The organism is Sulfuricella denitrificans skB26 (assembly GCF_000297055.2).
Classification (GTDB): Bacteria; Pseudomonadota; Gammaproteobacteria; order Burkholderiales; family Sulfuricellaceae; genus Sulfuricella; species Sulfuricella denitrificans.
This window is the reverse complement of sequence record NC_022357.1, coordinates 1032263-1089933: the sequence shown is the minus strand read 5'-3', so window position 1 is coordinate 1089933 and position 57671 is coordinate 1032263. Positions and strand designations below refer to the sequence as shown.

Here is a 57671-nt window from a genome sequence, read left to right as displayed (position 1 = left end):
GATGGACCGGGAACTTCGCCACGTGCAACTGGTAGCGCAAGGAACGGGCGTGGTGATCCACGGTCTCCGCCTCGACCAGCCGCTGGAGCCACACCTCCGGCGCTTCGGGTTTCCTGGAGCGCTCCACCCCCATCTCCGTCAGTTCCGCCGCCATGCCGTAGAGATGCAGCGCCTTGAGGCGCTGGGTCAGTTCAGCCAGCATGGCACACCTCCGCGCAGGCTGTCGTAACGAGTGCAATCGGCTACGGGTTCGATAGCCAGCATTAGCGCGGTGGAAACGGTGATCGGTTCGGGTTTGGCGGGAGATAGTAATCGGTGCATGTGGTTGAGAATGACAGGAGTGGTCACGATGCCTTCCTCCAGCGCCAGTTCGCATGCCACGGTCACCATATCGGCGCCGTACTGGCGCATCGCCAGCAACACTTCCACGAAAGCCCGGTCGCCCTGGGGCGATTTGAGTAGCTTATCCTTCACGGCGCCAATGGCGGCTGGCAAGGCCCAATCCTGGAACGGCGCCCCATTGCGTAATGCGCCGGGTTTCTTCTCCAGCACAGACAGGTAGTGCCAAGGGTCAAGAATCAGCCGTTCTCGCCCGAAGTGGCGGGCATGTTCGGCAATGAGTTTGCCGTCCGCTACCACCCGGATACGGTTCGCGTTCGCCCGTAAGGATATCCGCTGCCCGGCATGCTCAGCCGGCACGCTGTAGCGGTTGCGGTCATAGCTCACCAGGCAGGTGGAAGACACCCTGAGGGTTTGCTCGAAGTAACCGTCGAAGGGCATCGTGATCGGCCGAAGACGAGGTTGTTCCTCGGCGAACACCTCCGCTATGGGGCGCTCCTTCCATGTGGGATGGGGACGATTGGCTAACTCCGTACAACGGGTTTCCAGCCATGCGTTCAACTCCGCCAAAGCGTCGAAGCGTAGGATGGGGGTGAACAGCCATTCCCGCACATTGCCGACCTGGTTCTCCACTTGCTCCTTCTCCCATCCAGAAGCAGGCGTGCAGGCCACCGGCTCGAACAGGTAATGGCTGGCGAGCGCCAGGAAGCGACGATTGAACTGGCGATCTTTGCCGCTGAAGATGGATTCCACGATGGTCTTGGGGTTGTCGTAAATCATTCGGACAGGCACTCCGCCGAAGAAGGCGAAGGCGCGGTTATGGGCATCGAACACCATCTCCTGGGATTCGCGGGGATAGGCTGCCAGAAACATCTGGCGGCTATGGGAAAGGCGGAAGTGGGCGAGCTTCACGACTTGGGCTACCCCACCCAGGATCACATGTTCGTGGCTCCAGTCGAACTGGCAGGCGTCGCCAGCGGCAAACACGAGGGGGACAAAGGCGTCCTGGCTTGCGCCGGGACGCTGTGTCTTCCAGTGTTTCACAAGGCGCTGCACGCTGTCGTAGGCACCGGCGTAGCCTTCCCGTTGCAGGTCTTCGAACAGGCGCTGGGCGGTGCGGCGTTCTCGTTTGGGGCGCTGACTGTCTTGTTCCAGCCAGGTTTCCAACACAGGCTGGAGCTCGCCCAGTTTAGGTGCCGGTTGCCGCTCTCGCTGATAAACCGGATCGACCTCGGCATTCAGGTATTTCTTGACGGTATTGCGGGACAGGTTGAGGTCGCGGGCTATTGCGCTGATGCTCTCGCCCTTGATCTTGTGCGGCGTATCTTGCCGATGGTTTCCATGCATATCACTCCAGGTTGCTCCAGCCAAAAGGCCAGATAATGGCACAACCGGGGTGGTCAAATTTGGACGCTGTTTACCCCGGTTTCCTGGTCAGTTTTGCACGCTGATTAACAACCTTGGCTCCCGGCTGGAGGAATTTCGCATACCGTTTTGGGAAATGGTAGGCGATGCCAGTTTGATCTTCCCAGGATGAGACGTCGTTTTCTGTAATAACGGTATACATCGTTCCTCCAGTTCAATAGATTCGTTTATCCAGTATAACACCTCGCACTCCACCACGTGGATCTTCAAGGTCGCCGAAGTAGCGTGGTATGAGATGGCAGTGGGCGTGCATGACAGTTTGGCCTGCCGGAGTGCCTATGTTGATGCCGATGTTGTAGCCATCCGGTTTTCGGAGGTGTTCTAGGTAAGTTTTGGCTTCACCAATAAGACTGATGATGGCGTGTTGTTCTTCTTGGCTAAGGTCAAAGTAGTTGGCCTCATGTCGTTTTGGAACGATGAGGAGATGGCCAGGAGAAACGGGGAATTTGTCCACTTTTACGTAGGCGAGTTCACTACTGAGGACGACTTCTTCTGGTTTGCAGAAGGGACAGCCCATGGTTAGATGAGATCGCCTACATTCTTAGCGTGCTTAATTTTTCCCACGCCGTTATCAATGTGCCCTGCTAGCATTTGTTGGGCTTGCTTGGGGGTGAGGTCGCCGTGGGCTTGTTTTAGGAGGCTTTCGTAGACCAGGGCGGCATCACCGAGGAGGGTGGCAAGATTGAACTCTTGACCGGTAAGATCGACGGTATCAGGGTTGGGTTCGTGGCCTTCTTCGAGTGAGAGGGTGAGGGCCATCCGGCAGAGGATGTTGGGAGTGACGCCGGTTCGACCTTTGATCTGCTTTAGCGTGTCTGTGGCGTGTTTGCTAATGTGTAGGCGGTTAGGCAACATGGGCGCCCTCCTCGTTATCTAGTGACTTCCAGAAGTAACCTTCTTCAAGGCTGGAGCAGCCTTCAATCGCATCGTAGCGGATGTGATATGAGTGGGAAATATGGGAGCTCAAGCCCTGGTAGAACTTGGCGTCTACCTCGGTATCGGTAGATAGGATGATGACCTGATGGCTAGCCCTAGGGAAGTAGTTATCTACGAGTTTGCCGCGATGGTGGCTGTCTAGTCTTCCCAGAGGTGTGTCGATGATGATGGGGAGCTTTCGGCCAGACGTATGAGCGAGGGCTTCCAGCATGGCAATGGCGTAGATTTGTTTTTCACCGGCTGAGAGGTCATTTTTTGGGATACTCTGGCCCTTCTTGTTGCTGAGGTGGACTTCGAAGTTTGCCGGGTCAATCTTGGCGCTGACGATGGCGTCGTCTTTGCGGGCCAGACGCGAAAAGGTGGCGGCGAATTCTTGCTCGAGCTTTTCGATCTTGCGTTTAGTCATTTCGCTGCTGAAGTCTGCGAGGACTTCACGACTGTTCTTAGCTAGAAGGACCCCGACGTTTTCGTCGCTGCCTTGCTCCAGCGCTTCTTCCAGTTTCCGCATCTTGCGGACCAGTTCGATTGCTTTCCAGGTTTCCCTACGGCCCTGTTCTAGCACGTGATTGTGCTCGACCTTGAGCGTAACGATTTCAGTGTTTTTTTTCTTGATGGCATCCAGGTCGGCCTTGAGCGCGCTTTCGTCTGGAGCACGGTCGATCTGAACGCTGATATTGGCCAGTTCTTCATCTACCTGGTGAAGTTTTGTTTTGCGGGCCTTCATTTCTGCGACCGCAGTGGTGAGGGCCCCGTGGATCCAGGCTTCAAGCTGACCGTAGTCTTTGCTGGACAGGTCGTGGACTAGTTTTACGTTTTTCAGGTCGTCAGGCCGGACGGTGAGATCCTGGAATAGGTGGTTAATTTCCTGGATTGCCTGAGTGTTTGAAACCTCGGGAACGTATTTCTTGACGGTGGTTTTCAGGGTTTCAATACGTTGTGTGATCGCTGTGGCGATCACGTCCCATTCCTTGAATTGACGTTCAAGATTGATCTGGCTGTTGAGCTGGCTGAGGAGTTTCGAAGCGAGGCTCAGGGGGTAGAGTTCGTTGAGCGCATCCCGGACCTCGGCCTCCAGAGCTTTCTTTTTTGTAATGAGCTGTTCACGGCGATTCTTGAGCGTTCCGCGTGAGACTGCCCAGGCACCTCCTTTTGAAGCGAGACTTTCTTCGAGTTTATAGAGTTGCGCCTCGGACTCGGCGATTTTGTGGCGGATTTCCTGGGCAGCTTTTCTTTCTGCTTCCTGGATGCGTTCCTTCGCTTGTTTGTACTCGGTATCCAGTTGTTCGAGTTGCGCCTTGCTGTCTTCTGGCAGGGCATTGTTGGTTTGCCGGCGAACGTAGAGGTGAAGGTCGCTTTTGAGGCGTTCGATGATATCCAGACCCAGAAGCTTGCGGATGGCGTCACGTAGTGCAACGTCACCACCATCCTCAGCCAGGCTGGCGATTTTCTCACCGTCGAAGAAGAAGAGGTCGGATACGCCCAAGGGAATGAGTTCATTGAGGAATGCTTGGCATTGCTCAGAGGTGAAATCAGAAATGACTTTTCCGTCCTGGAAGATGGTAAGCGTTTCTTTGATTTGTTTGCCTGAGATTACCCAGGAGCGGCGCACTTCATATTTGATCGGGGTGCCGAGTTTGTAGTAGATGAACTCTAGGATGACATGAGCACCACTCGGTTCGACCAGCGCATTGCGGACCCGGTGGATCTTGGAGTTAAGGTATTCCTCATAGGCCTTTTGGGTTGTGCCATAGCCGATTGCTTGACGGCCATAGATGGCAAGGCGGATAGCTGTGAGAATGGTTGTCTTGCCGGCACCGTTGAGACCTCCGAACAGGACGATGGGCCGCGTGGCACCGTATTTTTGCCGCGGTGCGAGATCGATTTCGTGTTGCCCCTGGAAGAGGCCAAAGTCACAGAGGGTGAGTTTTTTAATCAGCATGGAATTTTAGGCTCTCAAATTCTTCATATTGCTTCTTGAGCTGCTCTTCTTCATTGTCGAGATGGCTCATGGTCTTGGTACAAACACGGTGCTTGGCCATGATCTCTTCGAAGGTGCCCCAATCCTGCTTGAGGATGGTTCCGATGCGATCAAAGATGGCTGAGCGTTTGCTGAGACCATCCATGGAGAGTTCAAGCTCGATGAGCTTCATTATCAGCGCTGCCGGCACTTTGTGTTTGTCTTCCAGTTCGGCGAGTAGATCGGCGTCGAGCTTGGTGAAGGCGCCGGCATCGCTGGTTGCCCAGTCGAGATCCTTGCCGATGATCTCCCGATAGATGCTCGGCAGGCTGTCTTCCCAGTCTGGTTCATTGGGGTCCTGGACCCATTTCTTGCGAATTTCTTCGAGTTCTTCCTTGGTGATGAGCTGGATATCCGGATCCGTTTGCTGAACAAGTTTTTGAGCTTCGAGGAGATCCTTCAACAGTTCTTTGCGGAAGGATAGCCAGTAGGGGCCGGGTATGTGCTTAATGTCTTCTGCGACACCCTCGACCCTAGTTGGGGTACTGGTAATTTTCCCAGTGCGACGCTTGAAATTTCGGAATGTATTTTTGTTTTCCGGAAGCGTGGTGTCGTAGATCTTATTACGGAAACGCTGAAGCGGCTTAAGCCAGTCATGACCGCTTTCGATCAGACCATCCATGGCTTTGTCTTTGGTGACGACGGTACAGACCCAGCAGCCAAAGCGGGAGTTGCCGCATGAGGGGGTGCTGGTGTCGATCACAAGCGGGCATTCGCCAGCATTAGAGTCTTTATAGAGTTCGAACAGCGCTTGGTGGTCGCCTCCCCATGGGGCTTTGCCGGTAAGCAGAAATTCCCAGACGTCGTCAGCAGACCAGTCTTCAATAGGCGTGTAGACGTACGCGCTGGGTAGGCTGCTGTGTTTTGATAAACGCCGTCCTTCAATCTTGTGCTTGCGCATGACTTGGGCGCGGGAGTTGCTTTCTGCCAAGCGGGAGCCCAAGACAACGACGACTTCGCCGAATTTTGCCACCTTGCCGAGGATAAACTGACTAACAGGATTGATTTTCATGCGCTCGGTGCACCAGCGGAACTGGCGGGTGGGGGCTGGGTAGCCTTTGCCAATGAGGTTTACCCAGAAAGTTTCGTCCATGGCTGGGTACACTTGCTCACCATATATGGGCAGGCCTTTCTGCTTCGCGGCGTTGTTGATCTTGCTCAGCGTGCTGGTGATGATGCCGACCACGACTGGGGTTTCAACCAGCGTGTCAGAGGAAACCACATAGACGTCTTTGGTCCGCTCTTCTGGGGAAAGCCCTTGCAGAGCGAGGTAGACCAGTTGCAGAATTGCGGACGAGTCTTTTCCACCGCTATAGCCGACGACCCAGGGGCGAGTGTCCGCTTTGTAGATGGTTTGGATTTCTTGCAGGAGGTCAGCGATCGGGCGGCCGGCGATCGTTTGTTCTTTTACTGATTTTGAGATCGGGATGACTTTGGCTTGGCCATTCATTTTGAGAGGCCTTTTTCTAGTTCGGCTTCTTCAGGCTTGAGCTTGAGACCGAGGTGTTTCTTGATGAGATTGGCGGTGAGAAGGACGTTAGTACTGGCCTTGCTGATGCGGCCATGGACCATTGCTCTTCCTTCCCACGCTTGGATGTTCGAGCGTGACCAGTCAATTTTTGAAAGCTTTTGCAGAGTCTTTTTCCAGCTCTTAGGATCAGAAGCCAAGAGGTCAGCACCTACGATGCCAAGGGCGTGGAGGGCTACGCCATGGGCGTGTACAAAATTCTGCCGGAGGTCAGAGGTGACCACAGCTCTTTCTCGGGCTCTGGTCCAATCCGGGATGTGTTCCGCTACGGCGTCCCAGTATTCCTGAGCGACATGCTTTTCTTGCTCGGAGATTTTTTCTCTGTTGCCCTTGCGCAGCAAAGCACGGCTGGCGTGCTTGATACCGCTCAAGGTGAAAAGCTTGGAGGAGCGGTTTGAGATGGTGGATTTTTCCATCTCGGTAATACCTTTGAAAGCGATGCAGTAGTTTGCTAGATACCGGGCCAGATCAGATCCGGGATCGCGGTGGTCGTACAGCGTGCTTAGGGAATAGCTGGGGCGGACCGCGTATTTGTTGAGGTCAGCGAACATTTGCTGACTACGGACCAGTCCATTATCGATGAAGAATAAGACGGGGATATTGTCCTGCCCGATCGAAGGATTTTCTCGTATTGCCTCTTCAATTGCTGCCCGGCGATGCTGGCCATCGTTGATAAGAATGGTCGCGTCCATAGGGATGCTTAGGACCCCCATATTACTTGCGGGGCCCGATTCAGCGTATGGCTTGAATTGGATGCTGGCGTCGACGGAGGCGGTGAGGGCCGAGAGGATATAGCTGTCGGGGTTGTCGATCAGATAAGACGCAATCTCTGGAATTCTGGCGCGATTTAGAGCTCGCTGGGCACGAAGTTCTGGAGGAACTTCTTCTTCATCGAAGATGAAAATTTTTGGGATGATTTTCATCGGGCACATGGCTATATAGAAGACACGACCGGCCTGGAGTCCGCGGATCGCGGGGAAAGAATGGGAGTAGCCAGTGTCGCCCATTGGATGGGTCCCTTAGTAAGTCAATCTAAGAGAGCATTTTATTGGAAGTCAAAAATGTATTCAAGAATAACTTCCAAATCGCGCACTCACCCGTGCTTCAAATAAACCAGATTATGGCTCAAATCCCGGGCCTAGCCATTCCGCGGCGTTCTCCTGCCTATCCTTATTCCGACTCGCTCCTTAGCCTCGAAGACTTTACGCTCCTGAGCGTCAGCATTCAGTCCGAATGGACCATGCTCAAAAGCAATCTTATAGACGATCTGAATCGCCTCTTCAGAGCGATCAAGCAGCTTAGCCAGCCATCCAATATTGGCCGATGTCGGTGCAAGGCTGAGAATCACCTCCAACTCACCTTCTTTATATGGTTTGTTTTTTCGTTCTGGCATTTGAATTTCTTTCCCAATCTATAAACATCGAAGAGATGACTAAAAACCAGAAAACGGCCGTTAGCTACCTGGTATTGCGGTCTCAGGCCTAATTTCGATCGGTATTTCTGGGCGCCCATAAGGTCTGAAGTAACGCAAATGCGTAATCCTTAGTCTCTCTTCCCCATGAGGCACCGCGAGCAAAGTAACTTCGTTATTCAGATTTTTAGAAAGCAAGTTCTCTAAGTATTGGTAATATTCAAGGGCTTTGACTATCGCATCATAAAACATTTGTGTTTTTATTAGCACGCCTTTTGACTTATCAAAATTAACGACGAAATAATTAATTTTCCCATCCGGGACCAACCCTTCATCTTGAACAAAATCTGGATTATTTTCTTCAAACAACACCACTTTTTTTGAAAAAGAATCCAGATATTCTCGTTGTTCTAGCGACCCCCCACCTTCTTTAACTTGTTCCCCAAAACTTTCTGAAGTAGTAGACCAAATGTGCTGAAAAAACGTTCTCACTTGAATCTCATAGGTAAACCTTGTCGGCTCTCTATTTCCAGACAAAAACGTTTCAGCCGCACCAATAATGTGGATTCCCCTATATCCAGAGGCAGGAGGGGAATCCACATAATCTTTAATAGCCTTAACCGAGAGTCCATTAGACAAACAATCTACAACTTTCTTTTGCTCAGCACGTGTCGAAACAATTATTCTAAAGCCCACAATATCGTCCATTGATGAGAGCTTCATTGTTTTTTCACGTCGCAGCTTTCGAATTATCGTATCAGTACGCTTCAACCTTCCGCTAAGAAGCGCTTGCCGATTTAGAATCAATCCTGAAATGCTATTGAATAACACGGGAAGATTCCCCGACCGAAGCCAACGGTATGCCTGAATCGTCTCACGATCCGATGGCAGTTCCTTCCGGTCTCGGAACCTGACACCCGCGTTATCAATAAACTTTCTACTAGTAACTTCAATCATTTTAATTAAAGAGGATTGGGTAACTGAATATCTTTGTTGCCCCCCCACTCACCGTCAAATTTACGAAACTGTCCATCAATCTCTCTAGCTTCTGCAAAACTCATCCGTAAATCTTCACGCTCCCTCTCATCAGGAAGCCCACCCTTTAATAAATAAACCAAAAGGTGTTTAGCCAAATTCTCGCCAGAAACTAGCATTCTCTGTTTATTCGGATCAAACAAAACGCCGTACCAAAGAGATGAGAAATGATCAATTTTAGAAAACCCTCCTTTTTCATCGTAGGCCGATAATTTTTCGAATATCTGTTTAATTGAGACCCCTTCATTCATAAGTAAGCCAACGGCGCTGGCAAGTGCCGTTTGCCCAACAGGCCTATAGAGCAAAATCCCCTCACCGCCTTCAGCAGAAAAATTCCTAAGTTGCGGAGATGGGGTGCCTTGAGCAGCTCGTTTAATACTGGGCAATTCCACCAAGTAGTCCATAAACTCCGTAAATCTCTTAACACCATCCTCCAATTCAGGATCCTCTGGCCGCAACTGAATCAACCCTTTTTCCGAAGGCGACCAAGTTGGATAAATCGGCTCAAGGACACCTTTAGCCATCTCCGTCAGCGCTTGCAACGTAGTAAAGCTGGTCGATCGAGAGGAAATGGTATTGTTCTCCCAATTTACCCTCCCCTCTCCAATCGCACTGAGGAAGGGGTGGCTTGTCGTAACACGCTTAGCCACTAATGCAAAACCATTATCCTCATCCAGCTGATGAATTTGACCAGCGGTTAATGGAGCAGCCATTCGATTTACATGAACAAAAATCGTGCGAATCCTTCGTTTCGCTTCAGCACGGCTTTCTCCCGGAACGACAGCGGAAATAAACTCAATCCCAATTATTTCCTTTCCTAGCTGCTGAAGCTTAGATTGAGTTACTCCATATCGCTCCTCAAGCAGTTCCGATGTAATCACTTGGTTTTTTACATCATCACCATTTCTTTTTCGCACCGACAAACGGCCTGTTTTAATTAACTCCATTAATCCCTGCACGCCCAGCAATCTATGTTGCCCATCAAGCGCAAAAATCTGGATGCCTTCCGATACATCCAACAACCCGTACTTACCCATCGAATCCAAAGCAGAAAAATCTGATGTTGACTTAATTGCATGTCCATCAGAATTCCACTCATCAGCATCTTGGTTATCTACCCATTCTTGCGAGACAACCACAAGCAAAGGAGGAAATTTATGCTTAGGGCGTGCAGCCAAATACTGAGCCAGCACAGCTTGCCTGCTGTAATCCAATGGACGTTGAAGAATCTCATTGATTGTATCTTTATCGATTTCAATACTTTTAGTTACCGGATCAATTTTCTCCCTAAACAAGGGCAGCTGAGATGCAAAGCGCACCCGTTCTGCAAGCCATTCCAAAGTCACGGCACCAATATAAGACTCCGTCCCCCCCATCTCGGTTTTCTGTACAAAAATCTTATCTTTCGAGGCGGTATAACGGTCCAACAACAATGACAACGCGTGTTTCTCTTGGGACTCTCTTTGCAAAATATCAGTTGTTATCTGATCAAGCGAAGCTGACGATATATTCATGATTAACTCCTTGTTTGTATTCAATACGATTAAATTCCGGCAAAAGTTCTTTAATAAGCCTTTTTTCCAGCCCAATGGATTCTGTACTGGCTGTTGCTGCAAACCATACTTCAATGCCGCCTTGATTTTTCCTCAGCCACTCTTTTAAACCAGGATTCTCTTCTCGGATAAGCTGATGCTCACGCAACCTTCGACCAAGTCGATCACTTCTTCCAACATAGACCCAATCATATAAAACGGGCACCTGCCCAATTTTATACACCTTTCCAATCAAGTAGACCCCTGAACGATTGGCGGCTTTTATCGCAGCCATCTCCAGCGTTCTACTGCTCACCCATCCTAGTTCCATAGCCCCTCCGCCAGCATGTTTTCAAAAACATAGTAATTACCATAAGAATAAATATAAACTTATATCTAAATAATGTCAACTGTTTTTGAAAACATACAATATAATCTTTACAATTTTCCGGTGTTTTTTAAAACATCGACTGCCACCGATGCTCATCTAACTGGTATTGTCTGTATTATTAACGGACTAAAATTGGCATGCCTCTTCACGGCTATCAAAATAATATCTTTGGGTTAGATGCCTACAAGCCAACCCGGCGGCCGAGAATTCAAGCGCTACAGGAAAACCCTTTCCACCAAGGCCGAGGCGCTAGCCGATGAAGTTGGTTTAAGACAAAGATTTCAACCTCGCCGATCTGGCATCTCCAAATCACGATCTGCGTAAGCCTTCCGAGCAGGTCGATCACAGGCATCAATGAGGATCAAACAAAAAATTGCGCTACGATTCAGTGATATTACTATGGCGTTATATGAAATACCGAAGAGATTAGGGCTCAGACCACGGTTTATGGGAATTTTGTAGAAAGTGCAGAATAGATGTAAACACGCACGCGATCACTCCTTGATTTACCCTTGGAACCCCGGAAAACAAAAAGGCCACCCGAAGGTGGCCTAACTGTTTGTTACATATGGTGCGCCGGCGGGGATTCGAACCCCTGACCCCTTGGTTCGTAGGCGGCTCGTTTAAATAAATATATTTTTAATATCAATTGCTTGTGACGATTGCCACCAATCACACACAATCTTACCAAATCTCAGTCACACTATATGAGCCCTCAGGCACTGACCTATGGTCTATGTGTGTCGCCCACCAAATACGCCATTTATATCATAAAAGCTGGTGACATCCGGTCAATTTCAGCAACCGATAATTTCATATCCTTAGCCACTTTTTTCCATCCAGACAAGGCATCAACAACTTCCGCCAGAATGTCCAGAGCTTGGTTTTCCGTCAGTCGGTAGAACGCGGCTGTGGACATGGCCATTTGGATGTCTGGCTCAGGATTGGCATCATCCAACGCTAGTGAGTGCGTCTCCTTGCTCAGATTCGGGTTCATGTCGAATGCTTCAGATAGTCGCCATCCATCGGCAACCCAGATAAAGCCATGGTTACGCAGGTGATCGTCCCGATTGCTGACCAACACATTGAAAAGCACGCGCCGGAATAACTGAGCCAAGTCGGTTTCAATGAATCCGCTTGCTCCATAATTACTAATCAACTCGGCCATTTCCAGGTAGCTGCCGTCCTCACCATCTTTTTTTTCAAGCAAGGTCATTGCCGAAGCATACATACGCCGAGAGGCTCCTGCCCGGTCGAACCGTTTTACGCAGAAAGTTCGATATCTCGATGCGAGCGAGACCATGCGCGAAGTGGGAACCCATATCTTCGCCTTATCCGCCAGGCGGTGTATCACGTATTCCCAAGCGCCAACGTCGTATGTATCGTTCTTCGCCGGAAACTTTGCAATCCAAAGAGATCCATCCTCTTCTTCGAAATTGGCTTTCGGTCGAGCACCTCCCAGTGAAGACCCGGGTGCAATCAGTAAAGATAACCACTTCTCGTACTCAGGGAGGCCTTCGGCACCCTCTTCCTCTATTCGGTCACAGATTGCTTCCAATTCAGCAAGATCCATTACCGAGGGCGTCGGCAACTCACTGTTATCCAGAAACGGGCCGCCTGGACGGCGGAAACGTAAAGCGCCTTGCCGGGTAAGGTCATTCACGCCCAACAGGTAATCCATCTCCTGCAGTGCTTTTCGAGACCTACCCTCTTTTCTGGCCTGGATGGCTTCACGCCGATCCATGAGCATGCGACCCCAGCGATCTGGCGCTGAGTCCAGAAAAATCCCGAATAACACGGAAGCTCCAACAGGGTGCTGCTCTCCGGCATACAGCTCTAGTCGAGGATCCAGCATGAAAGGATGCTGGGTGATCCATTCTTCAGTGTACTCGAAGGATACCGGCAGGGCAGTACGCACCTTGTCACGATAAATCGTACCGACTTGGCACGAATGGCCAAGCTCTTCGGCTTCGAGAAAGACTTCGAAGGTGTCTCGCGTTAGATTAGGTTTCGCCATCGGCAGCCTCCTTGCTTCGGAGTTTCAACATCAAAGCAAGAGCCTTCTGGTTTCGTTTGCGATGGCTTTCCACGTCTATCGCTGGCTCTGCAGCATTGCGGACCGGTGTAGACAGCTCCAAGGCTGTACTGCGCCCCTTGATAGTCCTGCGAGGGGGCAGATCACGGTCCTGCAGTTTGCGGCCAATGACATCATCCTTGGCCACTTGATCGATATCTTGATCCAAACCCAATATTCGCAGAGCTTTCAAGTAGGTACCGATCGCGATATTGGGATCTCCCTTTTCCAAACGGTTTAAAGTATCCCGGGACACGCCAAGCCGTTCGGCGAAAAGCACTGTCGTCAACTTGCGGCGCAGTCGGGCATCTCGCAACCGCTCGCCAAGGGCGGTCAGTTGCTTCGTGTTCGAGGAAAAAAGAGTGTGAAATGATCTAGCCATGTCCAATACTTTAGACAACTTATGATTAATTGTCAAAAGTATTGGACACTATTTGTTATTGGCACCGCAAACCAATCATCATTTAACAGGTTTTCTGTCCGACACTAAGGACAATATATGCAATTTTGTCTGAATTATCGGTCAACAACCTGAATCACACAGGACAGGTGGTCGCTTCACATCGTGCTACCCGAAAGCGTTGGAAAGATACCCCCTGTTCCTACCCTATTCAGGACAACGGAAATCTGAACAAGCCGAGAAATAGAGATCTGCTATCCGCTCTCTGTCGGCAGCAGATTTCATGGCATTAGAAATTGATTTGAACGGAGAATACTTGGGTGAAGCCCGTGCAAAAGTGTCACCAATTAGATATCACAAAACAAAAAGGCCACCCAAAGGTGGCCTAACTGTTTGTTACGTATGGTGCGCCGGAAGGGATTCGAACCCCTTACCCCTTGGTTCGTAGTTAGTTAATTTATCGCCTCATCACACATCACAATACATCAACATCACGTATAATATCACTACAGTAGATTGATTTATTAGATTAATTTCAAGTTGCATTGAATCAATCCGTAGCATAGAATGTCATGAAAGCCCATCAACCTGTTGGGCACTTTGTTGGGCACTTTTCTGGATGTGCCCCTACCCAGGGAGAAAATCATGGCAAAGCTGACAGTCAAGAATCTCGAAGCGCTCACAGCAAATAATGTAGGACACCGCATAACTGACGAAGGCAGCCTATATGGCACAGTCAAGGCCAGAACCGATGGTGTGAGTGTACTTTTTCGCTGGCGTTACAGATTCGGTGACAAGACCAAGGACTTTACCTGTGGCACTTGGCCAAAAAATTCACTAGCGGATATTCGTGCAGCCAGAGATAAAGCCAGACGAATATTAGACGATGGCAAAGACCCATCCGAAGAAAAGCGCATAAGCCGCCTTAAATCTCAAGCCGAACAGGCAGAAGCCGTCGGCCTAGAGCAGGCCAGAATCACCGATGCTGAAACGCATAAAGCCCGACTGACTGTGCTGGGACTATTCGAACGCTGGGAAAAATTGGAACTCCAACGCCGCAAAGATAAAGGAGCGGAAGTCCGACGCAGTTTTGAGAAAGACGTGCTCCCCGTACTGGGAGCTGTAGCAGCTGCGGACGTTACACGTTCAATGGTAGTTGGGGTGCTAGATAGCGTAGTAGAGCGAGGGGCGCGGATCGTTGCGCGAAATTTGCTAGGGGATATGCGCCAGATGTTTGGCTTCGCCATAGTGCGCGGACTGGTTGAGAATGACCCGACAAGCCGCCTTAAGCGTGATGACTTTGGCAAGAAGGTAGAGCGCGACCGGATATTGAGCGACGCCGAAATCAGGGCGTTACCGGGCAAGCTAAAAGCTGCTCGCATGACTGAATCAAGTACCGCTGCAATCTGGATCATGCTTTCCACCTGCTGCCGTGTTGGGGAAATCAGCCGGGCGGAATGGAAGGACATCGACCTTGAAACCGGTACGTGGCGCATACCACCTGAGAACGCGAAGAACGCAAAATCCCACACAGTTTTTCTCTCCCCATTTGCCGTTAACCAGTTCGAAATTTTAAAAGCCTTGGATAAAGAAAGCCCGTGGGTATTACCCGCTAGGTGGGAAAACAAGGAAGGAAAGCGAGTACATGTTTGTGTTAAGTCACTATCAAAACAGGTCGGTGACCGGCAACGTGGCGATAAACCCCCCATGGCCTGTCGTAGCCTGAACACCAATGCGCTAGAACTGCCGGGCGGGAGATGGACCCCTCACGATCTACGCCGCACCGGGGCAACGATAATGGGCGCGCTAGGCGTCAGGCCAGACGTGATTGAAAAATGCCTGAACCATGTCGAACAGAACAAAATTGTCCGCATATATCAACGTCAAGAGTTGAAGGCAGAGCAAGCCGACGCATGGCGACTACTGGGTGAGCGCTTAGAACTACTGCTGCGAAATGACGACAACGTAGTTTTGCTGAAGGGGGCAGCATGAGCGAAATAGACAATGCAAAAGAAGCAGCAGAACAGGTAGGCGGTTGGGAGAATCTAGCACGTGGTTTATATGAGCAGATTTCGACTGGCAGTAATGCTCTGTTAAATGAAGCGTACAGGCTCGCCGTGTCTGAAAGGAGTAGACAATTATTTAGCCCACGGAAAGGCACATCAAAATTTTATACTTTAGGGTGGGGTTGGAGATTGGAAGAAATGTTAGCGGAGGCTATAGAAAAAAACCTGTACGAAATTGAGAAAACCATCATAGGTAAGGTCGAAAATCTCAGGTGTTTTTACGGTAAATCATTGGGGACGACCAGCAAGAAGCGTATTCAAGCAAATAAAACCATTAGAAACTACTTAGGAAAATGGCGGAAGGTGAATAGATTACACCTGGCTACGCTTGCTAAGGAGCCACCGTACGTTGACCCAATGCAGCACATTGTCATTGACGATGATTAATTCACGCCCCAGATGAATAGGTCGGCAATGGCCCTTGCATTTATGACTAAGGAAAAAACCTGTCAATAGGGTAAAACAAATAATTCCCCCTCTACAAGCCCGCCCCTAGGGCATTCCTAATCCCATTTTTTTCCGGCAAAGTTTTGGGGTTAATCCAGACTTAAAGTTCTTCTCAGCTCAATTGAGCGCAAACCACCTAGAGAGGAACAAGCATGGATCACAACAAAGAAGCACACACCCAGCGTCGGCACGCCCGGCTGAAACAAAAACTCGATCTCATTGATTCCATGCCCGATGATGCGGCTGTAGATATACAGGTCGTATGCGTTCTGAAAGGACGCTCCCCTGCTTCCATTTGGCGTGACGTGAAAGCAAAGCGTATAGCACCGCCATTCAGCGCTGGGCCACACTCGACCCGCTGGCGTCTCGGTGACTTGAGGGGGGGCAGCCATGATGCCTGACAATCTTGACGACAGCCCAGCAGCAGAAACATATAACGCCTTCACTGTAGAGCAGATCAAGGCACTTTGCGAGATGGACATACCTGGGAATTGCAGGCGCGACACGCCACCTATGGAAAACATGCCAGAAGGACAACGACAGTTCTATCGCCTGAAAGCCTATTGGGCATTGCGGGGCGCAGACGACCCCGGTGGTGCGGCATGTTTTCATGGCATGGTTCTAAATAATACCGGCACGCTGAGATCGAATCCAGAAAACCTTCGCGATCTTGAAGAGATTTTTCTCCCCAAGCCAACACCCAGTATCAAATTGATCTTGAAGCGATGCCCCCAGATGGCAATGATTCATGCTTTGCGTGGGGATGTAAGCGAACCTTATTGGTGGGCGGTGCTATCTATCACTGAACATGCCAGTCCTAAATTTTCCAGAGAATGCAGTGATGGCTACGCCGGTTTCACTGAGAAAGAATTGAGCGAACGGGCCGCCAGAATTCACAGTGAAAAGACAAAGCCTGCACTATGTGATCGGCTGGATAGCGTAAATCGGAATGTGTGCAGTACATGCAAATTTAAGAGGATTGTTCGTACACCCATTGCACTAGGCTTTGAGCACGAGCCACGAGGTAGGAAGGAATCGCTATGACAGCCCTGCCAATCCTTAGCGGCGCGACTACGCTTGAACAACTAAAGCAATTACTGCCGCTTGCGTATCTGCACCGCAACGTCAGCGAGGATGACTTTATCGAAGGGACGCTAAGTAAGGCCCAAACTTTTGACGATACCTTTAATCTTTCCGACCTCCAGTCCATCATCGGTATTAACGACGGAACTGATCAATCCTTGCCCGCCATTGCGGGCCAACAAGGAGCTTCTAGTGCCATTGATGACCTCAACCAGAACTACGCATGGATCGAAGCCAATACCAGCATCTACCGACTGGAATATGGCGACTTTATCGAACCCGCAAAATTCAAGACACAACACGATAACAAAACGGTAAGCATCCAGTCAGGCGGCAGTTCCAAATCGGTTGGCATCGGAACCGCATGGCTGAAACATCCCGAACGCCGCCAGCATCGCCAGCTGGTGATCCGTCCAAGCGAGGACCTCGTCACATCTGACAACTGCCTCAACGAATGGCGAGGGTTTGCCGTGCAGCCGATGAAGGGAGGGATCAAACCATTCACAGAACTACTAGTACGTCTGGTGCCAGAGCAGGAAGCACAGCGCTATGTTTTGGCATGGCTGGCACACCTCATTCAGCACCCAGAGATAAAGATGCATGTTTCTCTAGCCTTCTGGGGCCAAGAGCAAGGTGTCGGCAAAAACCTATTTTTCGAAACAATCGCAGACATAATCGGCAGCACACACGCGGCGGTAATCGGGCAAGCTGCATTGATCGGCAGCTTTAACGGGTGGGCAAATCGTCGTGTTTTTATTATCGGTGACGAAGTATCGAGCACCGACCGGCGGCAGGATGCTGACAAGCTCAAAGGACTGATAACCAGTACCTCGGTAAGCATTAACGAAAAATATCAGCCTGCACGCGAAGTGCCAAACCTGATGAATTTTGTATTTCTATCAAACCACAATGACGCGCTATTTTTGGACGATAAAGATAGGCGATTTTTTGTGTGGGAAATCACAGCAGGACGACTGCCAGAAGCGATGGCTCAAGAATATGTTGCATGGAAAAATAATGGCGGACTTTCCACCCTACTGCACTCACTACTGATCTGCGACATCAAGAGCTTCAACCCCAAGGCGCACGCGCCGATGACAGCAGCCAAGCAGCAGATGGTCCAAGATAACCGCAGCGACCTTGAAACGTGGTTGGCAGATTTGATGACATCAGACATTACCCAAGTGCTTGGCAGAGAGGTGGTCACAGCACATGAACTCGCAGGGCGGTATGACCGGGAAACAGATCGCCGTAACACTTCAGCAAAAGCCATAACAGGGGCATGCAAGAAACTCGGCGCACACGCACGCACCAATCAAGTTCGCCTCAAAAACGGCAGGAAAGTTCGCGCCATGGCGATTGCACGCGCCGATTACTGGAAGCAACAACCGGATGCAGAGTGGGCAGTAGAGATGGAAAAACTACTGAAGTGATAACCAATCTGCCTCAGTTATGCCTCACGTACACCGCACGCCTCAGATGTGCCTCACTTTGTGCCTCGGCTGGAAATGCTGGTACGACTGGGTTTCCTCAGATTATTGCCAAATTGCGCAAAAACTTTGTTGCAATGAAATGCACCGTGACGATGGCGTAGCAGGGGATTGTATTTATATATTCTATTTTTTTTAAAATAAAGAGAGGCAAGTGAGGCAGAGGACTTGGAACCAGCGTCACCATTGCGTTTTCTCCTGCCTCGCTTGCCAATCAGAAACCGAGAATTGCCTCACTTAATCTGAGCACACCATAGAGCGTTTCGACACCGACACCGGAGGAAATATGTTTCTTAAAGCCTACATGACAAACCTTCAGCGGCAAGCCGCAGAGCAGCAAGCCACAACCGCATCACAGTTAGCAGTAGATCAGGCACAACAGAAAGCCGACCACCTGCGCCGCTGGGAGCCGCTAGTTGATCAGATTGCCAGATGGTTCAACGCGCAGCCAGTGGCCCTAAAAAATCGCCGGTACCACCTTAACGAGATATGCACTAATCTTCATGGTCGATATCAGGATACCCCCCACCGTGGTTCAGTGGCACTGGCTCTCAGGCAGTTGGGGTGGCAACAGCGGCGCGATTACACAAGTCGCAAGGGTGGGGTAAGATATTGGGTGCCGCCGTGCACGACGAAATAAAGTAAAGGCGGCCATCGGAGTGCCGGAATTTTGCGCGGATATTCCCGCCAAATTACATGTTTGGGTCAAACGCACCAGCCATTAATCTATGAAACTCAGCAGAAAACTTTGGGTGTTGGTTGATAATATCAGGGCGTTCTTGGGACAAAATATAAAGGCCGAGAGCACGGGCATTTATAGGAGAAGGTAACGATGTAAACGCCGCCGATTGTGACAAGGCCGCAAACTCCATTTCTTCCGACCTTTGTTTCCCCGACCGAGCCCTCATTCGATTTATACATATTTCTGCGAGTATTTCATGCTCTTCGGCAGATGGCGATGTTCTTTTGGACATGGCATACATTTTCTCAATTGTCGAAACCACTTCTTCGCCCATTACCTCTGTATTAACGATGCTCTTTAGTATCCGAAATAGTCCCATGCCAAACCCCTCTCAATCCCAATTTTAAAAACCTCTCTCGGCTACGGGCTTCTTCTCGCTGTGTTGCAGGCGTAGTTGACGCCAAGGGCCAAGGGCTCGCCTACCTTGGTCTTGCCATGCTGCCTTACCTCCTTACCATCAAAGAACCAAATCATTATGGAAGGCGAAGAGCAATCCCCCACAATCATAGACGTGTGACGCTTACCGTCCGGTCCAATAGTGAGCAGATGAAAGCCCACAACATCATCTTTACGCGAGGCCATTTCAGGTTTGACGTAATAAACCTTGGTGCCCTCAACACCAGTCGCTAGAAGCATTTGGCTTTTAGCCATAGCGCTACTGCTTACAATAGCCAGTAGCATTATCAAAATAAATTTACGCATTGCGCCGCGCCACACCGACCAAGCCCAGCAGGCCAGAACCTAGCAGCCATGCAGCAGCAGGCACAGGGACGGCGGCAACATCACCATCACGAACAGCCATGGCATATGCGGTTGTGTCCCCAGCGGGGCCTTGAAATCCATCGGCGAACCTGAAGGTCCATACGTGGCCACCGCTTCCATCCGGAGAGTACATCGGCCCGGTCCACTCGGATAGGTAGTCAACGCCAAAAAGATTACTAAATGGGCCAGTGTTAGCGAGGCCCCAGCCGAACTGCATTTCTAAATGACCGGCGGTTGATGAAATCCATGACGTTGCTGGATTAGCGTACCCTTTGTTGTTGAGTGAATTGTAGAACAGGTGTGCCATCTCACTGCCCGTGCTGCCAGCATAGGCAGTGCCTGACGCGCTGACGTTGTAGCTATAATCGGTGGAGCCGTTGTAGCTCAAGTTGTAATTGAATGCAGTGCCGTTCACGGGGTTGGTGTTCGGCAGGCGCCAGTCGGTGTAGGTGACGTTGCGCACGCTGTCGTAGTAGCTGAGGTTGGATGCCCAGGTGGTGGCCTGACTTAAGTTCATATAGCCATTAGCATAACCTTGTGTGCCACCGCTTTGAATATATTGCGTCTTGGCATAGTTCGCATCTTGCAGCCATGTAACATTGAGCACATTGTCGTAGATCAGTCCACCGCCTCGGTCAATCAGCGCAGCATTAGCTTCACTAGAAACAAGCACGGCGCATAACGCAAGGGATGAGGCGAGAGCTTTCATGGTCTACTCCAGTTTTTAGTTATTTTTGTGCATTCCTCTCATGGCAAGAGGAGCATTATGGACACGCTACTCTTTTATTCCTGATATCTGTATAGGGGAATCCCTAATTGTAGGTATAAATAGTTGAGGGCTTTACGGTCGGACTTCGATCCACACATACCCAGTATGCGCGAAATTATCGTTTGCCCTCCCCCCTCTCATCTAGCAGCAATCCTAAACCCAAACAATTCGGAGGCGGGCAGTGGAATGGGGACGACTAGTTCAGCGATGCCGCAACAATTGGCTTTTGCTGCGCGTGGTATTTGATTACTGAAGTGAAGGACTAGAGGATGCAGGGCAGAGGGGGATTGACGCCAAGGGAGCGGGTGGGGCTGAAATATATCGGCAGCACATCAGCCTAGCGATTCAATCTGTTGGGCACTTTGTTGGGCACTTTTTACAAAACCGGATAACAGGAAAAGAAAAAGGCCACCCGAAGGTGGCCTAACTCATTGATACATCTGGTGCGCCGGAAGGGATTCGAACCCCTGACCCCTTGGTTCGTAGCCAAGTACTCTATCCAGCTGAGCTACCGGCGCATTTGTGAAGGCGGCATTATATGACAAAAACCGCCATCAAACAATGGCGGAGAGAGAGGGATTCGAACCCTCGGTAAGGCTATAAACCCTACGCTCCCTTAGCAGGGGAGTACCTTCGACCACTCGGCCATCTCTCCGAAGTGCGCAAGGATACCGACTTAGACGCAAAAGGTCAAACCGCTCAGGCTCCCTGCTCCAGGCCAAACGCCTTGTGCAACACGCGAACAGCCAACTCCATGTATTTCTCGTCGATCACTACCGAAATTTTGATTTCAGAGGTGGAAATCATCTGGATATTGATCCCTTCTTCTGCCAGCGTCCTGAACATGTTGCTAGCGATTCCCGCATGAGATCGCATGCCGACGCCGATCACGGAGACCTTGGCGATGCGGTCATCACCGGAAACCTCACGGGCGCCGATGTGGGATTGCACGCCTTTCAGCACTGCCAGCGCTTTTGTGTATTCGTTGCGGTGAACGGTGAAGGTGAAATCGGTGGAGCCGTCCGCGCCGACGTTCTGGATGATCATGTCCACGTCGATATTGGCCTCGCCGACTGGCCCGAGGATCTGGTAGGCAATGCCGGGACGATCCGGTACGCCGAGTACGGTGATTTTTGCCTCATCGCGGTTAAACGCGATACCCGAAATAATCGCTTGTTCCATTTTGTCATTTTCCTCAAAGGTGATCAGAGTGCCTTCCCCCTCGTCATCGAAGCTGGAAAGCACGCGCAATTTGACCTTGTACTTGCCGGCAAATTCAACCGCGCGAATTTGCAACACTTTGGAGCCGAGGCTTGCCATCTCCAGCATCTCTTCAAAGGTAATGGTCTTGAGCCGACGCGCTTCCGGAACGAGGCGCGGGTCAGTCGTGTAAACGCCGTCCACGTCGGTATAGATTTGGCACTCGTCGGCTTTCAGCGCCGCGGCCAGCGCCACTCCTGTGGTATCCGAACCGCCACGACCGAGGGTGGTGATGTTGCCTTTTTCATCCACGCCCTGGAAACCCGCAACCACGACCACATAACCTGCGTCCAGGTCGGCGCGCATGTTGTGTTCTTCAATGTCGAGTATGCGCGCCTTGGAGTGCGCGCTATCGGTGAGTATCTTGACCTGGGAGCCGGTATAGCTCCGCGCCTTCAGCCCCAGTTCCATCAGTGCCATGGAAAGCAGTGCAATCGTCACCTGCTCGCCGGTGGAAACCAGCACATCCATTTCACGCAGATCCGGGTTGGGCTGAACCTCCTTGGCCAGGGCAATCAATCGGTTAGTCTCGCCGCTCATGGCGGAGAGCACGACCACGACCTGATGGCCAAGCATCTTGAATTTAGCTACGCGCTGGGCAACGTTCTTGATTCGCTCGGGGTTGCCGACCGATGTGCCGCCATATTTCTGAACAATTAGTGCCATTGCACACCCGCAAAAAATTGATAATTCTAATTCAATTAAGGAAAGATGACGAGCACATGGAAAACTCCCGCCAAATAAATTGATAAATATCAGTATTTCAACCCTATAAGGGAACTACACATAAAACCCAATGTCATCATTGTTGTGTGTTTTTAAAATAACCGTGATAACATTATGCGAACAATTAGGGTTTTCCCTATTACGTAGTAGGGATTTTATTTAGTCACTTTGTTAATAAATGGCGATAACATCATGAAAATATTTGAAAATATCATAAACCCGCGTGAAATCCGGCGGAAGCTTGGTCTGAACCAGCAGGAGTTCTGGACCCAAATCGGCGTAACTCAAAGCGGTGGCTCCCGCTATGAAAGCGGTCGCAACATGCCGAAACCGGTCAGAGAGTTGTTGCGCCTCGTCCATGTGGAGCAACTGGACTTGACCAAGGTCAAAAAAGAAGACTTCGAAATCATCAACTTCATGAAGGAAGAGCATTCAGATTTGTATAAAAGTCTGAAAAAAGCGGCTCGTGCCAAGAAAAAAGAAGCTTGACCCGAATAGAGCCTAGCAGCTCAGCTTTACCGCAACACCCTGCTTCTCGATCTCAGCCGCGAAATTCAACATCCACTCTTGCGGCAATGCTGACAAGCGCCCTGCTTCGGGTTGCATCGAAGTGCGCGCGAGTCCGTATAACAACACACCGTGCAACGGCACTCCCTCTGTCCGCAGCCTCCCGATGAATTTCAGATAAGCCTCCCGCTCAACATGTGCAGGAGGCTGTCCGTCCAGTTCAAAAACACAGGTTTGCAGCCAGGTCGGGCATAGCAGCGCAGCTGTCCGCAAATTACCATGCATTTTTTCTACCGTCTGGCGGGTACTGTTAATCCTGCGCATCCCATTCGCCGTGGCGCTGTCCAGTTTGAACCACACCTCTCCGCCCAGACCAGCCATTTTTCGCAAGCCTTCCTGGACCTTGGCGCGCTGAATCAGGCTGCCGTTGGTGATCAATACCAGCTTGATCTTTCTGATCAGGTCGAATTCCGCCATGATCTCACCGATCAAATCGACTACCTGGACGAACTCCCTGGCACTAGTCGGTTCGCCATTGCCTGACAAGGCGATATCGTTAAGCCGCTGCGCCTCGGCTGGCACCCGTCGCTGCATGAAATCACCTTGGAGTAATTCCCGCAAAAAACTGCGCAATTCTCCTGCCAGCTTTATCAAATCAAGCTCAGGTGCGCCACCACGCTTGAGGTCAGGCACCTGACAATAAATACAGCGCCAGTTGCAGGCACTGTTGGTGTTGAGGTTGATCCCCACTGATACGCCACCGGCACGGCGCGAGATCACCGGATAGACATAAGCCATCCCCGCGCTGTCGCGGTCATGATCGTAAATATTCAGCACCTTGGACATGTAATCGATTTTAAAGCTTCGTTTGCCAAGGCGCCAACAAATTCGGCGCAATGATCCTAGAAACCTTAGTTGGACGGGGTGGAGTGTATGGTTTTGGGGGTGCAGGGCAAGGCACAGCGACGCGGAATGGTCGTTCCATTCCAAGGAGTTGTAACGCTGCCATGTGCCCCCAAAACCGTACAATCCACCCCGTAGCGGACTCACTAACCGGGTGAAGAGGCATATCATGAACAAGTTTATTGAAATCACAGTGTTAAATATCCAGTCGAGCGGTCAACTGAGGTTTCTAGGATGATATAATCCACCAGGAATTGACCACCACCCTGGCCCTCCAAATATGTTGATCACGCGCAGACTCGAATTTGATGCCGGCCATCGCATCCCGCACCATAAAAGTCAGTGCCGCCACATGCACGGCCATCGCTACGCCATCGAGATCAGCCTGTCCGGCAACATCATCAGTATGCCTAGCTCGTCGGAAGAAGGCATGGTTATGGACTTTTCCGACGTCAAGGCCATCGCCCAGAAGCATGTAGTGGAACCTTGGGATCACGCCTTTCTGGTGTATGCCGGCGACACTGTCGTTCTCGACTTCCTGAAGAGCATTGAAGGACACAAGACCGTTATGCTCGACTGCGTGCCCACTGCGGAAAATCTTGCCTCCAAGGCGTTCCAGATTCTGGATTTAGCCTACCGCGACACCTATGGCAACAATCTGCGCCTCGAACGGGTGCGAATTTACGAAACCCCCAACAACTGGGCCGATGCAACGAGGGGTGAGTGAGCCCCTGAGTTGAACTCAGGCCTCTCCAGTTTTAGGCAACTCTATCGGCTCCAAGTGAAAAATGAAAAATTTGAACTGGACCCCCGCTATTTTTTTCGGCTTGCTGATGAACCTGGCAACAGCAGACGAAGTCCATGTCGCAGTAGCCTCCAATTTCGCCGCACCGATGGCAAAGATAGCAGCAGAATTTGCCCGGGATACCGGCAATAAGGCGCTTGTTTCCTCTGGGGGAACGGGCAAACTCTATGCTCAAATAAAGAACGGCGCACCCTTCGAAATATTCCTGTCCGCTGACGAAGAAACCCCGACAAAGCTCGAAAATGAAGGGCTGGGCGTAGCCGGCTCCCGCTTCCCTTACGCCTTCGGCAGACTGGCGCTGTGGAGCCCCAAACCAGGCTACGTCGACCCCCAGGGCAATATCGTGAAGCACGGCAAGTTCAGGCACCTCGCCATCGCCAGTCCCAAGCTGGCGCCCTACGGTCGTGCGGCGCAGGAGGTTCTGGAAAAGCAGGGCATGTGGCAACCGATACAATCCCGGCTAGTTTTCGGCGAAAACATTGCCCAGACCCACCAGTTCGTCTCCAGTGGCAACGCCGAGCTCGGTTTTGTTGCGCTTTCCCAGATCAGGCAAGACAACGCAGAACAGCAAGGCTCGTTCTGGCTTGTACCTCAAGCAATGTACACCCCGATCCGCCAGGATGCGATCCTGCTCGCCAGAGGCAAGGGCAAGACCGCAGCAGAGCAACTGCTCAAATACCTGAAATCGGACAAAGCCACCACGATCATCAAACGTTACGGCTACGATCTACCTAAATAATGAGCCTATCTTGAATGCCTTCGATTTCGCCCCGGTCTGGCTGACCCTGCGCCTGGCGACCACGACCACCCTGCTTTTGCTCCTGATGGGCACGCCGCTCGCCTGGTGGCTGGCACGGACCTCGTCGTGGCTGAAAATACCCGTTGGAGCCATCGTCGCCATGCCCCTGGTGCTGCCACCGACGGTGCTGGGCTTCTATCTGCTGATGACCCTCGGACCTCAAGGCCCGGTGGGACAGTTAACCCAGATACTCGGCCTGGGCACCCTGCCCTTCACTTTCGCCGGTCTGGTGGTAGGCTCGGTACTGTATTCCCTGCCCTTTGTAGTGCAGCCCATCCAGAATGCCTTCGAAGCACTGGGCAGCCGCCCCCTGGAAGTGGCATCCACCTTGCGCGCCAGCCCCTGGGACCGGTTTTTCAGCGTAGCCTTCCCTCTTGCCAGGCCCGGCTTCCTCACTGCCACCATATTGGGGTTCGCCCATACCGTGGGTGAGTTCGGCGTGGTATTGATGATAGGCGGCAACATTCCCGGGGCCACCCGAGTGCTTTCCGTAGCCATCTACGACCATGTCGAGGCAATGGAATATGCACAGGCCCACTGGCTCGCCGGCGGCATGCTGCTGTTTTCTTTCCTGGTACTGCTGGCGCTGTATGGCTTCGGCCAGCGCACGCAGAGAGTGGGCCCATGAGCAGCCTGTCTGCCCGGTTCAGCCTGGCCCTCGGTGATTTCCGGCTGAACGCTTCGTTCGATGCACCGGGAAAGGGAGTGACCGCGCTGTTCGGCAACTCGGGATCGGGCAAAACCACGGTGCTACGCTGCCTCGCCGGACTGGAACGCGCGCCGGACGGCTATCTCGCCGTGAACGGCGAGATCTGGCAGGATGAAAACAACGGTTTCTTCCTGCCCACCCACCGCCGCCCTCTGGGGTATGTGTTTCAGGAAGCCAGCCTGTTTCCTCACCTGAACGTGCGCCGCAACCTGGAATATGGCTGGAAGCGCATCCCGGCGGCGGAACGACGGGTGAGTTTTGAGCAAGCTGTCGAACTGGTCGGCATCGGGCAACTTCTCGACCACAACCCGGCGCATTTGTCCGGCGGCGAGCGGCAACGCGTGGCGATCGCCCGGGCGCTGCTCTCCAGCCCGCGCCTGCTCCTGATGGATGAGCCCTTGGCCGCGCTGGACCTGGCCAGCAAGAAGGACATCCTTCCCTATCTGGAGCGCCTCCACGACGAACTATCGATCCCGGTCATCTATGTCAGCCACTCTCCGGATGAAGTAGCGCGGCTGGCCGACCATATGGTGCTGATGGATAGGGGGAAAACCGTGGCCCATGGGCCGCTTCATGCCATGCTGGCGCGCCTGGATCTACCCCTGGCCCACGGCGACGAGGCGGGCGTGGTGCTGGATACAGTGATCGGAGAACATGACGACACTTTCCGCCTCACCCGACTGGATTACAGCGGCGGCAGCATCAGTGTCGCCCGGCAAACCCAAGCACCAGGGCATCCCATGCGCCTGCGCATCCATGCCCGCGATGTGAGCCTCGCGCTGGAGCATCACGACGATTCCAGCATCCTCAACATCCTGCCGGCCCAAGTAGTGGAAATTGCCGACGAGAACCCGTCTCAGGTCATGATTAAACTCGATACGGGAGGCGTCCCGCTACTGGCGAGGGTCACCCGCAAATCCCGCACCCTTCTAGGTCTTCAGCCGGGTACAATGGTTTTTGCCCAGGTAAAAAGCGTCGCCCTGCTGGGATGAAGGCGTTGCAACTGGTAACAACCCCTCGTAGCGCGCCCTATCCGATTTCCCTGCTAATCAACGTCTGCCGCATGGAAAGATCAACTTCCTTCGCGACCCTTTTCGGTCCTTCGCACCAGATGAAAGCAAGACCTTCAGCAAACGAACCCACAAACAAAAAAGGCGACCAATTGGCCGCCGTCTTCGTAAGCAAGAACGCCAATTAAGTTGTTTTGCGCTTGCGAATAACACCGGCCAAACCAATCAGCCCTGTTCCAAATAACCATAAAGCTGCTGGAACTGGGACTGGCGTAGTGCTGGCATCCACCAGAGTGAGGCCCGTCAAGGCGAAGTCGACGTACAGACTGAATTTATACGCGTCAGCCCCTGTCAGTAACGACGTGGAAGGGGAACCGTATGAAAATATCTGGTTTGTATACCCTGTGGCATTGAAAGCAACGGGGTCTTTGTATTTGTCTTCGCCGTTAATAAGAGGAACCACTTCAAATGCGCCGCCTGCTCCACCCGAGCTGGCAAGCAATTTAGCAGTGAAGGCAGTAATGTCGAAGACGTTCCCATCGACCCGGCTTATTGTGATTTGCGGTTTACTGACCGGGCCAACAGTCACAGCTTGCGCTTCCACGCCATCAGGCCATGGAACTCTAACATATCGGCCTGGCTCAGCTGTGCTAACCCCACCGGTAAATAATTTATCACGGGTATAAGTGAACAGATAACCATTGCTACTGATGGTATCAGAGGTCGCTCCAGATGCCACAAGTGTCGCAACCTCCGAACCGGTAAAGAAGCTAGTGGTTGCAGCATTGGCAGTGCCTGACAACAAAACAGTCAAGGATAGAATGAACAATATCTTAGATTTCATTTAGACTTCGCAAAATAAGGTTAACAATTAGACCATTTTACCATCTATGGTATTAGGCGGACAAAAATATTCTAATAATTAGAAGCTTGCCTGGAAAGATAGGTTCGGGTCGGTTTGTAATAATGCCGACTTACTTCTCTTGGTACACAGCCGCCTCATAGGGCTGCAAGCAATTTCGAACGATGGAAATAATTCCGAAAAAACCATTTGGTTTGAGTGAGTGTCTGTAATGGAGAGACTTTTTCAACGTCCCTCGTGCACTTTTGAGACTATTACCCAACTCCAGAGCCGGTTCTGCTTTTTCCTGATATGTTCAAAAAAAGCGGTAAGTAGCATATCAATGGGTAAGTCACCTAAAGCACTGTCAAACCGAAACCGCCGAGAAGCTCCGTTGCCTGAGAGCTGGAGATAATTGCACCACGTAACGCCCCTGCGTCACTAAAATTCAGACTACCGAGATCACATCCACGCAGATCAGCATTGAGAAACGAAGCTGTCCGTAGCGATGCCTCTCGCAAGCTGCACTCCGTTAACACGGCATCGCGGAAATCGGCGCCACCAAGGTCGGCGTCGGTGAAATCAAGCCCTATAAGTTCACTCTTACGGAATGACACGCCCCGAAGTATTGCGCTGACGAGCAGGCAGCGCTCGAAATGGATGCCCAGCAGACGAGCATCGCTGAAGTTGGCGCCCGTTAGCTTGCAGCCTTCGAAGCGTGCAGACGAAAGCCTTGCACCGCGCCAATCCGTATTTGAGAAATTGCACCGCAAGAAGCTTGTATCACTGCAATCAGTCGCATGCAGGCTTGCTCCGACCCCTCTGCACGAAATCCAGGCGCTGTCGCAAATACTCGCTCCGCGCAGATTAACCCTCGTGATCTCGCAATTGGAGAACTCGATGGCCGACAAGTCCAATCTGGACAAATCCGCATTGGAAAAATCGCATTCAGTAAATGCTCGTCGCCCGGAGCGAACCGCCGACTCGAGTGCGTCACGGTCGAAAATCTGCATTACGAAACCACCCCGAGACACCTGTTCATGATTTCGTGATTATCCACCCTTGCGCAACTTGGCCATTGCCGCTGCCATCGCGCCTCCAACTTGAGGCGCCGGCTCGCGTTTGGCCTGTGGCTTGCGTGAAGGTTCGTTGCGCAGTGTCGACGCGGCAGGTGCTGTGTCATCGCTGAGGCGCATGGTGAGCGCGATGCGGCGTCGGATAGGGTCAATTTCCAGCACCTTGACCCGCACCACATCTCCTGCCTTGACGATGCTGTGCGGGTCTTTGACGAATTTTTGCGCCAGCGCCGAGATGTGTACCAGGCCATCCTGGTGCACGCCGATATCGACGAAAGCGCCGAAGTTGGCGACGTTGGTCACCACGCCTTCGAGGATCATGCCGGGCTGCAAATCCTTGAGCTCTTCCACCCCTTCCTGGAAGGTGGCGGTTTTGAATTCCGGGCGCGGGTCGCGCCCGGGTTTTTCCAGTTCGGAGAGGATGTCCTTCACCGTCGGCAGACCAAACTTCTCGTCGGTGAACTCGGTCGGCGCGAGGCGGCGCAGGGTATTGCTGTCGCCGATCAATCCCTTGATGCCGACCTTGAGGCGGGCGACGATCCGCTCCACCAGCGGATAGGATTCCGGGTGAACGGCGGAGGCGTCGAGCGGGTTATCGCCGTTCATGATACGCAGGAAACCGGCTGCTTGCTCGAAGGTCTTGTCGCCGAGGCGCGGAACCTTTTTCAGCGCCGAGCGGCTTGAAAAGGCGCCGTACTGGTCGCGGTAGTCCACGATATTCCCGGCGAGCGTGGCGTTCAGCCCGGAAATGCGTGCCAGCAACGGCGCCGAGGCGGTATTCACGTCCACTCCGACCTTGTTGACGCAGTCCTCCACTACTGCGTCCAAGCCGCGCGCCAGATCGTACTGGTTGACGTCGTGCTGGTACTGGCCGACACCGATAGATTTGGGGTCGATCTTCACCAGTTCGGCGAGCGGGTCTTGCAGGCGGCGGGCGATGGACACCGCGCCGCGTATGGTCACGTCGACGTCGGGGAACTCGCGCGCTGCGAGTTCAGAGGCGGAATACACCGAGGCGCCAGCTTCCGACACCACCAGCTTTTGCAGTTTCAGATCGGGGTGACGCTTGATCACCTCATTCGCCAGCTTGTCGGTTTCGCGCGAGGCGGTACCGTTGCCGATACTGATCAGTTCGGCGCGGTGCTTGGTGGCCAGCGCCGCAATCACCGCGACGGACTTTTCCCACTCGCGCTTGGGTTCGTGCGGATAGATGGTGGAGAAATCGACCAGCTTGCCGGTAGTGTCCACCACTGCCACTTTTACCCCGGAGCGCAGCCCCGGATCGAGGCCGATGGTAGTGCGCGGCCCGGCTGGCGCGGCGAGCAGCAGGTCGTGAAGATTGCGTGCGAACACACGGATCGCTTCGGCCTCGGCGGCTTCGCGCAAACGGCTGGTCAATTCCAGGTCGAGGTGCAGGAAAATCTTCACCCGCCACGCCCAGCGCACGGTTTCATTCAGCCATTTGTCGGCGGGACGCCCGCCCTCTCCCGTCTGTGCGAGAGGGGGCTTTACAAGAAAACGCCGGGCGATCATCTGTTCGCAGCGGTTGGGTGGCGCGGCACGTCCCTGCGCCTGCTCGTCTTCCTCCAACACCAGAGCCAGTTGCAGGAAACCTTCGTTGCGTCCGCGCAGTTGCGCCAGCGCACGGTGCGAGGGAATGGCTTTCAGCGGTTCGCGGGAATCGAAATAGTCGCGGAATTTTGCGCCTTCAATCTCCTTGCCTGCCACCAGGGTGGATTTGAGCACGCCGTTATCCCACAGGTAGTCGCGCAATTTCCCAAGCAATTCGGCATCCTCTGAAAACTTCTCCATCAGGATATGGCGTGCGCCTTCCAGCGCGGCTTTGACGTCGGCCACGCCTTTGTCGGCATCGACGTAAGCCAGCGCGGCCTCTTCCGGCACCCGCATGGGGTCAGCCAGCAGCACCTCTGCCAGCGGCTCCAGGCCTGCCTCTCGGGCGATCATCGCCTTGGTGCGGCGCTTAGGCTTGTAGGGCAGATAGAGGTCTTCCAGGCGTACCTTGCTGTCGGCGCCGAGCAATTCCTTTTCCAGCTCCGCGCTGAGCTTGCCCTGCTCGGCGACGCTCTTGAGGATGGCGCTGCGCCTTTCCTCCAGCTCGCGCAGGTAGCGCAGGCGCTCTTCCAGCGTGCGCATCTGGGTGTCGTCGAGGCTGCCGGTCGCTTCCTTGCGGTAGCGCGAGATGAAGGGAACCGTGGCGCCCCCGTCGAGCAGATCGACAGCGGCCTGGACTTGATTGGGATGAACGAAAAGTTCCTGAGCGATGCGTTGGGTGATGCTGGTAATCATGATGCTCCGGATATTGCGAAGAAAGGCGCTATTTTGCCTTGGTTTATTTCTGGTTATGGCTTTGTGGCAGAAGCGCGCCACTTGATGCGCTTCAATTCCTCGACTTGTTTGGAACGGAAGGCGATACCCTAAATTTACAGGGGATTGAGTACTTTTATGGATAGTGCTGGATATCGAATTGGCGGAAGGTGTGAGATTCGAACTCACGGATCCTTTCAGATCGGCAGTTTTCAAGACTGCTGCCTTAAACCACTCGGCCAACCTTCCAATGGCCGTCATGATACCGTTTGCCACCAATATTGACCAGTGCTTGAAACTTTAACCCGAATTGCGTAGTCTTACTCATGTCTTTTTTGTAATAGGAGTTAACGGATGCAACCTGAACTGCGAATGACGTCACAAACAACCGAACTGGCCCTTGCTGCCAACAAGGTATTGCGCAACACCTATATGCTGCTCGGTTTGAGCATGGTTCCGACGGTGATCGGCGCGGTGATCGGCATCAACCTGAACTTCTCGTTCATGGCGCAAAGCCCGTTTATGGGCTTCATCCTCATGATGGCGGTGATGTTCGGCCTGTTCTGGGGGATCAGCAAAAACCGCGAAAACAGCCTCGGTATCGTACTCCTGCTTGGCCTCACCTTCTTCATGGGCCTGATACTCGGACCTATTCTGCAAGCCGCTCTGCATCTGAGAAACGGCGCACAGCTGGTCGGAATGGCGGCAGGCGGCACGGGTTTGATCTTCTTCTCCCTGGCGACCATTGCCACGGTAACCAAGAAAGATTTCAGCTTCATGGGCAAGTTCCTGTTCATCGGGCTGATCCTGCTGATCGTCGCCATGATTGCCAACATGTTCTTCCAGATTCCGGCGATGCAGCTCACCATCTCCGCGATTGCCGTGCTGATTTTCTCCGGCTTCATCCTGTATGACGTCAGTCGCGTCGTCACCGGCGGGGAAACCAATTACATCATGGCCACCCTGGCGATTTACCTGGACATCTACAACCTGTTCGTCCACCTGCTATCGCTTCTGATGGCGCTCACCGGCGAACGCGACTAGACACCGCGCAACATCAAAAAAGGGCGGCCGTGGCCGCCCTTTTTTATTTCTCGAACAGGGCGATGGATTCGACGTGCGCGGTATGCGGGAACATGTTGACCACGCCGGCGGCTTTCAGCCTATAGCCTTTTTCATGCACCAGCACTCCGGCATCGCGCGCCAGCGTAGCCGGGCTGCACGACACGTAGACGATGCGCTGCGGCCCGTCTTCCGCCAGCGCCTTGATCACTTCTGCCGCGCCATCGCACGGCGGGTCGATCAGCATTTTATCGAAATGCCCCAGTTTTTTCAGGCCGACGGCATCCGTCTCGAACAGATTCGCCTCGACAAAACGTGCCCGCGCCGATAAACCGTTAACCTCGGCATTCGCCTGCGCACGCTGCACCAGGCTGGCGCTGCCTTCAACCCCCACCACGTCAGCACCGCGCCGGGCGATCGGCAGGCTGAAATTACCCAGCCCGCAGAACAGGTCGGCGATGCGCTCGCCCGGCTTCGGATCGAGCAAGTTAATTGCGCGGCGCACCAACACGCGATTGATATCCGGGTTGACCTGGGTGAATTCGGTGGGTCGAAACGGCATCACGATGTCGAAATCCGGCAAGGTGTAGTTGAGCTCCGGCGCATCCAGCGGATAAAACGGTTGCACCGTATCGGGGCCCTTGGACTGCAGGAAAAACTGAACCCGATGCCTGTCCGCGAACGCCCGCAGCAGCGCTTCATCCTGCTCGTTCAACGGATCCATGATGCGCAGCACCAGCACGTCGACATCCTGACCCAGCGCTACTTCCACCTGCGGCAAGCGCTCACGGATGGAAAGCTGTTCGACCAATGCGCGCAGTGGCATGAGCAGGGCGGAAATGCGCGGTGGCAGCACTTCGCAGCTCTCCATGTCGGCGATAAAGCTGCTGCGTTTTTCATGGAAACCAACCAGGACGCGCTCTTTCTTGCGCACATATTTGACCGACACCCTCGCTCGGTGGCGATAGCCCCAGGGTGGGCCATAGATGGCGGCGAGCATTTCCTCCGCCTTCACCTTGCCGATATGCCACAGGTTGTCTTCCAGCACGCGCTGCTTGGCCGCAACCTGCGCCCCGGCCTCCATATGCTGCATGCTGCAGCCGCCGCACAGGCCGAAACTCGGACAACGCGGCGTGACGCGCATGAAGCTGGGCTTGAGGATTTTCGTGGCCGTGGCCTGCTCGTAGCTAGGCTTTTTCTTGAAGGTGGAATATTCCACCGTTTCACCGGGCAGGGCGCCTTCAATAAAGATGGTTTTGCCTTCCACATGGGCGACGCCGCGCCCTTCGTGGTCGAGAGATTCAATAATGGTCATGGGATTCAATTTGAAAAACCTGTAAATATAGAGTGCGGCACCGGTGCAAAAGATGCGTGAGACGCACCTTACTCCAGCTGCGGTTCAAAAGATTTTATTAGTCATTTCCACAGAGCCAGGAACTCCTGCCAGTGCGGCGCATCGGACTTGCTCAAGGTAGCGCGCACCAGATCGCACTCGGATTGGTATGCCTCGCGCGTCAACGCGCCGCGCATCAGCTGGAAACGCAGGTAAACCAGGTAGGTGTTGGCGACGTCGGTTTCGCAATAATTGCGGATACCGTCGATCTCGCCGTTCTGGAAGGCATCCCAGACCTTCGAGCCATCCATGCCGAGCTTGCCGGGCAGGCCGACCAGTTGTGCAATCTGGTCCAGCGGTGCATTCGCGCGTGGCTGGTAGAGCGCAAGCAAGTCCATCAGGTCGAGATGGCGGGTGTGGTAGCGGCTGATGTAGTTGTTCCACTTGAACTCGCGGTCGTCTTCGCCCATGTCCCAGTAGCGCGGCGCCTGGATGCCGTGGATCATGGCGCGGTAGTGCAGCACCGGCAGATCGAAGCCACTGCCGTTCCACGACACGATCTGCGGCGTATATTTCTCGATGCCCTCGAAGAAGCGGCGGATCAACTCCGCCTCGTCGTCCTCGGGATTGCCCAGCGACCAGATGCGGAAGCTGTCGCGCTCGCGCAGGGCGCAGGATATCGCTACCACACGCTGCACATGCAGTTGCAGAAAGTCGTTGCCCGTTACCTGACGACGTTGGTGGAAGGCCATCTCCGCCACTTGGGCCGAGTCGATTTCATCCCCAAGCCCGTTGAGCTTGCGCAATCCCGCTATATCGGGGACCGTTTCTATGTCAAACACCAGTACCGGGGTCATGTTCTTCGAATTCCGTTGATCAGGGCGGCCATTATACCTCCGACAGCGCCAGTTAAATCCGGCCTGGGCTAATCCGCCTTACGCGGCTTTAAAGCTTCCTGCGCCGCCAGCTTGCTCTCACCCGACGAACTCCAGATATCGGTGACGCCTTCATCAACCACCGCTATAGTGGAGAGCATCATTAACTCGGATAAGACCTCCTTATCGAAACCTTCTCGATCGCCTCGACTGTCAACGACGAGACTTTTTAGATAGCTTACAATTTCCAGCCCACCCCAGATCAAGGTAATGTTCTCGACAATTCTGGGATGACGCCTTTCCAGCGCAGATCTCGGATCTGGTCTTGCAAGGACGCTGACAGACTCCACTACCGGAAGATTGTCCCACTCCAGTTTGGGCAGATCGTGATGGCTTTTCTCAGGTTCGCCTGCTGTGCCTAGATCAAGGCTGAACGCCCGCTTTTCAGCCTCGAGCAAGACCGCTTGGCCTGCGTCTTCCTGATTTAGTTCAGGAAAATTCTTAACAACTGGTGGCACAATCTCCAACTCAAGAAGAGGGCCGAGTTCCGCTACAGTCGGATCGCTTACTTCGATGGTATGCGATGAAAAATCATTTTTCTCGGGTTCAACCTGCACGCTTGGCTCAAAAGTGAACTCCAGGGCTCTATTTTCCTCGGAAGGCACCTCACCGGCAGGCAGCTTTCCAAGCATCCCTTCCAGAAGATGAATAAGCAGGAGAATATCGCTCGCTATGCCAAGCTCGAACCCCTCCCGCAGCCCACCCTTGTTGTCCAGCAAGAGATGATGCAGGTATTCAAGGCAAGCGGCGCTACCCCAGGTGGAAGATATTTTTCCCATCAGGCGCGGAAACTCCGCAATACTGCGGGATGAGATCTCACCAGACGCCATCGTTTCCCAGTTTGGCTTAGCAATATTGAAATACCGGCGAAATTCGGTCACCAGCGCCTCAAATTCCGGCCGCATATCGAAATCATGATAGATTTCCATAAGTTTAAACCAGAGGTCGGCAGTTGATCTGGGGTGGGAATCAATCTGATATTTCAGGTTGGCAATAGCCCTGTCCTTCTCCCCCAGAGCAAGGTAAATATCCGCCTCTTCAACCGCGCTTTCAATGCTGTCCAGCGCAATCTCAAAACCGGTGTCAGAAACACCATACTGAGCTTTAGGTACATCAGAAGAGGAAGGCTGCCCGTCTATTTCCAGGACGTCTACAGGCGCGATAGCCTTTCCCATCTGGACACCAGCGTTCGCGGAGTTTGATAAGGAAGCCGACGAACCCGATTTCTTGGCATCAGGATCAACCTCCCAAACGCTACCCAGGTCCACATCAAGTTCCATCAGGGCTTCAGCTTCAGCCTTTTTTCTCTTTCTCTTCAAATACGCAACCATCAGCAGCCCCAAGCCTCCGGCAGAGAGGGCGATAATCGCAGTGTAGGCTGGCCATTCCCATATTTCTTGGCGTGGCTCGGAATGGGGTGCTGGCACGGCGGGTCGATTGGACGCCATTTCGCTGCGCTGACGTTCCAGCCCTTCCAGTTTGGTCTGCAACCCCAGGATGTGTTCCTCCATCTGCTTCAGACGATGATTTAACGACAGGTTGTTGGCTGCCATATCATCGATGTCCATCAGGATGCGCTGCTTCTCGCGCAGAATTTCGCGCTCTCCTTCGGTGATCTTGCCGCTGGCAGAAATATCCAGATCACCCGTGGTCAATTTGAGGCGTACTTCAGATTCAGCACCCAGCTTTTTGGCCTTTGAGGTTTTTCGGCTAACAGGAGGTTTATCTGGCTTCACATCTGGCTTCGTATCCGGTTGTGCAGCAGACTCCGCTGCCAGGCCCTGACCCGCTTTTTTTTCGGCAGGCTGACGTGCCAATTCTCTCAAGTCCGGAAAATAGAGCACTGTCCCGGCAGACAGAAGCATGTCAGGATTTTTATCCGCAAAGACTTCAGGATTAGCTGCCATTGCATGACGAGAAAATCGTCTTTGCATGCGTCGGCTATTCGGGTAAATATTCGCAGCTATGCTAGCCAGGCTTTCCCCTGCTGTGATTTCCCATACCATGCCGCCTGCGCGACGATCGCGCTGGCTCGCGGACAAAACAGGTTGGGGTGGAGAAAGGTCGGGTTCAACCAGCGGCGCGCTGATAACCGCCTGATCAGGTCGGGTGGTTATCACGTTATCAGGCAGGTTGAGCAGAATCGTGTATTCCCGGATTACTTCGCTTTCACAGCCAGCCTTGACCAGCAGCCTGACTGCCAGATCGTTAATTCTTTTCCGACTGGAAACCTGGAGATAAGTCTTGCCACTCCCGCCAGCTACAGTCAGTCTGGCGGAGTCGACAAGGGGAATTCCATCCTGTTTGTGTGACTCGTTCACCAACTTGAAACACGATGGCTCGACTGATTCGCCGGTCGTGGAAATAACAGGAATCCGGCCGCTGAAATGCTCGCCCAATTTCGAGGCAACCTGAATTTCGCCCAGGCCCAGCGCAACAATGCGGGGCGCAAACAATATCAGGCCAAACCCAAGACAAATACACGACCAGCGTCTTAGCCGGTTGATAAAACAATCTATCTTTGTCATGGCAACTTTTAGTTTTTCTTTATATGCATGAAGCAGAAGAAGACTTTAGAAAGAACCCAACAGAGGACACAAAGGATGAAATATTAAAAATGTCGTGGTAATTTCACGATATTCCGTATTCTTTCCGGGAAATTTTGTCGCGGAAGTATCCGAGCACTACTTTCGTACCCATGCCCCGCTCTGATTCTGATACCACCATCCCGACGCAGCCTTCTGCACCCAGCGCTGGGCGAAGGTGGTACGTATCTCCTCCTCCCATTCCGGATGGCCGTTGGCGCGTGCAATCTCGCGGTACAGGGCATGGCGATCCTGGTTCTCTGCCGCAACCAGGCCGTTCACCACCTGGCGTTGCGCCAGCGGCACCAAGGAAGCGTCGCGCATCGCAATCAGACCGTCGCGCGTCAAGCCGACCGCGCCACTGACATAGTGACCTGCAAGCTGATCATGACGCTGCTGCATGGTCATTTTCAGGCTGCCGATGGCAGGCGTGTTGATTTCCAGGTCAGCTGCGGCAAACGCCAGAAAAGGCATCCACAGCAGAGCAACAAGCATCCACAAACGAAGAATCTGGCTGTACATTGTGACCTCCTATTTCTGTTCGTCCGGTTTGGCCGGTGCCGGTGCTTCGCCCTGTTTCTTCAACTGCCACACCTCGTCAATGATCTTGTCGGCAGCCTTTTCTGCTGCCGCTGCGGGAAAATAGATGTTGATGGTGACGCACGCCGAAACCGTCGCAGCCAGCAACACGGCCATAGCCATGGGTAATGTTCTCATTAAATCTCCTTTGCTTCTTTACTGGATAACCGGCTTCACATTCTTCTGGGTGACCCGCTTCAGCCGCTCCAGCAACTCGTCCCAACTCACCTCGCGATTGTAACCGATTACGCTGATCGCCGGTATGCCGCCGCCCTTCACGATAACGTAGCCATGCAGCGCCGGCTCGACACCGTCCATCAGGCACACCCCATTGCGCAGCACGCAGGAAAGGCCGATCCGGTCGTAACCGAACTGCTCGAAGAAGCTCAGAAAGCTGCGCTGTATCGCGGCGGCGGCCCCGGCGCCACCCAGAGACGAAATGCTCTGCACTGCCTTCTGGCTTATCTTCTTCGGATAGTTTCCGGGGCTGCTTGCCACATTGGCATCGAACTTCACCGGACGCCAGTTCGACAGTTCCAGCCCACCCACCGCAACGTCGATGCGCCCCTGCATGTTGCCGAAGGAAAAGGCACTTGTCAGCAGATCGAGATCAAGGTTACGCATGTCGAGAGTAGCCGACAGGCGCGGAACGCGACCGAAAGGTTCTAACAGCGAGAGATCTTTGACCACGACAGTGCCGTCGAACACCTTGAACAACAAGGCGCCATCCACCTTGAGATTGCCGCCGGCATAGCTGACGGCGGGGATGATGCCGGACAGCGTGCCATGCATGAGCGGCAGCTTCAATGCCTCGCTGAAACGCTCCATCGAAACAGGCGCGAGACCCCCGCTGAAGCGCCACTGCCAGGCGCCATCGCTACGGCTGGCAGTGAAGCCATCGACATTGATCCTGCCATCGAGCAGCGGAATGGAAAAGTCGGGTGTGCTGATCTGCCATCCTCTCGTCGTCAGCAGCACCCTTGTTTCGCCCAGCGCCAGTCGCAAAACCTCGCCACTCTGGAAGCCAAATTCTGCTTGTCGCTCTTCTATGTTCGACCATGGGATATGGGCGTTCATGCCATGCAGCGCGAAGCGCTGGTCCTCGTCGACGAATTCGGCAGCGCGCAGGTTCAGGTCGAAGTCAGTGGTCACGCCGTCGCGGTAGCGCCACGCCAGATCGGCGGCGCCCTTGGCCTGCAGCTTAACGAAGGCAGTTTTTTCCAGAAAAGGTTTGAGCAGCACCTTATACAGCCCGGCCACGTCGATACCCGCCGCCTTAAGATCGAAATCCGTCAGGCCCCGGCCCGCCATGTCCCATGCACCGGAAAGCTGGGCCTCCCCCACCCCCGCCAACCGCAAGCTGCCCTGATTGACGCGCAACAAGCCCGCTTCCAGGCTGCCCTGCCCGACAAACCGATGCCCGCCATCGGCAAAATAAATCGGCTGCCAGAAGATCTCTCCGGACTTCCAGTCCACCTCGCCCCGCCATAGCCAGCCGTCTTTCCGGCGCGACACATCACATCGCACCCCACCACCGATTTTCTCGCCGGCATGCAATCCGCTGGCATCGGCAAAAGCAATATCCTTGAACACCGCATCGGCGGTGACGCTTTCCACCCCGGCATGGCTACCGTCCAGACCGATACTGCCGCTCCACGTTCCTGCAGTAGGCCGAACGCCGCCCTGCGGCAGAAAACCGGCCAGCCGCACGACCTGTCCATTGCGGGCCTCGACCCGGACTTTCCAGCCGGGCTTGCCCCATTGCGCACCAAGCTGCCAAGTCTCACCAAGAGGAAAATTCAGGGTCAGCGCCAGCGTTTTTGACTGCTGCTGATAAACGAAGCGTACTGGCAACTTTTCACCCAGATCCAGCTCACCCTGGTCGCAGCGGATCTCGCCATTTTTCCATTGAGTCTTTACGCAGGTCAGGCGTACCTTGCGCCAAGTCCGCTCACGCAGTGAAAACTCTCCGATACGTGCCTCTAGACGGGAAAAATTCGGGCCGTCCAGCGTAGCGCTAATCGCCTTGGCATGAAAAGCAGGTGAAGAAATATCATCGATGCTCAACGTAATTTGCCCGGCCTCGACACCGGGAGAAAAAAACGCGAGCAGGATCATGGCACGGACAGCCTTCGCCCATGGCAAGGAAGACTTCATTTCCCTGGAATCAGGCCGGGAACACGCCGGTTGACAGGTAGCGGTCACCCCGGTCGCACACGATGGATACAATGACCGCATTTTCGGTTTCCGCCGACACTCTGAGCGCGGCCGCCAATGCGCCGCCAGACGAGATACCGGCGAAAATACCTTCCTCCGCCGCCAGCCGGCGCGTAATTTCCTCGGCTTCCTGCTGGCCAACTTCGATCAGGCGGTCTACCCGCTTGAAATCACAGATTTTTGGCAGATAGGTCAGCGGCCACTTGCGGATGCCGGGAATCTGCGAGCCTTCGCTGGGTTGCACGCCAACGATCTGGATGTCCGGATCCTGTTCCTTGAGGTAGCGCGAGCAGCCCATGATGGTGCCGGTGGTACCCATGCTGCTGACAAAATGGGTGATTGTGCCCTGAGTGTCGCGCCAGATTTCCGGGCCGGTGCCCTCGTAATGGGCTTGCGGGTTGTCCGGGTTGGAGAATTGATCGAGGATGATCCCCCGGCCCTCGTCATGCATCCGGTTGGCCGTGTCGATCGCGGCTTCCATGCTGCCTTCCTTCGGTGTCAGCACAATTTCCGCACCGAAGGCGCGCATCACCTGGCGTCGCTCCACGCTCATATGCTCCGGCATCACCAGCACCATTTTGTACCCGCGCATCGACGCCGCCATCGCAAGTGCGATGCCGGTATTGCCGCTGGTCGCCTCGATCAGGGTGTCGCCCGGCTTGATCTCGCCGCGCGCTTCTGCCCGCTGGATCATGAAAAGCGCCGGCCGATCCTTGACCGAACCGGCAGGATTATTGCCTTCCAGTTTGACCAGCACGGTGTTGCTGGTATTGCCAGGCAATCGTTTCAGCTTCACCAGTGGCGTATTACCGACAAATTCCTCTATGCTTTTAAACATTCTTGTCTGTTCCCTGTGTGCCTTGTGGAGCAACCCCATAGAGCTGGTCGCATTCGCTGATCACACCTGCCATCGTCACGCAATTCCTGCCGTTTTTCTTGGAATACCCAACCGCCCGACCGGCCCTGGCACACAACTCCTGGCGGCTCTCCCCCGGCAACAGCATGGCTACGCCAAAACTGGCGGTCAGAGGACGTGTCATGGGCAGGATAAACTGCCCTTCCAGTTCCATGCGCAGCCGTTCAGCCACGATCAGCGCGCCCATTTCATTGGTTTCCGGCAACAGCATGGCAAACTCCAATCCGCCATAGCGTGCCGCCAGATCGGTGGTGCGCACCGAGTGGGTGATAACCGTCGCTACATGGTGCAGCAGTTCATCCCCCACTTCGCGGCCGTAGTTTTCATTGACCCCGCCGAAATCATCCATCTCCATCAATATCAACCCCAGCGGACGGCGATACCGTTCCCAGCGGCCAATCTCTTCAGTGATGCGGTCATCCAGGCTTCTGCGGTTAGCCAAACCGGTCAGGGTATCCTGGCGCTTGAGCAGTTCGACCTCCTCCAGTGCTTTTTGCAGCGCCTGATTGCGTCGCGCCAGGGTGCGCTCCGTATCCTCCAGATCTCTTCCCAGCCGCTCGATCACGCCATTGAGCTGCGGGTATGCCGAAATACCTACCTCGGCTGCGAGCAGCCATCCTGACCCGGCACGGTAGACGCTGCCAGACAAAGCACCCCAACCATCCGACGAACCTGTAAGGACAGCAAAGACGAGCGCTCCGGTGTATACCTTACCGTTCAACCCGACTTCTGCCTTGCTGAGCGCTGCCATATCCGGCTTGGCCAGGCGCACGCTGCTCCCCTCCACCTTTGCCTCCGCTGTTACTGAAAGAAAGCCCTGATTAGACTCGATAATTCGGCCCTCATCATCCAGCACCGCCAGGGCTATGGCATGCAGTCCCATCGCCCAGGACGGAATCAGAATTTCTCCTGCATCAGACAAACGCGACTCTCTTTCTGTTTAATAGCAATTTGTTCAATTTAAAGCATTTTCCAGAAACACTCAAACATACCCCGCAAATAGCAACAGCCCCGCGAACGGGGCTGTTTTAGCAGTGCTCCGGTAGCAGTTACTTCTTATCAGCCGCAGCCTTGGGCTTTCCTGCAACCTTGGAGGGCGCCGCACCACTGGTCACCGTCAGGTCGGCGCGCAGCTTGTCCACTGTCTTTTTTCCGAAACCCGGTACCTTTTCCAGATCATCCACCGACTTGAAAGGGCCATTCTTGACGCGATAGTCCATGATCGCTTTGGCTTTAACCGGGCCAACGCCATTCAGGACTTCCAGCTCGGCGGTAGTGGCGCTATTCAGATTGACCGGGCCCGCAAAAGCGGTGGTAGCAAAGGCGAAACAGGCGATCAGGATAAGAAACAGTTTTTTCATGAAAATCCCCTAGTGTTGATTAACGAAACAGACTTGCAATCCTCATAACGCTGCAGCGCTACACGCGTTGACGCAGATGATCCACATAACGCTCCACGCCCTGCTCCACAGTCAGGAACGGCTCATCGTAACCCGCCGTGCGCAACGCGGAGATATCCGCCTGGGTAAAACTCTGGTACTTGCCCTTGAGCGCCTCTGGAAAGGCCACGTATTCGACCAGTCCCTGCGCCTGCATTTCCTTCAGGCCAAGCGGCGCTTCGCCCTTGGCCTTGCGGCAGCTGTTCACGGCCGCCACGGCCACGTCGTTGAAGGTCTGGCTGTTGCCGGTGCCGAGATTGAAGATGCCGGACTGCTCGGGGTGATCGAGAAACCACATGTTAACTTTGACCACATCCTCCACCGACACGAAATCGCGCCGCTGCTCGCCGTTGGCATAGCCGTCACAACCGTCGAACAGCTTGACCTTGCCTTCGGCCTGGTACTGGTTGAAGAAATGAAAGGCCACCGAGGCCATACGCCCCTTGTGCTGCTCGCGCGGACCGTACACGTTGAAATAGCGGAAGCCGACGATCTGTGAGGTTTTGTGCTGCCACATGCGGCGCACGTACTGGTCGAAGAGGAACTTGGAATAGCCATAGACGTTGAGCGGTCCCTCGTGCTCGCGCGACTCGCTGAACACCGAACCACCACCGTAAACGCTGGCCGAGGAAGCGTACAGCAGGGGCACGTCCTCGTTCTGGCAATAATCCAGCAGTGACACGGTGTAACGGTAGTTGTTCTCCATCATGTAGCGACCATCGGTCTCCATAGTGTCGGAGCAGGCGCCCTCGTGAAAAATGGCGGCGACATCGCCTTCGAATGCGCCGTCCAGGATAAGGTCGAGAAAATCTTCCTTGTCGAGATAATCGGCGATCTCGCAATCCACCAGATTCTTGAATTTGTCGGCCTTTTTCATATTGTCTACCGCGATGATGTCGGTGATGCCGCGGTCGTTCAACCCCTTGACGAGGTTGGCGCCGATAAAGCCGGCTGCGCCGGTGACGATGTAGTACATGGTGTTTTCCTTTATTTGTTCAATTCTGTAATCAGTTCATCGCAGCTCACCACCGCCGTACCGAGCTTGCCGACCACGATGCCGGCGGCAAGATTGGCGACGCGCACTGCCTCGGGCATGGTGGAATCACTCGCCAGCATCACGCCCAAGGTGGCGATCACGGTGTCGCCTGCGCCGCTGACATCGTAAACCTCGCGCGCCAGGGCATGCTCGTGCACCATACCTGCTTCGCGGTAGAGCGTCATCCCCTCTTCGCTGCGGGTCACCAGTAGCGCCTGTAGATTGAGATCTAGGCGCAACTGCTGTGCTTTCTTCGCCAGTTCTTCCTCGCTTTTCCAGCTTCCCGCCACCTCGCGGAATTCACCCCGATTTGGCGTCAGCAGAGTGGCACCGTGGTAGCGCGCGTAATCGTCGCCCTTGGGATCGACCAGCACTGGCTTGTGCGTGGCATTCGCCAATTCGATCATCTGGCGGATATGGGTCAACCCGCCCTTGCCGTAGTCCGACAGGATCACCACATCGGCACCAGCCAGCATTTTTTCGAAATCCGCCAGCTTGTTGAGCAGCACCTCATGGCTCGGCTGGGTTTCGAAATCGATGCGCAGCAACTGCTGCTGCCGCCCGATCACTCGCAGTTTGATAGTGGTATCCAGGCCTGCATCGCGGTGCAGCACGACATTGACGTTCTCGTCGTGTAGCAGGCGGGCCAGACTGTCTCCCGCCTCATCCTTGCCCGCCACCGACAACAGGGAAACTCTGGCCCCCAGCGCCGCGGCATTGCGCGCCACGTTGGCGGCACCACCCGGGCGCTCTTCGGTGCGACTCACATGCACCACCGGCACCGGCGCCTCGGGCGAGATACGGCTCACCTCGCCGAACCAGTAACGGTCGAGCATGATGTCGCCCACGACCAGAACGCGGGCATTTTCAAAGTTAGGTAGCATAGTTTTTTCCACCGTAGAGGCGCGGAGACGCAGAGAATATCTTGATTCCTCCGCGCCTCTACGTCTCTGCGGTTAAATCAGATTACAACCTTCCGATAGCGAAATACTCAATCCCCGCCGCACGCACATCCTTCGGATCGTACAGGTTGCGGCCGTCGAAGATCACCGGGTTCTTGAGCTGGGCTTTAAGCGCGACGAAATCCGGCGCACGGAACACTTGCCACTCAGTGACAATAGCCAGGGCATCCGCACCCTCCAGTGCCGCCATCGGTGTGTCCACCAGTTTCAAACGAGGATCGTTGCCAAAGATTCGCGTGGCCTCATGCATCGCTACCGGGTCGTACGCGGTCACGGTGGCACCGCGCTCCCACAGCCCCTTGATCAGCACACGACTGGGGGCATCGCGCATATCATCGGTGTTAGGCTTGAATGCGAGGCCCCAGATAGCGATGTTCTTGCCGCTGAGATCGGTGCCGAATCTGGCGGTGATCTTGTCGAGCAGCACTTCCTTCTGGCGCTCGTTCGCCACTTCCACGGCATTCAGGATGCGCAGCTCGCTGCCATATTCCTTGGCGGTGCGCTGCATTGCTTGCACGTCCTTGGGGAAGCAGGAACCACCATAGCCGCAGCCGGCATAGAGAAAATGGTAGCCGATGCGCGGATCGGAACCGATGCCGTGGCGCACGTTCTCGATGTCCGCACCCATTTTCTCGGCCAGTAAGGCCAGTTCGTTCATGAACGAGATGCGGGTGGCGAGCATGGCGTTGGCAGCATACTTGGTGAGTTCGGCGGACTTGATGTCCATCACGATCAGGCGGTCGTGGTTGCGGTTGAAGGGTGCATACAGCGAGCGCATCAGTTCCACGGCACGGGCGTCCTCGGCACCGAGCACGATACGGTCGGGACGCATGAAGTCTTCCACCGCCGCGCCTTCCTTGAGGAATTCCGGGTTGGAAGCGATGCTGAACTCGAGCTGGGTACCGCGCTTGCTCAGCTCTTCCTGGACTGCGGCACGGACTTTGTCGGCGGTGCCTACCGGCACTGTGGACTTGTCCACGATCACCTTGTATTCCTGCATGTTCTGGCCGATGGCACGCGCCGCGGCAACCACGTACTGCAGGTCGGCGGAGCCGTCTTCGTCCGGCGGCGTGCCCACGGCGATGAACTGAATCGCACCGTGCTTTGCGCTCTCGGCCACGTCGGTGGTGAAGCGCAGCCGGCCTGCGGCCACGTTGCGCTTGACCATGTCTTCCAGGCCCGGCTCGTAAATCGGGATGCCGCCCTGCTTGAGGATGTTGATCTTGTTCACATCCACGTCCAGGCACAATACATCGTTGCCCACTTCCGCCAGGCAGGTGCCTGTCACCAGGCCGACATAGCCGGTGCCGATCACGCTAACTTTCATTGCTTTTCTCCACTAAGTTCAAAATTGATTTGCTGTAGAACCTGCAGGGGATCTGCCGCCTTGGTTATGGGCCGACCGATCACCAGATAATCCGAGCCAAGGCGGATTGCCTCGGCGGGCGTGACGATGCGCACCTGGTCGTCCTGAGCGGCGTTCGCCGGGCGGATTCCGGGCGTAACCAGACAGAAATCCGCCCCCAGTTCTTGCCGTAGCACTTGTGCCTCCTGCGCGGAGCACACTACCCCATCCAGACCGCTGGCCTGCGCCAGCTTCGCCAACCGCAGCACGGTATCTCGCGGTTCGCCGGGTATGCCCAGTTCATTCAAATCCGCCTGGCCCATGCTGGTCAGCACGGTCACCGCGATCAGCTTGGGCCGCGAGGTCACACTCTCCAACGATTCGCGCGCCGCTTCCATCATGCGACGTCCGCCCAGCGCATGGACATTCACCATCCACACGCCCAACTGGGCTGCTGCTTTGCAGGCGCTTGCCACGGTGTTGGGGATGTCGTGGAATTTCAAGTCCAGGAATACCTCGAATCCACGCTGAATAAGCGTCTCCACCAGCACCGGGCCGTTGGCTGTGAACATTTCCTTGCCGACCTTGAGCCGGCACAGCTTGGGATCGAGCCTGTCTACCAGCGCAAGTGCGTCCTTCTGCACTGCGAAATCGAGAGCGACAATGATTTGGGGATTGCTCATGATTACATTAAATCCTGCATACTGGCTTTGACCAGCACTTCGGTTTCCTCGCTGCGGCGCGGCGGATAAGTTTCCCACTTGCCGCAGGCGGGGCAATGCCAGAAATACTGGCGCGCCCTGAATCCGCAGTTCTCGCAGCGATACAACGCCAGTCCGGCGGAATGCTGATGGATTAAATTATGCACCAGCTGTAGATCCTGCCTGCGCTCGGCGGGAGCCTCCATCAATTGCGCCTCCAGCAGTCGGTCGAGGCCACGCATGCTGGGATTACGTCGCAATTCATCGCGCGCCAGCTGGTAGGCAACCTGTGGCCCCTCGGTCTCTAGTACTGCCTGGAAGATCACGTTCAGCATATCCAATGAACCATAGCGCGCCAGATAACCACGCAGCAGATCCATGCCTTCGGCAAACCGGTCGAGTGTGCGATGGCTCGCCAGGAGGCGCTCCGCCACCAGAGCAAGGTGAGCCGGGTTTTGCGTTTCAACTCGCTTCCAGCACTGAATCGCGGCATCGTGCCGCCCTTCAGCGACTTCAATGTCGCCATGCAGTATATTGGCGCGCACGCTGTCGCGATTCACCCGCAGTGCTTCATCCAGATGTTGTCGTGCCGCTGCATGGTCGGAATGGGCAATCTCGCTGGCCGCCAGCTCGCAGAAAAAATGGGCAATCTCGACCTGGTAGGAACGGCTCGAAATTTCGCCCAGCCTGTGCGCCGCCTCGACCGCCTTAAGCCAATCCTTTTCCAGCACATAGATTTCCAGCAGGTATTTCAGTGCTCCGCTGGAATAGCGGGTTTGCTGCAACTCGCTGAAAACCTGCTCCGCACGATCCAGCAAGCCTGCTTTCAGGTAATCCTGACCCAGTTCGTTCATCGCGGTCAGCTTCTTTTCTTCTTCCAGGTCGCTACGCTCCAGCAGGCTCTGGTGCATGCGAATGGCCCGCTCCACCTCACCTCGTCGGCGGAATAAGCTGCCGAGAGCAAATTGCAATTCGACCGTCTCATTATCGGCCTTAGCGATTTCGATGAAAGCCTCGATCGCCTTGTCGGTCTGCTCGTTGAGAAGGAAGTTCAACCCCTGAAAATAGGAAGCGGGCAGCCTGCGCGATTCCGACAGGACATGCTTGATATCGATCCGCGCCGCCATCCAGCCCAGGCTGAAAAACAACGGGAAAGTCAGGAGCCACCAGTATTCGAATTCCATCTTTAATTAGTTAGCGTATTGCGTAAGAGGAAAAAGTGAGTCTCACTCATTACTCATCACTCTTGACCGCCTGCGCCCTGGCCCGCATTTCCCGCTTCAGGAAAAAAATCTCGCGTCGCTGCCTGAATATAAAGCCCAGACTGGCCGCCACACCAATCGCAACACCGGCAATGAGAAATACCAGCAGCACCAAAACCATCGGCGCCTGCCACTGGTACCCCAAATAATAATTGACCACAACGGTGTCGCTGTTCTTCACTGCAAAACCCAAGGCCAGCAGGAACAGAGCGAAACCAAACAACCAGGACAAGTAGCGCATTATTTCTCAATCATTTAAACAATAAAAAGGCGGCATGATCTTTCGATTATGCCGCCTTGCCTTGCGGTTAGTCAGTAGCCCAACTTGCCCGCTTTAATTGGCATCAACCCGCTCGCGCAATTCCTTTCCGGCTTTAAAGTGTGGCACGTACTTTTCAGGCACGCTCACCTTGCCGCCGGTTTTGGGATTGCGACCCACTCTGGGGGGCCGGTAATTCAGGCTAAAACTGCCGAATCCCCGAATCTCGATCCGTTCGCCCTGGGACAAACTATCACCCATTGCGTCGAGGATCGTCTTCACTGCCAGTTCTGCGTCTTTAGTTACCAGTTGCGGGTAACGCATCGCCAGCTTCGAAATCAGCTCCGATTTTGTCATAAGCTTGACCTTCCGAGGTTGGGTTGTTATTGGCCAGTTTGCTTCGTATCCATCTTGGCCTTCAACAACGCCCCAAGGTTGGTGGTGCCAGCAGCACCAGTATCGCTAGCCGACATCTTCTGCATCACATCTGCCTCGTCCGCCATATCCTTGGCCTTGATGGACAGGTTGATATTGCGGTTCTTGCGATCGATATTGATGATTTTGGCTTCAACTTCGTCGCCTTCTTTCAGGTGAGTGCGAATGTCTTCGACACGGTCACGAGACACTTCGGAAGCACGCAGGTAGCCCTCCACTTCGCCGTCGAGAGTGATGACTGCACCCTTAGCATCTGCCGATTTGACAATACCCTTGACGATGCTGTTTTTGTCATTCATGGCAACATAGTTGGTGAACGGATCACCTTCCATCTGCTTGATGCCCAAGGAGATACGCTCACGCTCGGCGTCAATCGCCAGCACCATGGCTTCGACTTCGTCACCCTTCTTGTAGTTGCGCACTGCTTCTTCGCCGGGCATATTCCAGGACAGGTCGGACAGGTGCACCAGGCCGTCGATACCGCCAGGCAGGCCGATGAACACGCCGAAGTCGGTGATGGACTTGATCTGGCCGGAAACTTTATTGCCCTTCTGGTGGGTCACAGCAAAATCATCCCATGGATTGGATTTACACTGTTTCATGCCGAGGGAGATACGACGACGTTCTTCGTCGATTTCCAGAATCATGACTTCGACTTCGTCACCCAACTGCACCACTTTACCCGGATGCACGTTCTTGTTGGTCCAGTCCATTTCGGAGACGTGCACCAGACCTTCGATACCCTGCTCGATCTCGACGAATGCACCATAGTCGGTCAGGTTGGTGACCTTGCCGAACATGCGGGTGCTTTGCGGGTAGCGACGGGACAGGTTGACCCATGGATCGTCGCCCAGTTGTTTGACGCCCAGAGAAACACGGTTCTTCTCTTGATCAAATTTGAGCACCACGGCTTCGACTTCATCACCCACAGCCAGCACTTCGGATGGATGTTTGACACGGCGCCAGGCCAGATCGGTAATATGCAGCAGACCGTCAACACCACCCAGATCCACGAACGCGCCGTAGTCGGTGATGTTCTTGACGATACCCTTGACGACCATACCTTCTTTCAAGTTGCCCAGCAGTGCCTGACGCTCGGCGCCCAGGCTCTGCTCCAGCACGGCCTTGCGCGAAACCACAACGTTGTTACGCTTGCGGTCCAGCTTGATAACCTTGAATTCCATTTCCTTGTTTTCGTAGGGAGTAGTGTCCTTGACCGGACGAATATCCACCAGCGAACCCGGCAGGAAGGCACGAATACCATTGACCATCACGGTCAGGCCGCCCTTGACCTTGCCATTGACCATACCACTAACCAGCGTACCCTCTTCCATGGCGGCTTCCAGATCCAGCCATGCGGCGACGCGTTTGGCTTTCTCGCGCGACAACTTGGTCGAACCGTAGCCATCCTCCAGCATTTCGATCGCAACCTTGACGAAATCGCCCGGCTTCACTTCGATTTCGCCTTTGTCGTTCTTGAATTCGTTGGCGTCAATGACGCTTTCGGATTTCAGGCCGGCATTAACCACCACGCTGTCGTTATCGACACGCACGACCTCGGCGGTAATCACCTCGCCGGCGCGCATTTCCTGGTGGGACAAGCTCTCTTCAAACAGAGAGGCGAAACTTTCAGTGGATGGTGCAACAGAAGGGGAAGCAGTAGTCATTGTTTAAAAAAACCTGTAAAAGCCCGGCTGTTGCCCGGATGGCAAAAGCAACGGGGTTAGTTATCACTCGCTAAAAATTTCTAACAGTCTAAAAAAGGAAAGCCTGTCGCAATAGCAAAAAAAGTTCCTGCCAACCGACCAAACTGTTGGAGCTCAAAGCGCCTATCGGACACAAACCTGCTGGAACCAAGCCAGCACCTCGTCCACCGCTTCGACAATGGTCATGGAACTGGTATCCAGCAGACTGGCATCCGCACATTTTTGCAATGGGGCCACGCTCCGCGCACTGTCGCGCTCATCGCGTTGCCTGATGTCATGCAAAATCTGTTTAATATTAGCATGCATTCCTTTACCCATCAACTGTTTATACCGTCGATCGGCCCGCACCTCCGCGCTGGCGGTCAGAAATATTTTGAGCATCGCGCCAGGGAACACCACCGATCCCATGTCGCGACCGTCAGCAACCAACCCTGGAGCCTGGAGGAAGGCGCGCTGCAAATCAAGCAACGCCGCACGTACACGGGGATAGGCAGCGATACGCGAGGCGCCGTTGCCACATTCTTCGGTGCGAATCGCATCCCCCACCTGCTCTCCATCCAGCCACACTTCGCCACCCTCGAAGCGAATGGTCAGTCCTTCCGCCAAGCGCGCCAAGCCCTCCTCGTCGTCGAACGGCACGCCGCGCCCCACTGCCGCCAGTGCAAGCAACCGGTACAAGGCGCCGCTGTCGAGATAGTAATAGCCCAACTCCTGAGCGACGAGTTGTGCCACCGTCCCTTTACCGGATGCGGAAGGACCATCGATGGCGATAATCGGGATTTCTGGTAAAGGGTTGTTCATCACAAATCCTTAAGCCGTTTTTGCTATTGAACTCAGGCGTTCGAAATAGTCGGGGAAGGTCTTGGCAACGCACTTGGGTTCGTTGATCCTGACCGGCACGCCACCCAGCGCCACCAGGGAAAAGCACATCGCCATGCGGTGATCGTCATAGGTGTCTATGCTAGCGTGAGAGGTAAGACGTGAAGCGTCAGGGGGAGTAACGCAGATATAGTCCGGCCCTTCCTCGACTATTGCGCCAACCTTGCGTAGTTCGGTCGCCATGGCGGCAATGCGGTCGGTTTCCTTGACCCGCCAACTGGCGATGTTGCGCAGGGTGGTCGTTCCGTCGGCAAACAGGGCTGCTATCGCCAGAGTCATCGCTGCGTCGGGAATATGGTTGCAGTCGAGGTCTAGAGCCTTGAGTTTCCCTCCTTTGGGTGCGCGCGCCTCGATCCAGTTATCGCCCATGGAAACTTCGGCGCCCATCTGCGCCAGCGCCTCGGCAAAGCGCACGTCGCCCTGGATACTGACTTTTCCCACACCTTCGACCCGCACAGGTCCGCCGCCAATCGCACCGGCAGCCAGAAAATAGGAAGCGCTCGAAGCATCGCCCTCGACATGGATCATGCCCGGGCTGCGATAGGTCTGTCCGGCATGAATGGTAAATGCCTGCCAGCCTTGACGTTCGACCTCGACACCGAATCGGCTCATCAGATTCAGGGTGATCTCGATATACGGCTTGGAGATCAGTTCGCCGACCACCTCGATAGTCACGTCCTGCCGCGCCAGCGGGGCGGCCATCAGTAGCGCCGTGAGAAACTGGCTGGACACGTTGCCGCGCACGCTCACCCGACCTGCCTGGATCGCTGCCGGCTTGATAGCAAGCGGTGGATAGCCATCGTTGCCAATGTAGGCGATATCCGCACCAAGCTGGCGCAACGCATCGACCAGGTCACCGATCGGCCGCTCGTGCATGCGTGGCACGCCGCTCAATCGGTATTCACCGTGAGACAGCGCCAGAGCGGCAGTCAGCGGACGAAAGGCAGTACCGGCATTACCCAGAAACAGGTCGGCCAACTTCACCGGAAACTCGCCGCCCACACCCTCCACCCGGTAATTCCGGCTATCGCCATGTTGTGTCCAGTTGACGCCCAGTTGTTTGAGTGCACCCAGCATATGCTGGGTGTCGTCGGAAGCAAGCAGAGCCTTGACCTCAGTAACGCCCTCGGCCAGCGCGGCCAGCAACAGGGTGCGATTGGAAATACTTTTCGAGCCTGGCAACAGGATGGTGCCGCTGACACGGGGAATGGGAGAAAGATCGAGATAGTCCATGAGTGAAATTTTTAAGTAAAAAGGCATTTACCGCAGAATACGCGGAGGGTTATAGAGGCTAGAACAATTCATGGAATTACTCTACGTCTTCACGGTTCAATCAGTTTTTTGCGAAGCCCAGGCGTTTCTTGCCTGGCTGGCGTGGTTAAAAACCTGCTCCAGCGCTGCCCCGTCGGCTTGCTCCAGCATGACATGCAGACGATCAAGCTGCGCCTGGTAAATTTCAAGTTCCTTGAGCAGCGCAGCACGATTCGCCAGGCAGATGTCGCGCCACATTTCCGGCGAACTGCCGGCGATCCGGGTGAAATCGCGAAAACCACCGGCGGCATAGCTGAACAACTCCTCACTGTTGCTGCGCGAGGCGATGTCTTCGACCAGGGCAAACGCCAGCAGGTGCGGTAGATGGGAAACCGCGGCGAAGACCTCGTCGTGGGCCTGCGGCGTCATTTCCCTGACCGTCGCCCCGCAGGCCTCCCATAGGACACGCACCATGCGCACGGCCGAAGGGTTGATCTCGGACATGGGCGTGATTACCACGTTGCGGCCCCGGTACAGCCCAGCACTGGCGGCAGCCGCACCACTCCTTTCGGCACCGGCGATCGGATGCGCCGGCACGAAGCGCGCCAAGTGGCCCGACAGATGCTGCTGCGCCAGCGCCACCACATCGCATTTGGTACTGCCGGCATCGGTAACGACGGTCTGCGCCGACAGATGCGGCGAAATCGATGCCATCACCGCAGCCATCTGCCCGACCAGGACGGCCAGCATCACCAGATCTGCATCTTGCACCGCGCTGGCAGCGTCAACCGCAACCCGGTCGATCACTCCAAGTCGCAGTGCCTCCGCCAGATTTCCCGCAGTACGTCCAACACCGACGATTTCCTTCACCGCTCCAGCCTCGCGCAAGGCCAGTGCGAAGGATCCGCCGATCAGTCCGACGCCAAAAATAACGAGTTTATTAAGTTGGAAATCCATGTCAAACGCCTGACCAAACATAGGCGCCTCTAGGCGACCTGGATAAACACGGACTGGCGCGTTGATGGGTTAATCGGCGTTCATCGACGTTCATCGGCACTAGCCTAGATCGTCCGTCCGATCGCTCCGGCAATCGCGCCCAAACTGACCATCAAGTCTTTCAGTTCCTGCGGGGTAAGCGCCTGATCCGCGTCGCACCAGGCTTCGCAGGGGTTAGGGTGCATTTCCACCAGCAGACCGTCAGCACCGGCGGCGATTGCCGCACGCGACAGTGCCGGCACCATCCACGCCTTGCCCCCCGCGTGGGATGGATCAACGATCACCGGAAGGTGGGTTTCCTTTTTCAGCACCGGAATGGCAGTCACGTCCAGCACGTTGCGATAGTAGGTTTCGTAGGTGCGGATGCCACGTTCGCAGAAGATGATGTTGTGGTTGCCGCCGGCGGCAATATATTCTGCTGCCATCAGCCATTCGGAAATGGTTGCCGACATGCCGCGCTTGAGGATCACCGGCTTGTTGACCTTGCCAACTTCTTTGAGCAGGTCGAAATTCTGCATGCTGCGTGTGCCGATCTGGATCACGTCCACGTCGTATTCCATGAAGGTCTCAAGCTGGCGCGCATCCATCAGCTCGGTGACGATAGGCAGGTTGTATTTTTCGGCTGCTGTGCGGAACATCTTCAGGCCTTCCACTCCATGGCCCTGAAAAGCATAAGGGCTGGTACGCGGCTTGAAAGCACCGCCGCGCATCAAGCGGCAACCTGCGGCATGCACTTCCTGAGCCGCCAAAGCCATCTGCTCCGGAGTTTCCACCGAACACGGACCGGCGATGATCTGTATCTGATTTCCGCCCAGCGGAATACCTTTGATGTTGACCACGCTGTCCTGCTTGTGCCATTCACGCCCGACGATTTTGTAGGGCTTGACGATGTGCATGGCTTGCTCGACGCCCGGCAGGGCTTCGAAATACTCCTGTTCCAGCTTGCGCTCGTCGCCGATGGCGCCAATCACGGTGCGCTCGGTGCCACGAGAAATATTGGCGTCCAGGCCAGCTTCCTTGATTTTATTGACGACGCCTTCTATCTGTTGCTCGGTCGCACCACTGTTCATTACGATGATCATTTTTTAATCTCCTTAAGTGCCCGTTCCAGGGCCTGCAAAAATACCTTGTTTTCCCCTTCCAACCCGACGCTGACGCGCAGGTGTTCAGGCAACCCATAATTAGCGACCGGCCTCACAATCACGCCCTGCTTCAGCAGACTGAGATTGATAGCGGCGGCATCGCCCACTCGCACTGCGACGAAGTTGCCGTAGGAAGGAATGTAAGTCAGCCCCAGGCGCTTGAAGCCGTCTGTCAGCTGCACCATGCCGGCGCGGTTGATTGCCAGACATTCGTCGAGAAAAGCCTCGTCCTGCATCGCCATCACCGCCGCCGCCTGAGCCAGACTGTTGACGTTGAACGGCTGCCGCACCCGGTTCATCATGCTCGCCACCTGCGCGCTCGCCAGCGCATAGCCCACGCGCAGGCCTGCCAGACCGTAAGCCTTGGAGAAGGTGCGTGTGACAATCAGATTCTGAAAGCGTTTCAGCCAACCGACACTGTCGCTTTTCATCTCCTCGGGCAGATATTCAGTATAAGCCTCATCCAGCACCACCAGCACATTCTCCGGCACGCGCTCGATCAGACCCAGCAGTTGAACGGGATCCAGCAGCGTGCCTGTAGGGTTGTTGGGATTGGCGATAAACAGGATGCGGGTATCATCTGCAATAGCTGCCAGCAGCGCCTCGGGGTCATGGCCAAAATCCTTCGCTGGCGCCTCGATGCCACGTGCACCGACCACCTGGGTCGCCAGCGGGTAAACGGCGAAAGCATGCTGACTATAAACCGCAGAGGTCTGAGGCATCAGAAAGGCGCGCGCCGCCAACTCCAGCACATCGTTGGAACCGTTGCCCAGGACGATCTGCTCAAGTCCGACGCCGTGCCTTGCCGCCAGTGCGGTTTTCAGCGTAAAGCCGTTGCCATCCGGATAGCGTGCGAGTTCCATGATCACGTTCTCGATCGCTGCCAGCACGCGCGGGCTGGCGCCGAGCGGGTTCTCGTTGGAAGCCAGCTTGACGATATCGCTTTCCGGCAGGCCCATTTCCCGGGCCACTTCGGCAATCGGCTTGCCCGTCTGGTACGGTGCAATGGCGCGGATGTAACCCGGTGCTAATTCGCTCAAATCCATTTCAAGTACAATCGTTTGATCTTTAATATGATTAGTTAAAGTACCGCCACGGGATAGGAGCCGAGGATTTTCAGGAAGGCTGCCTTGTCGGCGAGTTCAGCCAATGCCTGAGCAACCTTCACATCCTGGCGATGCCCTTCCACATCCACGTAAAACACATACTCCCAAAGCCCCGAGTGGGAAGGACGGGACTCCAGCTTGGTCATGCTCACTTCGTGCCGGGCAAGCGGCGTCAACAGCTCGTACACCGCACCCGGACGGTTCCTGGCGGACATCGCCAGAGAGGTTTTGTCCCGGCCGGAGAGCGCAGCATCATGCTGGCCGATCACCAGAAAGCGGGTAGTATTGTCGGGCTTGTCCTCGATATTTTCCGCCAGCTTTTCCAACCCGTAATGCTCCGCCGCGGCCTCGCCCGCAATCGCTACCGCAGCACCATCCTCAGCAGCCAAGCGCGCCGCCTCGGCATTGCTCACCACCGCCACGCGCTCCACGCCCGACAGATTCTGGTTAAGCCACTCATGGCACTGAGCGAGGGACTGCGCATGCGAATAGATTTTCTCTGCCTTGCCGGTTGCCCCCGCCTTGCGCAGCAAGAACTGGTGCACCCGCAGATCGACCTCGCCACACACCTGAAGAGGCGTCTGCAACAACAGATCCAGGGTAGTGCCGACCGCGCCGCCAGTGGAGTTTTCCACCGGCACCACGCCGTAATCCGCCAGCCCCGCTTCCACCTCGCGGAACACCTCGTCGATCGAAGCGCAGGGACGAGTCAGTGCAGCATGGCCAAAATGCTTGATGGCTGCCGCCTGGGTAAAAGTGCCTTGCGGCCCGAGGAATGACACCGAGAGCGGCTGCTCCAGCGCCAGACAAGCCGACATGATCTCGCGGAACAGGCGCGCCACGGTCTCGTCGGCAAGAGGGCCGGGGTTCTCTTCCTTGATCCGGCGCAGTACCTGCGCTTCGCGCTCGGGGCGATAAACCGCGCCATCCTTCAGGACGCCAATCGCTTTTGCGTGCTCGGCGCGCTGATTCACGAGCTTCAGCATCTCGCCGTCGATCGCGTCGATGCTCGCGCGGTGTTGAGAAAGTTCCTTATCCATGTTTCTGCTCGAACTCGCGCATGAAATCCACCAAGGCTTGAACACCCTCCAGCGGCATGGGGTTGTAGATCGAGGCCCGCATCCCACCAAGCAAACGATGTCCCTTCAGTTGAGCCAGGCCGCGAGACTGGGACTGCTTGAGGAATTCCTCGTCCAGTGCCGCATCCTTGAGGGTGAAAGGCACGTTCATGCGCGAGCGGCTGTCTTTTGCCACCGGGCAATGGTAGAAACCACTGCTGTCCAGGTAACCGTAAAGCAGCGCGGCCTTGGCGTTGTTGCGTTTGTCCATTTCTGCCAACCCGCCGAGGCGCTTCAGCCACTTAAACACCAGGCCGGCGATATAGAGCGAAAAGGTAGGCGGGGTGTTGTACATCGAATCATGGTCGGCATGGATCTTGTAGTCGAACATTGTCGGCGTGCCGGGCAGTGTCTGGCCGATCAGGTCTTCGCGCACGATCACGATGCACAAGCCGGCCGGACCGATGTTCTTCTGTGCCCCGGCATAAATCAGGCCGAAGCGGGAAACATCCAGCGGGCCGGACAGGATGTTGGAAGACATGTCCGCTACCAGCGGCACGCTGCCGGTTTCCGGTATCCAGTGGAACTCCACCCCGCCGATGGTCTCGTTCGGGGTGTAATGGACGTAGGCGGCATCCTGGCTCAAGCGCCATTTATCCTGGGTCGGGGCATAGCTGAATCTGGCGTCTTCCGAGCTGGCGGCAACGTTCACCGTGCAGTATCTCTCTGCCTCATCGATCGCCTTCTGTGACCATACGCCGGTGTTGACGATGTCCACGGTCTTTTTGCCGCGGAGCAAATTCATCGGTACCATGGCGAACTGGCTGGAAGCCCCGCCCTGCAGAAACAGCACCTTGTAATTAGCGGGAATACCCAGCAACCCGCGCAGGTCGGCCTCAACCTGGGCAGCGATACCCATGAAGTCCTTGCCGCGATGGCTCATCTCCATCACCGACATGCCGCAGCCCTGCCAGTTGAGCATCTCATCGCGCGCCTGCTCCAGGACTTCCTCAGGCAATGCGGCAGGGCCAGCACCAAAATTGTAAATTCGTTCCATAC

The 57671-nt window shown here is 54.6% G+C and carries 55 protein-coding genes and 3 tRNA genes (1 of these 58 cut by a window edge); 10 read left to right on the top strand and 48 right to left on the bottom strand.

Translation table 11 applies throughout. The annotated features are described in order from the left end of the window. From istB to SCD_RS15970, 13 genes are all read right to left on the bottom strand, one after another. Nucleotides 1-202, bottom strand: partial view of an IS21-like element helper ATPase IstB gene (istB, locus tag SCD_RS05375; RefSeq protein WP_009206130.1) — the beginning only. It extends 533 nt beyond the left edge of the window; 202 of the gene's 735 nt are visible here — the first part of the coding sequence; the start codon lies at nt 200-202; its stop codon lies beyond the left edge, outside the window. Further along, nucleotides 187-1686 carry an IS21 family transposase gene (gene istA, locus SCD_RS05370; protein ID WP_009206131.1) on the bottom strand — a complete coding sequence of 500 codons (1500 nt, stop codon included), beginning with the start codon at nt 1684-1686 and terminating at the stop codon, nt 187-189. The genes istB and istA overlap by 16 nt, the downstream gene beginning before the upstream one ends. Nucleotides 1687-1918: 232 nt before the next feature. Further along, a complete protein-coding gene (locus SCD_RS16060) occupies nt 1919-2281 on the bottom strand; it encodes an HIT family protein (protein ID WP_009206132.1) in 363 nt (120 codons plus the stop codon). Nucleotides 2282-2283: 2 nt separating this feature from the next. Continuing rightward, complete coding sequence (gene dndE, locus SCD_RS05365; protein ID WP_009206133.1) at nt 2284-2619, bottom strand: DNA sulfur modification protein DndE; 336 nt, start codon at nt 2617-2619, stop codon at nt 2284-2286. Continuing rightward, on the bottom strand, nt 2609-4639 hold the full coding sequence (gene dndD, locus SCD_RS05360; protein ID WP_009206134.1) for a DNA sulfur modification protein DndD: 2031 nt from the start codon (nt 4637-4639) through the stop codon (nt 2609-2611). The genes dndE and dndD overlap by 11 nt, the downstream gene beginning before the upstream one ends. Next, nucleotides 4629-6167, bottom strand: coding sequence for a DNA phosphorothioation system sulfurtransferase DndC (gene dndC, locus SCD_RS05355; RefSeq protein ID WP_009206135.1), 1539 nt, complete (start codon nt 6165-6167; stop codon nt 4629-4631). The genes dndD and dndC overlap by 11 nt, the downstream gene beginning before the upstream one ends. Continuing rightward, a complete protein-coding gene (gene dndB, locus SCD_RS05350; protein WP_009206136.1) occupies nt 6164-7252 on the bottom strand; it encodes a DNA sulfur modification protein DndB in 1089 nt (362 codons plus the stop codon). The genes dndC and dndB overlap by 4 nt, the downstream gene beginning before the upstream one ends. Before the next feature lie 131 nt (nt 7253-7383). Further along, nucleotides 7384-7638, bottom strand: a complete 255-nt coding sequence (locus SCD_RS05345) for a hypothetical protein (RefSeq protein WP_009206137.1) — start codon at nt 7636-7638, stop codon at nt 7384-7386. A 60-nt stretch (nt 7639-7698) separates the two neighbouring features. After that, the gene (locus tag SCD_RS05340) at nt 7699-8487 is read right to left on the bottom strand and encodes a RelA/SpoT domain-containing protein (protein WP_161626923.1); all 789 of its coding nucleotides are present in this window, start codon (nt 8485-8487) and stop codon (nt 7699-7701) included. Nucleotides 8488-8618: 131 nt separating this feature from the next. Further along, complete coding sequence (locus SCD_RS05335; RefSeq protein WP_009206139.1) at nt 8619-10205, bottom strand: DGQHR domain-containing protein; 1587 nt, start codon at nt 10203-10205, stop codon at nt 8619-8621. Next, nucleotides 10180-10554: a GIY-YIG nuclease family protein gene (locus SCD_RS05330; RefSeq protein ID WP_009206140.1), complete on the bottom strand. Its 375-nt coding sequence runs from the start codon at nt 10552-10554 to the stop codon at nt 10180-10182. The genes SCD_RS05335 and SCD_RS05330 overlap by 26 nt, the downstream gene beginning before the upstream one ends. Before the next feature lie 823 nt (nt 10555-11377). Beyond that, on the bottom strand, nt 11378-12631 hold the full coding sequence (locus tag SCD_RS05325; protein ID WP_009206141.1) for a type II toxin-antitoxin system HipA family toxin: 1254 nt from the start codon (nt 12629-12631) through the stop codon (nt 11378-11380). Further along, entirely contained in the window at nt 12618-13070 is a 453-nt protein-coding gene (locus SCD_RS15970; protein ID WP_009206142.1) for a helix-turn-helix transcriptional regulator, read from the bottom strand. Before SCD_RS15970 ends, SCD_RS05325 begins: the two co-directional genes overlap by 14 nt. Nucleotides 13071-13733: 663 nt before the next feature. Here SCD_RS15970 and SCD_RS05315 point away from each other — a divergent pair. The 4 genes from SCD_RS05315 (at nt 13734) to SCD_RS05295 (ending at nt 18117) form a co-directional block, all read left to right on the top strand. Then, entirely contained in the window at nt 13734-15080 is a 1347-nt protein-coding gene (locus SCD_RS05315; protein WP_009206143.1) for a tyrosine-type recombinase/integrase, read from the top strand. Then, nucleotides 15077-15541, top strand: a complete 465-nt coding sequence (locus SCD_RS05310; RefSeq protein WP_009206144.1) for a hypothetical protein — start codon at nt 15077-15079, stop codon at nt 15539-15541. Before SCD_RS05315 ends, SCD_RS05310 begins: the two co-directional genes overlap by 4 nt. A gap of 450 nt (nt 15542-15991) precedes the next feature. Further along, nucleotides 15992-16645 (top strand): hypothetical protein, encoded by a 654-nt coding sequence (locus tag SCD_RS05300; RefSeq protein WP_009206145.1) that lies wholly within the window; start codon nt 15992-15994, stop codon nt 16643-16645. After that, nucleotides 16642-18117, top strand: a complete 1476-nt coding sequence (locus SCD_RS05295) for a primase-helicase family protein (RefSeq protein ID WP_009206146.1) — start codon at nt 16642-16644, stop codon at nt 18115-18117. The genes SCD_RS05300 and SCD_RS05295 overlap by 4 nt, the downstream gene beginning before the upstream one ends. A gap of 749 nt (nt 18118-18866) precedes the next feature. Here SCD_RS05295 and SCD_RS05285 read toward each other — a convergent pair. The 6 genes from SCD_RS05285 to SCD_RS05260 all read right to left on the bottom strand — a co-directional run bounded on the left by SCD_RS05285 (nt 18867) and on the right by SCD_RS05260 (nt 22373). Further along, nucleotides 18867-19235 carry a hypothetical protein gene (locus SCD_RS05285; RefSeq protein ID WP_021035796.1) on the bottom strand — a complete coding sequence of 123 codons (369 nt, stop codon included), beginning with the start codon at nt 19233-19235 and terminating at the stop codon, nt 18867-18869. A gap of 41 nt (nt 19236-19276) precedes the next feature. Next, entirely contained in the window at nt 19277-19618 is a 342-nt protein-coding gene (locus SCD_RS05280; RefSeq protein ID WP_041673339.1) for a hypothetical protein, read from the bottom strand. Then, a complete protein-coding gene (locus tag SCD_RS16700; RefSeq protein WP_021035795.1) occupies nt 19611-20387 on the bottom strand; it encodes a VPLPA-CTERM sorting domain-containing protein in 777 nt (258 codons plus the stop codon). The genes SCD_RS05280 and SCD_RS16700 overlap by 8 nt, the downstream gene beginning before the upstream one ends. Before the next feature lie 501 nt (nt 20388-20888). Then, nucleotides 20889-20965, bottom strand: a tRNA-Arg gene (locus SCD_RS05270). Between the two features lie 44 nt (nt 20966-21009). Further along, a tRNA-Ser gene (locus SCD_RS05265) sits at nt 21010-21102 on the bottom strand. Between the two features lie 44 nt (nt 21103-21146). Next, entirely contained in the window at nt 21147-22373 is a 1227-nt protein-coding gene (locus tag SCD_RS05260) for an aspartate kinase (protein ID WP_009206151.1), read from the bottom strand. A 252-nt stretch (nt 22374-22625) separates the two neighbouring features. On the opposite strand from SCD_RS05260, the gene SCD_RS05255 reads away from it, so the two are divergent. Then, nucleotides 22626-22922 (top strand): helix-turn-helix domain-containing protein, encoded by a 297-nt coding sequence (locus SCD_RS05255; protein WP_009206152.1) that lies wholly within the window; start codon nt 22626-22628, stop codon nt 22920-22922. A gap of 12 nt (nt 22923-22934) precedes the next feature. Here the strand turns inward: SCD_RS05255 and SCD_RS05250 are convergent, their stop codons facing one another. Beyond that, complete coding sequence (locus SCD_RS05250) at nt 22935-23786, bottom strand: radical SAM protein (RefSeq protein WP_009206153.1); 852 nt, start codon at nt 23784-23786, stop codon at nt 22935-22937. Between the two features lie 337 nt (nt 23787-24123). On the opposite strand from SCD_RS05250, the gene queD reads away from it, so the two are divergent. The 4 genes from queD to modC all read left to right on the top strand — a co-directional run bounded on the left by queD (nt 24124) and on the right by modC (nt 27148). Beyond that, nucleotides 24124-24570 (top strand): 6-carboxytetrahydropterin synthase QueD, encoded by a 447-nt coding sequence (gene queD / locus SCD_RS05245; RefSeq protein ID WP_041673338.1) that lies wholly within the window; start codon nt 24124-24126, stop codon nt 24568-24570. 61 nt (nt 24571-24631) lie between these two features. Then, on the top strand, nt 24632-25387 hold the full coding sequence (modA, locus tag SCD_RS05240; RefSeq protein ID WP_009206155.1) for a molybdate ABC transporter substrate-binding protein: 756 nt from the start codon (nt 24632-24634) through the stop codon (nt 25385-25387). Between the two features lie 10 nt (nt 25388-25397). Next, on the top strand, nt 25398-26075 hold the full coding sequence (gene modB, locus SCD_RS05235; protein WP_009206156.1) for a molybdate ABC transporter permease subunit: 678 nt from the start codon (nt 25398-25400) through the stop codon (nt 26073-26075). Further along, nucleotides 26072-27148, top strand: a complete 1077-nt coding sequence (gene modC, locus SCD_RS05230) for a molybdenum ABC transporter ATP-binding protein (RefSeq protein WP_009206157.1) — start codon at nt 26072-26074, stop codon at nt 27146-27148. Before modB ends, modC begins: the two co-directional genes overlap by 4 nt. A gap of 202 nt (nt 27149-27350) precedes the next feature. Here modC and SCD_RS05225 read toward each other — a convergent pair whose 3' ends face one another. The 4 genes from SCD_RS05225 to SCD_RS05210 form a co-directional block, all read right to left on the bottom strand. Further along, nucleotides 27351-28010: a VPLPA-CTERM sorting domain-containing protein gene (locus tag SCD_RS05225; RefSeq protein ID WP_009206158.1), complete on the bottom strand. Its 660-nt coding sequence runs from the start codon at nt 28008-28010 to the stop codon at nt 27351-27353. A 353-nt stretch (nt 28011-28363) separates the two neighbouring features. Beyond that, complete coding sequence (locus tag SCD_RS05220; RefSeq protein WP_041673336.1) at nt 28364-29020, bottom strand: pentapeptide repeat-containing protein; 657 nt, start codon at nt 29018-29020, stop codon at nt 28364-28366. Between the two features lie 39 nt (nt 29021-29059). Continuing rightward, nucleotides 29060-31390 carry a Tex family protein gene (locus SCD_RS05215; protein ID WP_009206159.1) on the bottom strand — a complete coding sequence of 777 codons (2331 nt, stop codon included), beginning with the start codon at nt 31388-31390 and terminating at the stop codon, nt 29060-29062. Between the two features lie 179 nt (nt 31391-31569). Further along, a tRNA-Ser gene (locus SCD_RS05210) sits at nt 31570-31657 on the bottom strand. A gap of 105 nt (nt 31658-31762) precedes the next feature. On the opposite strand from SCD_RS05210, the gene SCD_RS05205 reads away from it, so the two are divergent. Next, nucleotides 31763-32452 carry a Bax inhibitor-1/YccA family protein gene (locus SCD_RS05205; protein ID WP_009206160.1) on the top strand — a complete coding sequence of 230 codons (690 nt, stop codon included), beginning with the start codon at nt 31763-31765 and terminating at the stop codon, nt 32450-32452. A gap of 43 nt (nt 32453-32495) precedes the next feature. Here SCD_RS05205 and rlmD read toward each other — a convergent pair whose 3' ends face one another. The 24 genes from rlmD to serC all read right to left on the bottom strand — a co-directional run bounded on the left by rlmD (nt 32496) and on the right by serC (nt 57669). Then, the gene (gene rlmD / locus SCD_RS05200; protein ID WP_009206161.1) at nt 32496-33785 is read right to left on the bottom strand and encodes a 23S rRNA (uracil(1939)-C(5))-methyltransferase RlmD; all 1290 of its coding nucleotides are present in this window, start codon (nt 33783-33785) and stop codon (nt 32496-32498) included. 101 nt (nt 33786-33886) lie between these two features. Then, nucleotides 33887-34660: a 3'-5' exonuclease gene (locus SCD_RS05195; protein ID WP_009206162.1), complete on the bottom strand. Its 774-nt coding sequence runs from the start codon at nt 34658-34660 to the stop codon at nt 33887-33889. A gap of 68 nt (nt 34661-34728) precedes the next feature. Continuing rightward, entirely contained in the window at nt 34729-37137 is a 2409-nt protein-coding gene (locus SCD_RS05190; RefSeq protein WP_148290744.1) for a type IV pilus assembly protein FimV, read from the bottom strand. 285 nt (nt 37138-37422) lie between these two features. Further along, nucleotides 37423-37845 carry a YdbL family protein gene (locus SCD_RS05185; protein WP_009206164.1) on the bottom strand — a complete coding sequence of 141 codons (423 nt, stop codon included), beginning with the start codon at nt 37843-37845 and terminating at the stop codon, nt 37423-37425. 9 nt (nt 37846-37854) lie between these two features. Further along, nucleotides 37855-38040 carry a hypothetical protein gene (locus tag SCD_RS05180; RefSeq protein WP_009206165.1) on the bottom strand — a complete coding sequence of 62 codons (186 nt, stop codon included), beginning with the start codon at nt 38038-38040 and terminating at the stop codon, nt 37855-37857. 18 nt (nt 38041-38058) lie between these two features. Beyond that, nucleotides 38059-40059: a hypothetical protein gene (locus tag SCD_RS05175; protein WP_148290743.1), complete on the bottom strand. Its 2001-nt coding sequence runs from the start codon at nt 40057-40059 to the stop codon at nt 38059-38061. Between the two features lie 10 nt (nt 40060-40069). Then, nucleotides 40070-40957, bottom strand: a complete 888-nt coding sequence (gene cysM, locus SCD_RS05170; protein ID WP_009206167.1) for a cysteine synthase CysM — start codon at nt 40955-40957, stop codon at nt 40070-40072. Further along, nucleotides 40950-41957, bottom strand: a complete 1008-nt coding sequence (locus SCD_RS15615; RefSeq protein WP_009206168.1) for a GGDEF domain-containing protein — start codon at nt 41955-41957, stop codon at nt 40950-40952. Before SCD_RS15615 ends, cysM begins: the two co-directional genes overlap by 8 nt. A 127-nt stretch (nt 41958-42084) precedes the next feature. Beyond that, nucleotides 42085-42396, bottom strand: coding sequence for a ComEA family DNA-binding protein (locus SCD_RS05160; protein ID WP_009206169.1), 312 nt, complete (start codon nt 42394-42396; stop codon nt 42085-42087). A 58-nt stretch (nt 42397-42454) separates the two neighbouring features. Further along, complete coding sequence (gene rfaD, locus SCD_RS05155; protein ID WP_009206170.1) at nt 42455-43450, bottom strand: ADP-glyceromanno-heptose 6-epimerase; 996 nt, start codon at nt 43448-43450, stop codon at nt 42455-42457. 11 nt (nt 43451-43461) lie between these two features. Next, nucleotides 43462-44394 carry a D-glycero-beta-D-manno-heptose-7-phosphate kinase gene (rfaE1, locus tag SCD_RS05150; protein ID WP_009206171.1) on the bottom strand — a complete coding sequence of 311 codons (933 nt, stop codon included), beginning with the start codon at nt 44392-44394 and terminating at the stop codon, nt 43462-43464. An 82-nt stretch (nt 44395-44476) separates the two neighbouring features. Beyond that, entirely contained in the window at nt 44477-45799 is a 1323-nt protein-coding gene (locus SCD_RS05145; RefSeq protein ID WP_009206172.1) for a UDP-glucose dehydrogenase family protein, read from the bottom strand. Further along, the gene (gene pyrF / locus SCD_RS05140; protein WP_009206173.1) at nt 45796-46500 is read right to left on the bottom strand and encodes an orotidine-5'-phosphate decarboxylase; all 705 of its coding nucleotides are present in this window, start codon (nt 46498-46500) and stop codon (nt 45796-45798) included. Before pyrF ends, SCD_RS05145 begins: the two co-directional genes overlap by 4 nt. A 2-nt stretch (nt 46501-46502) precedes the next feature. Next, nucleotides 46503-47702, bottom strand: coding sequence for a lipopolysaccharide assembly protein LapB (lapB, locus tag SCD_RS05135; protein ID WP_009206174.1), 1200 nt, complete (start codon nt 47700-47702; stop codon nt 46503-46505). Nucleotides 47703-47751: 49 nt separating this feature from the next. Beyond that, on the bottom strand, nt 47752-48021 hold the full coding sequence (locus SCD_RS05130) for a LapA family protein (RefSeq protein WP_009206175.1): 270 nt from the start codon (nt 48019-48021) through the stop codon (nt 47752-47754). 93 nt (nt 48022-48114) lie between these two features. Further along, nucleotides 48115-48396, bottom strand: coding sequence for an integration host factor subunit beta (locus SCD_RS05125; protein WP_009206176.1), 282 nt, complete (start codon nt 48394-48396; stop codon nt 48115-48117). A gap of 26 nt (nt 48397-48422) precedes the next feature. Further along, nucleotides 48423-50141: a 30S ribosomal protein S1 gene (gene rpsA / locus SCD_RS05120; protein WP_009206177.1), complete on the bottom strand. Its 1719-nt coding sequence runs from the start codon at nt 50139-50141 to the stop codon at nt 48423-48425. A gap of 162 nt (nt 50142-50303) precedes the next feature. Beyond that, nucleotides 50304-50981, bottom strand: a complete 678-nt coding sequence (cmk, locus tag SCD_RS05115) for a (d)CMP kinase (protein WP_009206178.1) — start codon at nt 50979-50981, stop codon at nt 50304-50306. Between the two features lie 9 nt (nt 50982-50990). After that, nucleotides 50991-52292, bottom strand: coding sequence for a 3-phosphoshikimate 1-carboxyvinyltransferase (gene aroA / locus SCD_RS05110; protein WP_009206179.1), 1302 nt, complete (start codon nt 52290-52292; stop codon nt 50991-50993). Between the two features lie 96 nt (nt 52293-52388). Further along, nucleotides 52389-53267 carry a prephenate dehydrogenase gene (locus SCD_RS05105; RefSeq protein ID WP_041673334.1) on the bottom strand — a complete coding sequence of 293 codons (879 nt, stop codon included), beginning with the start codon at nt 53265-53267 and terminating at the stop codon, nt 52389-52391. 104 nt (nt 53268-53371) lie between these two features. Then, a complete protein-coding gene (aroF, locus tag SCD_RS05100) occupies nt 53372-54388 on the bottom strand; it encodes a 3-deoxy-7-phosphoheptulonate synthase (protein WP_009206181.1) in 1017 nt (338 codons plus the stop codon). After that, on the bottom strand, nt 54385-55494 hold the full coding sequence (hisC, locus tag SCD_RS05095; protein ID WP_009206182.1) for a histidinol-phosphate transaminase: 1110 nt from the start codon (nt 55492-55494) through the stop codon (nt 54385-54387). Before hisC ends, aroF begins: the two co-directional genes overlap by 4 nt. Before the next feature lie 35 nt (nt 55495-55529). After that, nucleotides 55530-56594 (bottom strand): prephenate dehydratase, encoded by a 1065-nt coding sequence (gene pheA / locus SCD_RS05090; protein ID WP_009206183.1) that lies wholly within the window; start codon nt 56592-56594, stop codon nt 55530-55532. Beyond that, on the bottom strand, nt 56587-57669 hold the full coding sequence (gene serC / locus SCD_RS05085; RefSeq protein WP_009206184.1) for a 3-phosphoserine/phosphohydroxythreonine transaminase: 1083 nt from the start codon (nt 57667-57669) through the stop codon (nt 56587-56589). Before serC ends, pheA begins: the two co-directional genes overlap by 8 nt. Between the last annotated feature and the right edge of the window lie 2 nt (nt 57670-57671).

Excerpts from the sequence above, each read along its gene's own strand:
- istA (WP_009206131.1), bottom strand. The coding sequence starts at position 1,686 with ATGCATGGAAACCATCGGCAAGATACGCCGCACAAGATCAAGGGCGAG.
- SCD_RS16060 (WP_009206132.1), bottom strand. The coding sequence starts at position 2,281 with ATGGGCTGTCCCTTCTGCAAACCAGAAGAAGTCGTCCTCAGTAGTGAA.
- dndE (WP_009206133.1), bottom strand. The coding sequence starts at position 2,619 with ATGTTGCCTAACCGCCTACACATTAGCAAACACGCCACAGACACGCTA.
- dndD (WP_009206134.1), bottom strand. The coding sequence starts at position 4,639 with ATGCTGATTAAAAAACTCACCCTCTGTGACTTTGGCCTCTTCCAGGGG.
- dndC (WP_009206135.1), bottom strand. The coding sequence starts at position 6,167 with ATGAATGGCCAAGCCAAAGTCATCCCGATCTCAAAATCAGTAAAAGAA.
- dndB (WP_009206136.1), bottom strand. The coding sequence starts at position 7,252 with ATGGGCGACACTGGCTACTCCCATTCTTTCCCCGCGATCCGCGGACTC.
- SCD_RS05345 (WP_009206137.1), bottom strand. The coding sequence starts at position 7,638 with ATGCCAGAACGAAAAAACAAACCATATAAAGAAGGTGAGTTGGAGGTG.
- SCD_RS05335 (WP_009206139.1), bottom strand. The coding sequence starts at position 10,205 with ATGAATATATCGTCAGCTTCGCTTGATCAGATAACAACTGATATTTTG.
- SCD_RS05330 (WP_009206140.1), bottom strand. The coding sequence starts at position 10,554 with ATGGAACTAGGATGGGTGAGCAGTAGAACGCTGGAGATGGCTGCGATA.
- SCD_RS05325 (WP_009206141.1), bottom strand. The coding sequence starts at position 12,631 with ATGGCGAAACCTAATCTAACGCGAGACACCTTCGAAGTCTTTCTCGAA.
- SCD_RS15970 (WP_009206142.1), bottom strand. The coding sequence starts at position 13,070 with ATGGCTAGATCATTTCACACTCTTTTTTCCTCGAACACGAAGCAACTG.
- SCD_RS05315 (WP_009206143.1), top strand. The coding sequence starts at position 13,734 with ATGGCAAAGCTGACAGTCAAGAATCTCGAAGCGCTCACAGCAAATAAT.
- SCD_RS05310 (WP_009206144.1), top strand. The coding sequence starts at position 15,077 with ATGAGCGAAATAGACAATGCAAAAGAAGCAGCAGAACAGGTAGGCGGT.
- SCD_RS05300 (WP_009206145.1), top strand. The coding sequence starts at position 15,992 with ATGATGCCTGACAATCTTGACGACAGCCCAGCAGCAGAAACATATAAC.
- SCD_RS05295 (WP_009206146.1), top strand. The coding sequence starts at position 16,642 with ATGACAGCCCTGCCAATCCTTAGCGGCGCGACTACGCTTGAACAACTA.
- SCD_RS05285 (WP_021035796.1), bottom strand. The coding sequence starts at position 19,235 with ATGGGACTATTTCGGATACTAAAGAGCATCGTTAATACAGAGGTAATG.
- SCD_RS05280 (WP_041673339.1), bottom strand. The coding sequence starts at position 19,618 with ATGCGTAAATTTATTTTGATAATGCTACTGGCTATTGTAAGCAGTAGC.
- SCD_RS16700 (WP_021035795.1), bottom strand. The coding sequence starts at position 20,387 with ATGAAAGCTCTCGCCTCATCCCTTGCGTTATGCGCCGTGCTTGTTTCT.
- SCD_RS05260 (WP_009206151.1), bottom strand. The coding sequence starts at position 22,373 with ATGGCACTAATTGTTCAGAAATATGGCGGCACATCGGTCGGCAACCCC.
- SCD_RS05255 (WP_009206152.1), top strand. The coding sequence starts at position 22,626 with ATGAAAATATTTGAAAATATCATAAACCCGCGTGAAATCCGGCGGAAG.
- SCD_RS05250 (WP_009206153.1), bottom strand. The coding sequence starts at position 23,786 with ATGTCCAAGGTGCTGAATATTTACGATCATGACCGCGACAGCGCGGGG.
- queD (WP_041673338.1), top strand. The coding sequence starts at position 24,124 with ATGTTGATCACGCGCAGACTCGAATTTGATGCCGGCCATCGCATCCCG.
- modA (WP_009206155.1), top strand. The coding sequence starts at position 24,632 with ATGAAAAATTTGAACTGGACCCCCGCTATTTTTTTCGGCTTGCTGATG.
- modC (WP_009206157.1), top strand. The coding sequence starts at position 26,072 with ATGAGCAGCCTGTCTGCCCGGTTCAGCCTGGCCCTCGGTGATTTCCGG.
- SCD_RS05225 (WP_009206158.1), bottom strand. The coding sequence starts at position 28,010 with ATGAAATCTAAGATATTGTTCATTCTATCCTTGACTGTTTTGTTGTCA.
- SCD_RS05220 (WP_041673336.1), bottom strand. The coding sequence starts at position 29,020 with ATGCAGATTTTCGACCGTGACGCACTCGAGTCGGCGGTTCGCTCCGGG.
- SCD_RS05215 (WP_009206159.1), bottom strand. The coding sequence starts at position 31,390 with ATGATTACCAGCATCACCCAACGCATCGCTCAGGAACTTTTCGTTCAT.
- SCD_RS05205 (WP_009206160.1), top strand. The coding sequence starts at position 31,763 with ATGCAACCTGAACTGCGAATGACGTCACAAACAACCGAACTGGCCCTT.
- rlmD (WP_009206161.1), bottom strand. The coding sequence starts at position 33,785 with ATGACCATTATTGAATCTCTCGACCACGAAGGGCGCGGCGTCGCCCAT.
- SCD_RS05195 (WP_009206162.1), bottom strand. The coding sequence starts at position 34,660 with ATGACCCCGGTACTGGTGTTTGACATAGAAACGGTCCCCGATATAGCG.
- SCD_RS05185 (WP_009206164.1), bottom strand. The coding sequence starts at position 37,845 with ATGTACAGCCAGATTCTTCGTTTGTGGATGCTTGTTGCTCTGCTGTGG.
- SCD_RS05180 (WP_009206165.1), bottom strand. The coding sequence starts at position 38,040 with ATGAGAACATTACCCATGGCTATGGCCGTGTTGCTGGCTGCGACGGTT.
- SCD_RS05175 (WP_148290743.1), bottom strand. The coding sequence starts at position 40,059 with ATGAAGTCTTCCTTGCCATGGGCGAAGGCTGTCCGTGCCATGATCCTG.
- cysM (WP_009206167.1), bottom strand. The coding sequence starts at position 40,957 with ATGTTTAAAAGCATAGAGGAATTTGTCGGTAATACGCCACTGGTGAAG.
- SCD_RS05160 (WP_009206169.1), bottom strand. The coding sequence starts at position 42,396 with ATGAAAAAACTGTTTCTTATCCTGATCGCCTGTTTCGCCTTTGCTACC.
- rfaD (WP_009206170.1), bottom strand. The coding sequence starts at position 43,450 with ATGTACTACATCGTCACCGGCGCAGCCGGCTTTATCGGCGCCAACCTC.
- rfaE1 (WP_009206171.1), bottom strand. The coding sequence starts at position 44,394 with ATGCTACCTAACTTTGAAAATGCCCGCGTTCTGGTCGTGGGCGACATC.
- SCD_RS05145 (WP_009206172.1), bottom strand. The coding sequence starts at position 45,799 with ATGAAAGTTAGCGTGATCGGCACCGGCTATGTCGGCCTGGTGACAGGC.
- pyrF (WP_009206173.1), bottom strand. The coding sequence starts at position 46,500 with ATGAGCAATCCCCAAATCATTGTCGCTCTCGATTTCGCAGTGCAGAAG.
- lapB (WP_009206174.1), bottom strand. The coding sequence starts at position 47,702 with ATGGAATTCGAATACTGGTGGCTCCTGACTTTCCCGTTGTTTTTCAGC.
- SCD_RS05130 (WP_009206175.1), bottom strand. The coding sequence starts at position 48,021 with ATGCGCTACTTGTCCTGGTTGTTTGGTTTCGCTCTGTTCCTGCTGGCC.
- SCD_RS05125 (WP_009206176.1), bottom strand. The coding sequence starts at position 48,396 with ATGACAAAATCGGAGCTGATTTCGAAGCTGGCGATGCGTTACCCGCAA.
- rpsA (WP_009206177.1), bottom strand. The coding sequence starts at position 50,141 with ATGACTACTGCTTCCCCTTCTGTTGCACCATCCACTGAAAGTTTCGCC.
- cmk (WP_009206178.1), bottom strand. The coding sequence starts at position 50,981 with ATGAACAACCCTTTACCAGAAATCCCGATTATCGCCATCGATGGTCCT.
- aroA (WP_009206179.1), bottom strand. The coding sequence starts at position 52,292 with ATGGACTATCTCGATCTTTCTCCCATTCCCCGTGTCAGCGGCACCATC.
- SCD_RS05105 (WP_041673334.1), bottom strand. The coding sequence starts at position 53,267 with ATGGATTTCCAACTTAATAAACTCGTTATTTTTGGCGTCGGACTGATC.
- aroF (WP_009206181.1), bottom strand. The coding sequence starts at position 54,388 with ATGATCATCGTAATGAACAGTGGTGCGACCGAGCAACAGATAGAAGGC.
- hisC (WP_009206182.1), bottom strand. The coding sequence starts at position 55,494 with ATGGATTTGAGCGAATTAGCACCGGGTTACATCCGCGCCATTGCACCG.
- pheA (WP_009206183.1), bottom strand. The coding sequence starts at position 56,594 with ATGGATAAGGAACTTTCTCAACACCGCGCGAGCATCGACGCGATCGAC.
- serC (WP_009206184.1), bottom strand. The coding sequence starts at position 57,669 with ATGGAACGAATTTACAATTTTGGTGCTGGCCCTGCCGCATTGCCTGAG.